53 protein-coding genes and 4 pseudogenes (1 of these 57 cut by a window edge) are annotated in these 54,744 nt (G+C 71.8%); 33 read left to right on the plus strand and 24 right to left on the minus strand.

From position 1 onward, the window contains the following. Positions 1-1,115 (minus strand): annotated as a pseudogene (locus tag ACZ4UV_RS35120) (hypothetical protein); the annotation flags it as partial. 144 nt (positions 1,116-1,259) lie between these two features. On the opposite strand from ACZ4UV_RS35120, the gene ACZ4UV_RS35125 reads away from it, so the two are divergent. The 3 genes from ACZ4UV_RS35125 (at position 1,260) to ACZ4UV_RS35135 (ending at position 3,588) form a co-directional block, all read left to right on the plus strand. Continuing rightward, the gene (locus ACZ4UV_RS35125; protein WP_351484694.1) at positions 1,260-2,018 is read left to right on the plus strand and encodes a GOLPH3/VPS74 family protein; all 759 of its coding nucleotides are present in this window, start codon (positions 1,260-1,262) and stop codon (positions 2,016-2,018) included. 306 nt (positions 2,019-2,324) lie between these two features. Next, positions 2,325-3,182 (plus strand): helix-turn-helix domain-containing protein, encoded by an 858-nt coding sequence (locus tag ACZ4UV_RS35130; RefSeq protein ID WP_093501737.1) that lies wholly within the window; start codon positions 2,325-2,327, stop codon positions 3,180-3,182. A gap of 214 nt (positions 3,183-3,396) precedes the next feature. Further along, complete coding sequence (locus ACZ4UV_RS35135; RefSeq protein WP_293995171.1) at positions 3,397-3,588, plus strand: DUF397 domain-containing protein; 192 nt, start codon at positions 3,397-3,399, stop codon at positions 3,586-3,588. A gap of 133 nt (positions 3,589-3,721) precedes the next feature. On the opposite strand, the gene ACZ4UV_RS35140 is transcribed toward ACZ4UV_RS35135, so the two are convergent. The 3 genes and pseudogenes from ACZ4UV_RS35140 to ACZ4UV_RS35150 all read right to left on the minus strand — a co-directional run. Then, entirely contained in the window at positions 3,722-4,627 is a 906-nt protein-coding gene (locus ACZ4UV_RS35140) for a MerR family transcriptional regulator (RefSeq protein ID WP_467843508.1), read from the minus strand. Between the two features lie 67 nt (positions 4,628-4,694). Then, positions 4,695-5,201 (minus strand): glutathione peroxidase, encoded by a 507-nt coding sequence (locus ACZ4UV_RS35145; RefSeq protein ID WP_351484690.1) that lies wholly within the window; start codon positions 5,199-5,201, stop codon positions 4,695-4,697. 9 nt (positions 5,202-5,210) lie between these two features. Next, positions 5,211-5,593, minus strand: a pseudogene (locus ACZ4UV_RS35150) (ArsR/SmtB family transcription factor); the annotation flags it as partial. On the opposite strand from ACZ4UV_RS35150, the gene ACZ4UV_RS35155 reads away from it, so the two are divergent. After that, complete coding sequence (locus ACZ4UV_RS35155; RefSeq protein WP_467843888.1) at positions 5,579-6,361, plus strand: hypothetical protein; 783 nt, start codon at positions 5,579-5,581, stop codon at positions 6,359-6,361. The pseudogene ACZ4UV_RS35150 and the gene ACZ4UV_RS35155 sit on opposite strands and share 15 nt — an antisense overlap. On the opposite strand, the gene ACZ4UV_RS35160 is transcribed toward ACZ4UV_RS35155, so the two are convergent. Continuing rightward, positions 6,306-7,241, minus strand: coding sequence for a slipin family protein (locus tag ACZ4UV_RS35160; protein ID WP_451015933.1), 936 nt, complete (start codon positions 7,239-7,241; stop codon positions 6,306-6,308). The two genes, ACZ4UV_RS35155 and ACZ4UV_RS35160, sit on opposite strands and share 56 nt — an antisense overlap. Before the next feature lie 264 nt (positions 7,242-7,505). Between ACZ4UV_RS35160 and ACZ4UV_RS35165 the strand changes: the two genes are divergently transcribed. From ACZ4UV_RS35165 to ACZ4UV_RS35175, 3 genes are read left to right on the plus strand one after another with little or no spacing between them, the layout of a single operon-like run. Beyond that, positions 7,506-7,829, plus strand: coding sequence for a hypothetical protein (locus ACZ4UV_RS35165; protein ID WP_467843512.1), 324 nt, complete (start codon positions 7,506-7,508; stop codon positions 7,827-7,829). Further along, positions 7,826-8,824, plus strand: a complete 999-nt coding sequence (locus ACZ4UV_RS35170; RefSeq protein WP_467843514.1) for an XRE family transcriptional regulator — start codon at positions 7,826-7,828, stop codon at positions 8,822-8,824. The genes ACZ4UV_RS35165 and ACZ4UV_RS35170 overlap by 4 nt, the downstream gene beginning before the upstream one ends. Before the next feature lie 11 nt (positions 8,825-8,835). Beyond that, positions 8,836-9,849: a DUF6207 family protein gene (locus ACZ4UV_RS35175; RefSeq protein WP_467843517.1), complete on the plus strand. Its 1,014-nt coding sequence runs from the start codon at positions 8,836-8,838 to the stop codon at positions 9,847-9,849. 191 nt (positions 9,850-10,040) lie between these two features. Here ACZ4UV_RS35175 and ACZ4UV_RS35180 read toward each other — a convergent pair whose 3' ends face one another. Next, positions 10,041-10,259, minus strand: coding sequence for a hypothetical protein (locus ACZ4UV_RS35180; protein WP_293995154.1), 219 nt, complete (start codon positions 10,257-10,259; stop codon positions 10,041-10,043). A 58-nt stretch (positions 10,260-10,317) separates the two neighbouring features. Continuing rightward, positions 10,318-10,536, minus strand: coding sequence for a hypothetical protein (locus ACZ4UV_RS35185; protein ID WP_351484680.1), 219 nt, complete (start codon positions 10,534-10,536; stop codon positions 10,318-10,320). A 194-nt stretch (positions 10,537-10,730) separates the two neighbouring features. Here ACZ4UV_RS35185 and ACZ4UV_RS35190 point away from each other — a divergent pair, with 194 nt between their 5' ends. Beyond that, entirely contained in the window at positions 10,731-11,663 is a 933-nt protein-coding gene (locus ACZ4UV_RS35190; protein WP_467843521.1) for an SDR family NAD(P)-dependent oxidoreductase, read from the plus strand. A gap of 250 nt (positions 11,664-11,913) precedes the next feature. Here the strand turns inward: ACZ4UV_RS35190 and ACZ4UV_RS35195 are convergent, their stop codons facing one another. The 3 genes from ACZ4UV_RS35195 to ACZ4UV_RS35205 form a co-directional block, all read right to left on the minus strand. After that, on the minus strand, positions 11,914-13,134 hold the full coding sequence (locus ACZ4UV_RS35195) for a flotillin family protein (RefSeq protein ID WP_390049065.1): 1,221 nt from the start codon (positions 13,132-13,134) through the stop codon (positions 11,914-11,916). 12 nt (positions 13,135-13,146) lie between these two features. Beyond that, positions 13,147-13,395 carry a hypothetical protein gene (locus ACZ4UV_RS35200; protein ID WP_351484675.1) on the minus strand — a complete coding sequence of 83 codons (249 nt, stop codon included), beginning with the start codon at positions 13,393-13,395 and terminating at the stop codon, positions 13,147-13,149. Between the two features lie 354 nt (positions 13,396-13,749). After that, the gene (locus ACZ4UV_RS35205) at positions 13,750-15,177 is read right to left on the minus strand and encodes a macro domain-containing protein (protein ID WP_467843526.1); all 1,428 of its coding nucleotides are present in this window, start codon (positions 15,175-15,177) and stop codon (positions 13,750-13,752) included. Between the two features lie 177 nt (positions 15,178-15,354). On the opposite strand from ACZ4UV_RS35205, the gene ACZ4UV_RS35210 reads away from it, so the two are divergent. Next, positions 15,355-16,176 carry a macro domain-containing protein gene (locus tag ACZ4UV_RS35210; RefSeq protein WP_451015939.1) on the plus strand — a complete coding sequence of 274 codons (822 nt, stop codon included), beginning with the start codon at positions 15,355-15,357 and terminating at the stop codon, positions 16,174-16,176. Between the two features lie 54 nt (positions 16,177-16,230). Here the strand turns inward: ACZ4UV_RS35210 and ACZ4UV_RS35215 are convergent, their stop codons facing one another. Genes ACZ4UV_RS35215 through ACZ4UV_RS35225 form a run of 3 tightly spaced genes read right to left on the minus strand, consistent with a single transcriptional unit; the run spans position 16,231 to position 19,318 of the window. Continuing rightward, positions 16,231-16,923, minus strand: a complete 693-nt coding sequence (locus ACZ4UV_RS35215; RefSeq protein ID WP_451015940.1) for a TIR domain-containing protein — start codon at positions 16,921-16,923, stop codon at positions 16,231-16,233. Positions 16,924-16,925: 2 nt separating this feature from the next. Further along, on the minus strand, positions 16,926-18,536 hold the full coding sequence (locus ACZ4UV_RS35220) for a hypothetical protein (protein WP_451015941.1): 1,611 nt from the start codon (positions 18,534-18,536) through the stop codon (positions 16,926-16,928). A 59-nt stretch (positions 18,537-18,595) separates the two neighbouring features. Beyond that, positions 18,596-19,318 (minus strand): hypothetical protein, encoded by a 723-nt coding sequence (locus ACZ4UV_RS35225; protein WP_451015942.1) that lies wholly within the window; start codon positions 19,316-19,318, stop codon positions 18,596-18,598. A gap of 650 nt (positions 19,319-19,968) precedes the next feature. Here ACZ4UV_RS35225 and ACZ4UV_RS35230 point away from each other — a divergent pair. From ACZ4UV_RS35230 to ACZ4UV_RS35265, 8 genes are all read left to right on the plus strand, one after another. Next, on the plus strand, positions 19,969-20,418 hold the full coding sequence (locus tag ACZ4UV_RS35230; protein ID WP_351484664.1) for an HIT family protein: 450 nt from the start codon (positions 19,969-19,971) through the stop codon (positions 20,416-20,418). Between the two features lie 66 nt (positions 20,419-20,484). After that, the gene (locus ACZ4UV_RS35235) at positions 20,485-21,798 is read left to right on the plus strand and encodes a helix-turn-helix domain-containing protein (RefSeq protein ID WP_451015953.1); all 1,314 of its coding nucleotides are present in this window, start codon (positions 20,485-20,487) and stop codon (positions 21,796-21,798) included. Between the two features lie 365 nt (positions 21,799-22,163). Further along, positions 22,164-22,775 (plus strand): toll/interleukin-1 receptor domain-containing protein, encoded by a 612-nt coding sequence (locus tag ACZ4UV_RS35240; RefSeq protein ID WP_451015943.1) that lies wholly within the window; start codon positions 22,164-22,166, stop codon positions 22,773-22,775. Beyond that, positions 22,772-25,096: a hypothetical protein gene (locus ACZ4UV_RS35245; RefSeq protein ID WP_467843533.1), complete on the plus strand. Its 2,325-nt coding sequence runs from the start codon at positions 22,772-22,774 to the stop codon at positions 25,094-25,096. The genes ACZ4UV_RS35240 and ACZ4UV_RS35245 overlap by 4 nt, the downstream gene beginning before the upstream one ends. Before the next feature lie 64 nt (positions 25,097-25,160). Further along, positions 25,161-26,075 (plus strand): hypothetical protein, encoded by a 915-nt coding sequence (locus ACZ4UV_RS35250; protein WP_451015945.1) that lies wholly within the window; start codon positions 25,161-25,163, stop codon positions 26,073-26,075. Next, positions 26,072-27,322 (plus strand): OmpA family protein, encoded by a 1,251-nt coding sequence (locus ACZ4UV_RS35255; RefSeq protein ID WP_451015946.1) that lies wholly within the window; start codon positions 26,072-26,074, stop codon positions 27,320-27,322. Before ACZ4UV_RS35250 ends, ACZ4UV_RS35255 begins: the two co-directional genes overlap by 4 nt. Before the next feature lie 9 nt (positions 27,323-27,331). Continuing rightward, on the plus strand, positions 27,332-28,732 hold the full coding sequence (locus ACZ4UV_RS35260; protein ID WP_451015947.1) for a hypothetical protein: 1,401 nt from the start codon (positions 27,332-27,334) through the stop codon (positions 28,730-28,732). Beyond that, positions 28,729-29,160 carry a hypothetical protein gene (locus tag ACZ4UV_RS35265; RefSeq protein ID WP_351484654.1) on the plus strand — a complete coding sequence of 144 codons (432 nt, stop codon included), beginning with the start codon at positions 28,729-28,731 and terminating at the stop codon, positions 29,158-29,160. Before ACZ4UV_RS35260 ends, ACZ4UV_RS35265 begins: the two co-directional genes overlap by 4 nt. 370 nt (positions 29,161-29,530) lie before the next feature. On the opposite strand, the gene ACZ4UV_RS35270 is transcribed toward ACZ4UV_RS35265, so the two are convergent. The 4 genes and pseudogenes from ACZ4UV_RS35270 to ACZ4UV_RS35285 form a co-directional block, all read right to left on the minus strand. After that, positions 29,531-30,445 carry an MSCRAMM family protein gene (locus ACZ4UV_RS35270; RefSeq protein WP_390049146.1) on the minus strand — a complete coding sequence of 305 codons (915 nt, stop codon included), beginning with the start codon at positions 30,443-30,445 and terminating at the stop codon, positions 29,531-29,533. Further along, positions 30,428-31,933: pseudogene (locus tag ACZ4UV_RS35275) on the minus strand (MFS transporter); the annotation flags it as partial. The pseudogene ACZ4UV_RS35275 and the gene ACZ4UV_RS35270, both read right to left, overlap by 18 nt. A 26-nt stretch (positions 31,934-31,959) precedes the next feature. Continuing rightward, a complete protein-coding gene (locus ACZ4UV_RS35280; protein ID WP_467843538.1) occupies positions 31,960-32,202 on the minus strand; it encodes a hypothetical protein in 243 nt (80 codons plus the stop codon). Positions 32,203-32,368: 166 nt separating this feature from the next. Then, the gene (locus tag ACZ4UV_RS35285; RefSeq protein WP_451015949.1) at positions 32,369-33,586 is read right to left on the minus strand and encodes a CdaR family transcriptional regulator; all 1,218 of its coding nucleotides are present in this window, start codon (positions 33,584-33,586) and stop codon (positions 32,369-32,371) included. A gap of 200 nt (positions 33,587-33,786) precedes the next feature. Here ACZ4UV_RS35285 and ACZ4UV_RS35290 point away from each other — a divergent pair, with 200 nt between their 5' ends. Genes ACZ4UV_RS35290 through ACZ4UV_RS35305 form a run of 4 tightly spaced genes read left to right on the plus strand, consistent with a single transcriptional unit; the run spans position 33,787 to position 37,585 of the window. Further along, positions 33,787-34,728: a substrate-binding periplasmic protein gene (locus ACZ4UV_RS35290; RefSeq protein WP_467843542.1), complete on the plus strand. Its 942-nt coding sequence runs from the start codon at positions 33,787-33,789 to the stop codon at positions 34,726-34,728. 9 nt (positions 34,729-34,737) lie between these two features. Continuing rightward, the gene (locus ACZ4UV_RS35295) at positions 34,738-35,505 is read left to right on the plus strand and encodes an amino acid ABC transporter permease (protein WP_351484647.1); all 768 of its coding nucleotides are present in this window, start codon (positions 34,738-34,740) and stop codon (positions 35,503-35,505) included. Beyond that, the gene (locus tag ACZ4UV_RS35300; protein WP_467843546.1) at positions 35,502-36,299 is read left to right on the plus strand and encodes an amino acid ABC transporter ATP-binding protein; all 798 of its coding nucleotides are present in this window, start codon (positions 35,502-35,504) and stop codon (positions 36,297-36,299) included. The genes ACZ4UV_RS35295 and ACZ4UV_RS35300 overlap by 4 nt, the downstream gene beginning before the upstream one ends. Next, positions 36,296-37,585, plus strand: coding sequence for an NAD(P)/FAD-dependent oxidoreductase (locus ACZ4UV_RS35305; RefSeq protein WP_451021333.1), 1,290 nt, complete (start codon positions 36,296-36,298; stop codon positions 37,583-37,585). Before ACZ4UV_RS35300 ends, ACZ4UV_RS35305 begins: the two co-directional genes overlap by 4 nt. A 93-nt stretch (positions 37,586-37,678) precedes the next feature. Here ACZ4UV_RS35305 and ACZ4UV_RS35310 read toward each other — a convergent pair whose 3' ends face one another. Beyond that, positions 37,679-38,248 (minus strand): fasciclin domain-containing protein, encoded by a 570-nt coding sequence (locus ACZ4UV_RS35310; RefSeq protein ID WP_451021332.1) that lies wholly within the window; start codon positions 38,246-38,248, stop codon positions 37,679-37,681. A gap of 499 nt (positions 38,249-38,747) precedes the next feature. Between ACZ4UV_RS35310 and ACZ4UV_RS35315 the strand changes: the two genes are divergently transcribed. From ACZ4UV_RS35315 to ACZ4UV_RS35335, 5 genes are all read left to right on the plus strand, one after another. Further along, a complete protein-coding gene (locus ACZ4UV_RS35315) occupies positions 38,748-39,725 on the plus strand; it encodes an ABC transporter substrate-binding protein (RefSeq protein ID WP_451021331.1) in 978 nt (325 codons plus the stop codon). A gap of 86 nt (positions 39,726-39,811) precedes the next feature. Next, on the plus strand, positions 39,812-40,612 hold the full coding sequence (locus ACZ4UV_RS35320) for an ABC transporter permease (protein WP_467843550.1): 801 nt from the start codon (positions 39,812-39,814) through the stop codon (positions 40,610-40,612). Next, the gene (locus ACZ4UV_RS35325) at positions 40,609-41,469 is read left to right on the plus strand and encodes an ABC transporter permease (protein ID WP_467843553.1); all 861 of its coding nucleotides are present in this window, start codon (positions 40,609-40,611) and stop codon (positions 41,467-41,469) included. Before ACZ4UV_RS35320 ends, ACZ4UV_RS35325 begins: the two co-directional genes overlap by 4 nt. Further along, the gene (gene mdlC / locus ACZ4UV_RS35330; protein ID WP_451021328.1) at positions 41,466-43,073 is read left to right on the plus strand and encodes a benzoylformate decarboxylase; all 1,608 of its coding nucleotides are present in this window, start codon (positions 41,466-41,468) and stop codon (positions 43,071-43,073) included. The genes ACZ4UV_RS35325 and mdlC overlap by 4 nt, the downstream gene beginning before the upstream one ends. 4 nt (positions 43,074-43,077) lie before the next feature. Continuing rightward, positions 43,078-43,845 carry an ABC transporter ATP-binding protein gene (locus tag ACZ4UV_RS35335; protein ID WP_451021327.1) on the plus strand — a complete coding sequence of 256 codons (768 nt, stop codon included), beginning with the start codon at positions 43,078-43,080 and terminating at the stop codon, positions 43,843-43,845. Positions 43,846-43,868: 23 nt separating this feature from the next. Here the strand turns inward: ACZ4UV_RS35335 and ACZ4UV_RS35340 are convergent, their stop codons facing one another. Beyond that, positions 43,869-44,765 carry a nuclease gene (locus tag ACZ4UV_RS35340; protein ID WP_451021326.1) on the minus strand — a complete coding sequence of 299 codons (897 nt, stop codon included), beginning with the start codon at positions 44,763-44,765 and terminating at the stop codon, positions 43,869-43,871. 97 nt (positions 44,766-44,862) lie between these two features. Then, positions 44,863-45,972 (minus strand): LacI family DNA-binding transcriptional regulator, encoded by a 1,110-nt coding sequence (locus tag ACZ4UV_RS35345; RefSeq protein WP_467843559.1) that lies wholly within the window; start codon positions 45,970-45,972, stop codon positions 44,863-44,865. Between the two features lie 141 nt (positions 45,973-46,113). Here ACZ4UV_RS35345 and ACZ4UV_RS35350 point away from each other — a divergent pair, with 141 nt between their 5' ends. The 4 genes from ACZ4UV_RS35350 to ACZ4UV_RS35365 all read left to right on the plus strand — a co-directional run bounded on the left by ACZ4UV_RS35350 (position 46,114) and on the right by ACZ4UV_RS35365 (position 49,705). Then, entirely contained in the window at positions 46,114-46,491 is a 378-nt protein-coding gene (locus ACZ4UV_RS35350) for a hypothetical protein (RefSeq protein ID WP_467843562.1), read from the plus strand. Then, positions 46,488-47,297 (plus strand): TIM barrel protein, encoded by an 810-nt coding sequence (locus tag ACZ4UV_RS35355; RefSeq protein ID WP_467843564.1) that lies wholly within the window; start codon positions 46,488-46,490, stop codon positions 47,295-47,297. Before ACZ4UV_RS35350 ends, ACZ4UV_RS35355 begins: the two co-directional genes overlap by 4 nt. Before the next feature lie 382 nt (positions 47,298-47,679). Next, positions 47,680-47,889 carry a hypothetical protein gene (locus tag ACZ4UV_RS35360; RefSeq protein WP_390049004.1) on the plus strand — a complete coding sequence of 70 codons (210 nt, stop codon included), beginning with the start codon at positions 47,680-47,682 and terminating at the stop codon, positions 47,887-47,889. Positions 47,890-49,369: 1,480 nt separating this feature from the next. Continuing rightward, a complete protein-coding gene (locus ACZ4UV_RS35365) occupies positions 49,370-49,705 on the plus strand; it encodes a hypothetical protein (protein WP_467843568.1) in 336 nt (111 codons plus the stop codon). 286 nt (positions 49,706-49,991) lie between these two features. Here the strand turns inward: ACZ4UV_RS35365 and ACZ4UV_RS35370 are convergent, their stop codons facing one another. Continuing rightward, positions 49,992-50,765: a calcium-binding protein gene (locus ACZ4UV_RS35370; RefSeq protein WP_451021153.1), complete on the minus strand. Its 774-nt coding sequence runs from the start codon at positions 50,763-50,765 to the stop codon at positions 49,992-49,994. A gap of 109 nt (positions 50,766-50,874) precedes the next feature. Here ACZ4UV_RS35370 and ACZ4UV_RS35375 point away from each other — a divergent pair. After that, positions 50,875-51,087: pseudogene (locus ACZ4UV_RS35375) on the plus strand (UTRA domain-containing protein); the annotation flags it as partial. Between the two features lie 18 nt (positions 51,088-51,105). Here the strand turns inward: ACZ4UV_RS35375 and ACZ4UV_RS35380 are convergent. Beyond that, positions 51,106-51,471 (minus strand): hypothetical protein, encoded by a 366-nt coding sequence (locus ACZ4UV_RS35380; protein WP_451021152.1) that lies wholly within the window; start codon positions 51,469-51,471, stop codon positions 51,106-51,108. A gap of 453 nt (positions 51,472-51,924) precedes the next feature. On the opposite strand from ACZ4UV_RS35380, the gene ACZ4UV_RS35385 reads away from it, so the two are divergent. Both ACZ4UV_RS35385 and ACZ4UV_RS35390 read left to right on the plus strand, forming a co-directional pair. Then, positions 51,925-52,656 carry a ferritin-like domain-containing protein gene (locus ACZ4UV_RS35385; protein ID WP_451021151.1) on the plus strand — a complete coding sequence of 244 codons (732 nt, stop codon included), beginning with the start codon at positions 51,925-51,927 and terminating at the stop codon, positions 52,654-52,656. A gap of 266 nt (positions 52,657-52,922) precedes the next feature. After that, a complete protein-coding gene (locus ACZ4UV_RS35390) occupies positions 52,923-53,327 on the plus strand; it encodes a DUF6416 domain-containing protein (RefSeq protein ID WP_451021150.1) in 405 nt (134 codons plus the stop codon). A 284-nt stretch (positions 53,328-53,611) separates the two neighbouring features. Here the strand turns inward: ACZ4UV_RS35390 and ACZ4UV_RS35395 are convergent, their stop codons facing one another. Beyond that, a complete protein-coding gene (locus tag ACZ4UV_RS35395) occupies positions 53,612-54,271 on the minus strand; it encodes an NADPH-dependent F420 reductase (RefSeq protein WP_467843892.1) in 660 nt (219 codons plus the stop codon). A 78-nt stretch (positions 54,272-54,349) separates the two neighbouring features. Beyond that, positions 54,350-54,744, minus strand: partial view of an SDR family oxidoreductase gene (locus tag ACZ4UV_RS35400; RefSeq protein ID WP_467843573.1) — the 3' end only. Its footprint extends 541 nt past the window's final position; 395 of the gene's 936 nt are visible here — the last part of the coding sequence; its start codon lies off the right edge, out of view — the gene reads right to left on this strand; its stop codon occupies positions 54,350-54,352.

The raw sequence follows: 54,744 nt of genomic DNA on the forward strand, positions 1-54,744 counted from the left end.
TCGGTGGTCGCCGACTTGCCCCGGGGCGCGGTGTCCTGGGGTTCGGCGGCGGTCTTCGGCTTGTCGGCGGGCTTGGCGTCCTCGGGCTCGGCCGCGGCTTTCGGCTTGGCGTCCTCCGGTTCGGCGTCCTGAGGTTCGTCGGTGGTCGCCGACTTGCCCCGGGGCGCGGTGTCCTGGGGTTCGGCGGCGGTCTTCGGCTTGTCGGCGGGCTTGGCGTCCTCGGGCTCGGCCGCGGCTTTCGGCTTGGCGTCCTCCGGTTCGGCGTCCTGAGGTTCGTCGGTGGTCGCCGACTTGCCCCGGGGCGCGGTGTCCTGGGGTTCGGCGGCGGTCTTCGGCTTGTCGGCGGGCTTGGCGTCCTCGGGCTCGGCCGCGGCTTTCGGCTTGGCGTCGTCCGGTTCGGCGTCCTGAGGTTCGTCGGTGGTCGCCGACTTGCCCCGGGGCGCGGTGTCCTGGGGTTCGGCGGCGGTCTTCGGCTTGTCGGCGGGCTTGGCGTCCTCGGGCTCGGCCGCCGCCTTCGGCTTGGCTTCCTCCGGCTCGTCGGCGGTCGCCGACTCACCCTGGGAGGCGGCGTCTTCGGGTTCGGCGGGGAGCTTCGGCTTCGGGGCGGCCGGCGCCTTCGCGTTCACCGGGGTGCCGTCGGTGCCCGCGTCGGTCGTTGCCTCGGGCGCCGTAGCGGGCTCGTCGGCGTCCTCCGGGCCCTCCTGCCCCTCCTCGGCCCCCTCGGCCGCCTCAGGGCCGTCCTCGGCCCCCTCAGGGCTGTCCTCGGCCGCCTCCGGGGCGTCGCCCTCCTCGGCCGCGTCCTCCGCCGGCTCGCCCGTGCGCACCCACGCCGCCACCGCGTCGCGGAGCTTCGAGTCGGTCTCGCCGGTCTCGCCGGTCTCGTCGGTCGTCTTCAGATCCCGTACCGAGAAGACCCGGGTCGCGGTGTCCACACCGCCGGCGGTCTCCTTCTCGGCGGCCACCGCCAGTCGTGGGTCGCGTGCTTCGGGAACCGTTTCCGCGCTCCCCGACGTCGGTTCTGCCGACGACTCGCGCTGCTTCGACCTGTCGGGGGACTCGCCCGCCACCGATGCCTCCTCCACGCTCCGCACGTTGCCGTGCGCTGTCCGAACCATGTACCAGTGTCCTGTGTGCGGGCTTAGCCCCTGCGGTAGACGAGAACGACATACCTGCCGGTTCCCTTACGAACCGGTCACGCACCCTCGACAGACCAATGTGAGAGGGGTCACCCTGTCATTCATCCACGCGGGGAGGCATGGATGGGCAGGAGCCGCAGAACAATTCCGGAGGAGCTTCTGCTGCTGGCACTGGACCCGGCCACGGGTACCACTGCACAGCCGCAGTCGCTCGACCTCGGTCTGGCCGGAGCACAGCTAGTAGAGCTGGCGCTGGCCGGACGGATAGCCCCAGACGGGGATCGTATCGCCGTGGTGCAGCCACGGCCGACTGGAGATCCGACTTTGGACTGTGCGTTGGAGTTGCTGCGAAGGCGCGGCGCTCCCGTACGGGCTGTTCACTGGATCGGCGGGCCACGTCTCGGCCTTCGCCAGGTCTATCTCGCGCATCTGGAACGGTGCGGCATGGTCGCCGCCGTGGCGGGTCAGATGTGCGGGGTGCTGCCGACCACTCGCTACCAGGCGACGGACAACGCCGTCACCCGGGAGATCCGTGGCCGGTTGGATTCGGCGATCCGCACCGGCGTACCGCCGGACCCGCGGACCGCGGCGCTCGCCGCACTGGCCCACGCGGTCGGTCTCGGCAAGCACCTGTACCCGGGTAACGAGGGCCGCTCCTCGCGTTCCCGGTTGCGTGACCTGATCCGGCACGACCCGATGGGCGGGCTCGTGGCCCACGCCGTCATGGACGTGCAGAACGGCGCGGCCGCCCAGCCACGCCGTAGCCCGGCCCCGGCCCCGGCCGGACCAGGCGTCAGGTCCGCCGCGCCGGAACCCGCACGCGGTGTTCCGATGCAACCGCGCCGAGGTGCGGGCGCGATGGCGCGCGCCGTGGTGCACTGAGCCGCTGTTCCACGGCAGCAAGAGCCGGCGACAGCCGGCGACACAGCACCCCTGAGACCCGGTTCGGGAGCCGCTGGTCCGAGCGGGGCGGTGGAGGCGTACGCAGTACGCGCCTCGCCGCCCCGCTCGGCATTTCCGTCCGGAGCCGTCCGGAGCCGTCCGGAGAATCCGGAACGTGCCCGAACTGACGCGTACGCGCCGCATATCCGCTGTTTCCCAGCGGTAGGAAGCACCTTGGTGGCAGTCTGCTCAACAGCAGATACGCAAAGTGGTAGTTACAGGCAGGCAGCCGGAGGTGCACGTCCCGTGGCGTCCAATGTCAATCCCACCGTCAGGCGACGCCGGCTGGGCCAGGAGCTGCGCCGGCTCCGCGAGCTCAAGGGCATGACGGCGGAGGAGGTGGCGGAGCGGCTGCTCGTCTCCCAGTCGAAGATCAGCCGGCTGGAGAACGGGCGCCGGAGCATCAGTCAGCGCGACGTCCGCGACCTGTGCGGGGTGTACGAGGTCGAGGACCAGCGGGTCGTCGAGTCCCTGATGGAGATGGCCAGGGATTCGCGGCAGCAAGGATGGTGGCACGCGTTCGGGGACATCCCGTACAGCGTCTACATCGGTCTGGAGACCGACGCCGAGTCGCTGCGGGTGTACGAACCCCAGCTGGTCACCGGGCTGTTGCAGACCCGGGCGTACGCCGAGGCCCTGGTGCAGGGCGCGTTGCCGGAGACCTCCGCCGCCGACATCGAGAAGCGGGTCCAGGTCCGGATGCGGCGACAGGAACGTATCACCGCCGAGCACAACCCCCTCCGGCTGTGGGTGGTGCTCGACGAGGCCGCGCTGCGCCGGCTCGTCGGCAGCAGGCTGGTGATGCGCGAGCAGCTGGAGTACCTGATCGAGATGTCCCAGCAGCCGCACATCACCGTCCAGGTGCTGCCCTTCGAGTGCGGCGCCCACCCCGGCCTCAACGGCCAGTACGCGATCCTGGAGTTCGCCGACGCGGCCGACTCCAGCGTCGTCTACCTGGAGGGCGTGACCAGCGACCTCTACCTGGAGAAGGCCCACGACGTGCAGAAGTACGCCGTGATGTACGAGCACCTGCGCGCCCAGTCGCTGAACGTCGAGCAGTCCCGGCAGTTCATCGCCGACGCGGCCAAGGAGTACGCCCGCTGAGCCGTCCCGGACGCCCTCCCGGACGGAGGGCGCCGGATCTTACACCGGCGTAACGCTCCCATGGAAGTCTCCTCTGGAATATGCCATCCGGACGAGTGAACGGGTACTCCAGGCGAGGAAGTTGGCTAGTAGCGTCGATCACGCCAACCGGTCAGCAAGGTTGGCGTGAATCGCACTACAGCAAGCACCACAGCAACTCGCTACAGGAGTGGACATGGCACTGCTTCAGGGCGCCACGGAGACGTGGACGAAGTCCTCCTATTCCGCAGGGAACGGGGCGTGCGTCGAGGTCAAGTCGCCGACGACCGCGGGACTCGCCGTACGCGACTCCAAGGTCGAGGAGGGCCCGGTCCTCGCATTCCCGGCCGGCGCATGGAACACCTTCGTGGCCTCGGTCAAGGCGTAAGGGGGCATTCGCTGGCCCATTGCTTCACGCTCCCGACGAAAACAACTGCACAAGCGTCACACAGAGCCCTCTCGACCAGCCCGCCGTCCTTGCCGAGGGGGCTCGGCTTGTGCCCGGCCCGGCCCGCCGGCTCTCACCGCACGGGGAACGCGACGTCGCACACCGGGTCCTCCGGTCCGGCCGCGTCCCAGTCCGCGAAGTAGACCTCCCGGCACGGGCCGTCGTACGCCAGGCCCTCCCGCCCGGCGACCCACCGCTCCACCGCCTCGAAGGCAGCCAGGATCTGCGGGTGCGCCACCTGTGCCTTGCTGATCCTCGTGTACGCCAGCGTGCACGCCGGCTCGACGCGCACCGCCGTCTCCCAGGCCCGCCCGTTCCGCTCGGCCCAGGCCCGGGCCGCCGCCTCGTCCGCCACCGGGACACAGGCCTCGGCGGGCCCGTCGCTCTCCATGGACACCTCGGCGTGGTAGACGACGAACGGCGCCCCGGTCACACCCCCGCACTCCCGGGCCGCCGCCTCCAGCCGGCCCAGAGAGGCGCCGATCCAGGCCGGCAGCTCGTCCGCCAGCGTGTGCCGCTTCTCGGTGATCACCACCTGCGCCGGCACCTCGACCGTCTCCACCGCGAACGTCTCGTACATCTCCGTACTCCCTCCGGACAGCCGTCCACGGAGGTATGCGGCCAGCGTCCGCTGCCCGGCGACCCGTCGCTCGACGTCCGCCCAGTACGCGGCGAGCAGGCCGGCGGCCGTCTCCCCGTCCGGGTCGGCGTCCGCCGCCTCGACCACCTCGGCGATCCGCGCCAGCGGCATGTCCAGCTGGCGCAGCAGCGCCACCAGCCGGGCGCGTTCCACCTGGCCGGCCCGGTAGTACCGGTAGCCGGTCACCTGGTCGACGTGCGCCGGGGCCAGCAGCCCGAGCCGGTCGTAGCGGCGCAGGGCCTTCGCCGAGAGCCGGGAGCGCGCGGCGAACGCGCCGATCGTGAGCAGCTCCTCGTCCACGGCGTCCACCACGTCCTCCACGGCCGCATCCTCCGTCACCGGGCGGATCCGTTCCGCCCGGTGACCAGGAGGCTCGTCCCTGCCCCAGGGGCAAGGTCAACCCGGGTCAGGCGAGAGCGGCCTCCACCGCCGCCACGATCTCCGCCGACTCCGGCTCGGTCTGCGGGGAGAACCGGGCGACGACCTGCCCGTCCCGGCCGACCAGGAACTTCTCGAAGTTCCAGCGGATGTCCCCGGTGTGCCCCTCGCCGTCGGCGAACCCGACCAGACGGTCGTAGAGCGGGTGCCGGCCCTCGCCGTTCACCTCGACCTTCTCGGTCATCGGGAAGGTCACCCCGTACGTCGCCGAGCAGAACTCGGCGATCTCCTCGGCGCTGCCGGGCTCCTGGCCCATGAACTGGTTGCAGGGCACCCCGAGCACCGTGAAGCCCTGCGCCGCGTACCGCTCCTGGAGCTTCTCCAGGCCGTTGTACTGCGGGGTCAGGCCGCACTTGGAGGCCACGTTGACAATGAGCACGGCCTTGCCGCCGTAGCCCGGCAGACCGGCGGAGCCGCCCTGCAGCGCACCGATCTCCACGTCGAGCACGGACCCGTTGTTCTCGGAAGTCGTCATAGGCGGATGCTAACTCCGCCGGGTGGCGGTCCGGGGTCCGGCCTCCACGAGCACGTCCCCCGCCGCCGTCCGTGAGTACAGCACCGACCGTCCGGCCCGGCGCCGCTCCACCAGCCCGGCGTCGAGCAGGACCCGCAGATGCCGGCCGACCGAGCCCAGCCCCTGCCCGGTCACCGCCGTGAGGTGGGTCGTGCTCATGGGCGCGTCGAGCAGGACCAGCACCCCGGCGCGGGCGCCGCCCAGCCGGACTTCGGCGTGACCGGGACGAGCAGGAGGCTGGCGCCGGAGATCTCGCGGGGCGGGTATTCGTGCAGGTTGACCTGGAGCCGGTTGGAGCCGAGCCAGCGGGTCCGCCCCGGCCGCACCGAGTCCAGCACCTGGGCCCAGCCGCCCAGAGCGCGGCCGGTACCGTCGGCGGGCTCGCCCTCGGCACGCTCGTCTACCGCACCACCGGCTCGCCCCTCCTCTCGGCGCTGAGCATGTTCGGCCCCTCGCTGGCGCAGGTGCTGGGCGCGCCCCTCCTGCTCTCCGGCGCCGACCGGCTGCCCCCGCGCACCACCCTCGCCGCGATCTCGCTCACCTTCGCCGTCGGCACCGCGGGCCTCGCGCTGCCCGGCCTCCCGGCCGGGGCGCTGCTCGCCGTCGTCCTCCTGCTGGGCCTCGTCGCCTCGCTCGGCGGCGGGGTCCGCTGGGGGCTGCTGAACGAGATCCTCGACAAGGACGGCTACCTGCCGGGGCGTTCGCTGTTCAACATGATGAGCGGGCTGCTGCCGCCCGCCGTCCGCACCCGCACGGCCACCCCGCTGCTGCTCCTCCTGGCCACGCCCTACCTGGTCTTCTTCCTGCACCCGCCCCTGGTGCTCGCCGCCGCCTGCGCCACCGTGGCCTCCGTCGGCTTCGGCGCGAGCCTGGTTCAGCAGGAGCGGCTGATGAGGCTGACCCCGGACGGACTCGGCGGCCACGCCCTCGGTCTGCACTCGGCCGGCATGCTGACCCTCCAGGGGCTGAGCGCCACGCTGGCGGGCTCGGTCGCCCAACTCACCTCGCCCGCCCTCGCGATGACGTTCATGGCGCTCGCGTCACTGACCGTGACACTGGCGCTGGCTACGGCCGCTCGACGGGAGCGGACGGCTCCGTCGCGGGTTCCCGCGGCGCCGTGAGCTCCGCCGCCGGTCCGAACTTGTCGGCGACGGCCGCGATCTGCTCGATCCCGGCCTTGAGCGCGGCCGAGCCGTCCGGCCCGTCCAGCTCGCGCTCGTTCTTCTCGACCTCCTGGTCGAGCCGCTTGGTCGCCCGCTCGAAGTAGCGCAGCAGCTCGACCGGGAAGGGCATCACGAGCGTGGAGTTCTTCTCGGCGGCGACCTCGACGACGGTCTGCAGGAGGCGCAGCTGCATCGCCTCCGGGGTCTCCGACATGATCCGGGAGGCGTTGGCGAGCTGCTGTGCGGCCTGGAACTCACCGTCGGCGGTGATGACCCGGGCCCGCCGCTCCCGCTCCGCCTCGGCCTGCCGGGACATGGACCGCTTCAGCGACTCCGGGAGCTGTACGTCCTTGATCTCGACGCGGTCGATGTGGATGCCCCACGCGGCGGCCGGGCTGTCGATCATCAGGGCGAGCCCCTCGTGCAGCCGCTCCCGGTCGGTCAGCAGGTCGTCCAGGTCGCTCTTGCCGATGATGGAGCGGAGCGAGGACTGGGCGACCTGGCCGACGGCGAAGACGTAGTCCTGCACCTCGATGGCCGCGCGGACCGGGTCGGTGACCCGGAAGTAGACGACGGCGTCCACCTTCACCGACACGTTGTCCTTGGTGATGCCCTCCTGCGTGGGCACCGGCATGGTGACCACCTGCACGTTCACCTTGCGCATCCGGTCGACGAACGGGACGAGGAAGGTGATCCCGGGGCGCCGGAACTCCGGCTGCGCCTTGCCCAGGCGGAACACGACCCCACGCTCGACCTGGTTGACCACCCGCATCCCGCTGCGCAGCACGAGCAGGGCCGCCACGACCACCAGTACGACCCCTACAACGGCGCCGTCCATGGGCACACACTCCATTCTCGACGTGATCCGGACAAGAATCCGGACAAGGATGAGGACACTTCGGGGCCTTCCCGGGATGCGGGTGCCGGCGTCAGGAGTGCGTAAAGAAAACCGGCCCACCGCGGGGGCCGGGGCGCCCGGCCTGCCGGCCGCGCCCGCGAGGTGCGATTGTTCCGTAATCTCATGATCACATTGAGTGGCACCCGGTCGTCCCACCATGCTGTCGTCCAACTCCAGACGCTTCTCCCGCGCAGGGAAGGTGAGATGACGAACAGGCAGATGATGACCGTGGCCGTACTGGCGGCGGTCCTCGTGTGGAGCACGGTGATGACCGCGATGGGACAACTCGCGGCGGTGGCCGCGCTGTTGCCCTCGCTCGGACTCCTCGTCCAGCAGATCTGCGCCGCACCGGGCACCCCCGGCGGCACGGACCCCGGGCAGGGCCCGACGCCTCCCCCACCAACGCTCCCCGCACCAACGCTCCCCGCACCAACGCTCCCCGCACCAACGCTCCCCGCACCAACGCTCCCCGCCCCGGCGCCCCGCCCTCCGGCGGCGCCGGTCGGGAGCGAGGAGCCGTCACGGTGAAGCAGCCAGAGGTGCCCGAACAGCCCGGGTCGGACCCGCACAGTCGCCGCGGCCGCCCGCCGGAACCCATCGGCGAGGAGGTCGGCGTCGCCCACCGCACCTGGCTGGAACCGGTCCGCAACCGGCTCGTCGCCAGCGGGCTGACCCTCGATGAACTCGTCAGCCGTTCCGGCTACTCCAAGACACGACTCTCGGAACTCCTGCGCGGCAAGGGCTACTACCCCGGCTGGGAGATCACCTACAGCGTGGTGAAGGCCCTGGACCTGCCGCCGTGGCCGCTGCGCCGCCTGTGGACCGCGGCCGCCCGGGAGGCGGACAAGAACCAGGTCTGGATCGAGAACCGCATCCGCGCCGTGCAGCCGCTGGGCCCCGAGCAACCGCCCGTCGCGCACCTCGGCTTCACCCAGACCATGCGCCGGCCGTACACCGCCTACGCGCGGGCCTTCCTGCAGTCCGAGGACCGGGCCCAGCGCGCGGTCGGGGAGACCTTCGACATCCTCTGGCTCACCTGGGACGTCGCGCTCTCCGGCCCCGACACCCCGCGCCACGCCTGGCAGATGCTGCGCTCCCGGGTCATGTCCCGGGCCGTCCGCCAGGACGGGCACCCCGACCTGCGCCAGGCGGCCTTCGCCACCGTCGCCCAGGCGGGCATCGCCGACCTGGGCGAGCGCAAGAGCCGTATCGACACGATGGCGGAGTTCTTCGACGCGATCGCCCGGCTGCCCCAGGACCAGATGGACGTCATCGTGCTGCGCCACCTGTGCGGCGTCGGTCCCGACGCCGTGTCCGGCATCGTCGGCCTGACCCCGGCCATGACCCACACCCTGGACCACCACGCCCGGGGAGCGCTGACCGGCCTCTACCTCCACACCGACGGCACCGACGGCACCGACGGCACCGACGGCACCGACGGCACCGACGGCACCGACGGCACCGACGGCACCGACAGCGCTGAGACCGCCGCCGTCACCCCCACCACCGGCTCCCTGGAGTGATCACCACGGCCATGAGCATCATCGACGACCTTCTCGCCCAGTCCCTGCTGTTGCCCGACCCGCGCGTCCCCGCCGACGTCGTTCCGTACGACGACATGGCCTACCCCGCCTTCACCGACGACGGCCGGCTGCTGTGGGACGGCGACGGACCCGACCTGGCCGACGACGGCGCCGCACAGCGCCTCGCCGCTCTGTGCGAGGCCGTCGTGGCGCACTGCACGCCGGACCAGCTCGCCGACTTCCTCACCGACCAGCTGCCGCAGCCGCGGGCCGCCTGGATCCTCGGCTGCGCCCTCCAGCTCGCCGGCGCCGACGACGGCGCCCGCTTCTGGTGGCAGTACGCGGCCGGCGCCGGTGACGAGCCCCCGTCGTACTGCCTCTACCTCCAGCACCTCGCCCGCGGCGACACCCACGCCGCCGCCCTGTGGCAGGCCCAGGCCGGAGCCCACGTGCCGGACGGCGGCGACCCGGCCCACGAGGACGACGCCCCGGCGTACCGCCTGGTGACCGCGGACACCAGCCTGCCCACCGTCCTGCGCGTCCTCAGCAGCCTCACCCGGGCCACCCCCCGCCGGCACACCCCGACCGCGGCCGCGGTCATCGACTTCGTGGCCACCGCCGTGGCCATCGGCTACGACCTCCACCCCGACCTCGAAATCCCGGTACCGGGCCCGCACTTCGCGGAACATCTGGAGATCATCGTCGCCGCGACCACCCTGCCCCCCGCGACCCGCCCCGCCACCCCCGTACGCGCCGCCCGCCGCACGCGGCCCGAACCCGGCACCGACCTCCCCAACCGGCCCGCGTCGGAGACCACCGCCGAGAAGATCCAGGAGCCCGAGCGGCTGCTGGTCGAGGTCACCGCCGCCGACCACGAACCCGAGTCCGCGTCCGCGTTCTTCAAAGCGGCGGTCGCCGTCTGCTGGCGGACCGTCACCGCCGCCCGGACCTCCGGCCCGGACGGGGAACCGGGCACCCGCCGCGCCTACTACCTGGACCGCACACCTCACCCGCATGGGCTATGATCAATCCAGAGCTGGTCGGCCCGATCCGGTCCGTCCACCACTGCGTTGGTGGTCCAAGGAAAGACGCCCCGCTTCCTGCGGGGAAATGCAGGTGCAAGGCCTGCCCGGCGCTCCATCCCGAGGCCCGTCCACACACTGGACGGGCCTCGTGCGTTGCCTGACACCCAAGCGGACACGGCCACCCGGGGCCGTCACGTCTCCGGCCCCCACCACTCCGGTCCGCCACCCCGCCAGTCGATCCACGGCACCCGCGCCACCTCCGCCGGGTCGATCTCCAACCCGGCCCGGCGCAGGAACTCGGCGACGTCGGTCACGTTGTGCGCCAGCCCGAGGATCTCGCCGTCCACGCGCACGCGCCGGCCGCCCGTCGGCGACGGTGGATGCACGATCACCCGTATCGGTCCGGACATGCCTTCAGGATCATCCGGGACGTACGGTCCCGCACTCCAGCCCGCCATCCGAGCCCCCTCAGCTCCCGGCCCGGTCCGACCGACCCAGGTCCCGCAGCTCCCGCCATGCGGCGGGGCTCGGCCGCCGGTGCCCCCAGTAGGGATGGAAGAACACCTCCGCCGACAGCCGGTACAGCCGCCGCCGCAACTCGGTACGCCCGGGCCGCGCGGCGAGCTGCCGGTAGGTGGCGCTCCATTCCTGCTGCGCCCGGGCCAGGTCCACGGGAAACGATCGCATGACCGAATTCAAGCACGTGTTCGATTTTTGAGTCCATCGAGGCGGTGGAGGCGAGCCCGCGGCCGGGGCCGGCTCCGTGTCGGCGGGCTGTCGGTGGTCCGTAGGCGATGTGTCGGGGGCCGCTGGAACCGTGGGTGCGAGCCGCCCTGCCGGGCGGCCGCAGCCGCCTCCGACAGCAAGGGAGCCCCGCCGCCATGTCGTCCACGCCCTCCACCCCGCCCTGGGACGTCCGACGGCTCCCGCGTGCCGACGGCAGGGTCTTCCTGGTCACCGGCGGCAACGCCGGCATCGGGTACTTCGTCGCGGAGCAGCTGTCCGCGACCGGGGCCACCGTCGTCCTGGGCAGCCGGAATCCCGCGAAGGCCGAAGCCGCCACGGCCTCGATCCGCTCACGGGTCCCCGGCGCGCGGGTGCGGGCCGTACGGCTGGACCTCGCCGACCTCCCGTCGCTCGGAGCGGCGGTGGAGTCACTGGACGTGGACCACCTCGACGCGGTGGTCCACAACGCCGGCGTCGCGCTCGACGCCCCGCCCCGCCGGGAGACCGGGGACGGCCACGAGCTCATGTTCGGCACGAACCACCTCGGGCACTTCGCGCTGACCCACCGGCTGCTGCCCCTGCTGTCGGCCGCACCGGCGGCCCGCGTCGTGACCATGGGCAGCTTCGCGGCCAGGTCCGAGCGGCTCGACCTCGACGACCTGCAGTCCCGGAAGGACTACCGGCCCAAGCGCGCCTACGGACGCTCCAAGCTGGCGCAGATGTACTTCGGCCTCGAACTCGACCGGCGGCTGCGCGCGGCCGGCAGCCCGGTGGCGAGCGTGGTGGTCCATCCCGGGGGCGCGCTGGACTCCCTGACCCCGGCACGGCCGCCGGTCCAGGTGCGGACCGCCGGTGCGCGGCTCTCCGGCGCACCGGCCGCCCTCCTCGTCCAGGGCAAGCACGCCGGCGCCTGGCCCGCGGTCCGGGCGGTGCTCGACCCCACCGTGCGCGGGGGGCAGTTGTGGGGACCCCGCGTCTTCGGCCTGCGGGGCAGACCCCGAAACGAACCGCTGTGGAACCACCTCACCGACACCTACGCGGCGACACGCCTGTGGGACACCAGCCGCGACCTGACCGGCACCGGCTAACGGCAGCGCCCCCGAAGGGGCGCTGGGGGAGGAACCGCGCGACCGGCCACGACGGCGCCGCAGCCGACCGACGGCCTGCCGCGGCGCTTCCAGAACCGGCACCGGGCCACGGCAGCGCCCCCGAAGGGGCGCTGGGGGTCCCCCGGCCGAAGGCTGGGGGAGGAACTGCGCGACCGGCCGCGACGGCGCCGCAGCCGACTGACGGCCTGTCGCGGCGCTTCCACAGGCCGCGGCGCCTCCAGCGGAGCGCTCAGTCGACGTCCACCGGCCCGTCGTCCGACTTCCGCCCCTTGCCGGTGGGCAGCTGAAGCAGGCTGCTGCCGTTGCCCTCGCCCTCCCCGGAGCGGCGGCCTTCGGGGCGCTGCCCGTCGGGGCGCTGGCCGTCGGAGTCCTGGCCGCTCAGGTTCTGCCGGACCGAGTCGAGGATCGTCAGGCCCTGGGACACCAGGCCGGCCGCGATCTCGCCGAGGCCGTCCGCGCCGTTGAGGACGTTGACGTTGGCACCGGCGAGGCCGCCGGCGGCCTCCTTGACGATCTGCGGCAGCTGGTCGATCAGCATCCGGTCCAGCGCGACCCGGTCGTACGACGCGGCCGCCTCCGCCTGGATCTTCATCCGCTGCGCCTCGGCGGCCGCCAGGATCCTGACCCGCTCGGCCTCGGCCTCGGCGGGCCGGACGACCTCGGCCACCAGCTGCTCCTGGCGCAGCTTGGCCTGGCGCTGGGCCAGCTCCGTCTGGGCGGCGAGCACCTCCTGCTGGGCGTGGGCCTGTGCCAGCGGTCCGGCCTGGCCGGCCTGCGCTTGGGCGCGGTCCACCTCGGCCGAGTACTCGGCCTTGACGATGGCGGTCTGTCGGGCGTACTCGGCCTGCTTGCGGGCCGCCGCCTGCTCCGCCTCGACGGAGGCCTGGGTGGCCTGGGCCTGGGCGATCTGCGCCTGCCGCTGGATGGCGGCCTTGTGCGGGGCGGACATCGCGTCGATGTAGCCGGTGTCGCCGTCGTCGATCGACTGGATCTGCAGCGAGTCGACGATCAGGCCGATCTTCGCCATCTCCGTCTTCGAGGTGTCCAGCACCTCCGCCGCGAGCTTCTGCCGCTCGGTGACGATCTCCTCGACCGTCATGGAGCCGATGATGGCCCGCAGGTGACCGGCGAAGATCCGGCCGGTCAGCACCGACATCTGCTCCTGGTCGGAGAGGAACCGCTGGCCCGCGTTGATGATGCTCTCGTGGTCGTTGCCGACCTTGAAGGCGATGACCGCGCGGACGTGCAGGGAGATGCCCTGCCTGGTCACACAGGTCTCGGTGACCTCGGACTCGCACATGGACAGGGTGAGGAAACGGACCTTCCGTACGACCGGCAGCACGAACTTGCCGTGCCCCGTGACCACTCGGAACGGCGCGCCCCCCAGTCCCCGCCTGCCCCCCGAGATCAACATCGCCTCGTCGGGAGCGGGTACGCGGTATCCGAACATTCCTGTCTCTCCTCAGCTGGCCTCGGCGCTGTCGCCGAGCGCGTCCAATGGATCCACCCACTCGATGACGCAGACCTCGCGGCATCCTCGTGATTCGATCACGAGCACCGTTGCGCCGACGGGCAGGGGCTCCTCCGACCAGGCGAGGAAGGTCTCCAGGCCGCCCCTGACCCGCACCAGGACTTCACCGGGGCCGGTGGAACCGCGCGTTCCGATGAGCACCTTCCCCGTGCAGCCGATCACGGCCTCGTCCTGCGGCATCACCGGCCGTCCTCCTCCTCCTCCTGGCCCCATGATTCCGACGATAGACCCGTTCCGTGCGGGACCCAACGGTCGGGAGGGCCCGTCCTTCCGCACCCCCGGCGAGTACGACACCTCGAACGCGCGGGCGGTTCCGGGGACAACGCATGTCCGCGGTTTCCGGAACCGGATCGGAAGCGGTTGGAGGGTGCCGGCGGAAGCGGGCGGGGTGGTCTCGTGGACGGCGGTGAGGCCGGGCGAAGCGGCGCGAGGCGCGGACGGCGGACGATGCCGCGAAGGGGGAACGGACAGATGCGGAGCAGCCCGCCGACCCGGGGGACACGTCCGGGCCGCCGCCCGGTCTCACCTTCGCCGTCAGTCGGCCGCGCGCAGGCCGAGCACCAGGTCCTCGAAGCGCTGCTCCACCGGGGCCAGGTCGGTCCGGGCCAGCTCCTGGGGCAGGATCACGATCCGGAGTTCGGGGGTCAGGGCGGGGTAGCGGCGGCAGGCCTCGATGAACGAGTCCACGATCAGGGCGGCCAGCTGGCCCCGGTCCAGGTCGGTGACCCGGGCCAGGCCGGAGCCGATCAGCGGGACGGCGACCGGCTTGAACAGGCCGTTGACCGCCACCGAGGCCCACAGACTCTCCAGGCTCAGCCGCAGGTCGGCGTGGTTGGACCTGGCCACCAGGTCGTTGCCGAGTCGCGAGTAGGCGGTGGCGAAGACCCGGCGGCCCTCGACCGGTACCACCACGGTGGTGCCCACCGGATAACGGACCCGGCGGCCCAGCGGCTTGGCCCGTACGGTCTCGGTGGCCACCGGCTTCACCGCCCGCAGGCCCGTCCGCAGCCGGTCGTCCAGCAGGCGCCGCTTCCCGGCGAACAGCCGGTCGACGAGCTGGCTCTGCAGGCTCTCCCGGCTGATCACGAGATCCTCGGCGGTCTCCGTGTCGAAGGTGTCGGTGAACCCGATCACCAGGTTGCAGTCCGCCTGGTCGAACAGGTCGCCCCGCACCAGCACCACATCGGCCCGCTGCCCGTCCAACGGCACCCGGTGGCGCAGCAGTTCGGCCCCGTGCCGGGCACGCAGCTCCGCGCGCAGGGCGTCCAGGACGCGCGCGGCCTCGGCGTCGTCGGGATGCTCTTGGGCGATCAGTTCGGCCACCGGCAGGGCGAGTTCGGGCCGTCCCAGGTCGGTCTGCACGCGGACCAGCTCACGGCGGGCCGCGTCCTGAAGGGCGGTCAGGCGGCGGACGAAGGGCACCGCGAACCCCTCGCCGTTGACCTCGGCCAGCGGCCGGCCGCGCACCAGGGACAGCGCCTCGGACAGCCGGTGCGCGGCGGTGGCCGGGGGCGCGAGCAGGGCGTCGTTCACGATCGCGGTGAACCGCGCGCTGTCCAGCTCCTCGGGCCGCAGCACCAGCCGGTAGGCGGTCTCCGGGCCCTGCACGGTGACCTGCTGCTCGGTGCGCAGGACATGCGTTCCCGCGCTGTCCTGGCCGGGAGCGCCGGGAGCGCCGGGAGCGCCGGGAGCGCCGGGAGCGCCGGGGGCCAGCGCCCGGCGCAGCTCCAGGACCCGTTTCTGGACCTCGTTGCGGTTGCGCTGGTCCAGGTGGCGGGGCTCGTCCGCGAGTCCCCACACGTCGCGGCGGAGTTGCCGTACCGGCACCGCCTCGCCGCCGGCCGCCACCAGGCGGACCAGCAGCCGTACGGTCAGCGGCGTCAGCCGGACCGGAATTCCGTCGACCTCGAGCTGGACCGGGCCCAGTACCTTCACCCGGATACGTGCTCTCGCACCGGCCATCCGCGTCGCCCCCCGGCGGTTCAGCGTCACTCTGCGTCAGCCATAGTGACTGAAAGATTAACATGATGCCTTGGGGAATCCATGAGTTCGGGTGATTCCGGTGGACTGGCCCCGATGGACCCGATACGGCCCCGGAGCGCCCTCCGGCGTGGTACAAGGCGCGCCCGGCAGGAATTCGTGCGCGACACGATGGTGGCGTTCGGCGGGCTGTCGGCCGTGTCCCAGGTCGTGGGCCCGTTCGTGCCGTACAGCACGTCCGGCGCGGTCGTCGGGCTGTCGGTGGGCGCCTGCCTGGGCTGGGGGCTGCTGCGGTCCCGTCCCGCGGTCCGGGTACGGCAGGTGTTCCGGCGGCCCGACATGACGGTGGTCGTCGAGACGGGCGACCTGTTCGACCAGCCGGCCCACCTGGTCGTCGGCTTCTGCGACACCTTCGACACCCTGTCGGCCGGCGGCCGGGTCATCAACGGCGACAGCGTGCAGGCACAGCTCCTCGACCGCCGCTACGGCGGCGACGTCGCCCGCCTCGACGCGGAGCTGGACGCGGCGCTCGCCCCGGCCGAGCCGGTCGCGCGCGAGGAGCGGGCGGACAAACCGCTCGGCAAGCTCGACCGCTACCCGGTCGGCACGGTGGCGGTGCTGGGCACCCGGCCGCGGCTGGTGTTCGGCGTGGCCTACAGCCGGATCGGCAACGACTACGTGGCCTCCTCCGGTGTGGAGGACCTGTGGCGGGGCCTGGCCGGGCTGTGGGACGCACTGCGCACGCACGCCCAACTGGAGCGGGTGGCCATGCCGTTGACCGGGTCCGGGCTGGCGCGCCTCGGCCACCTCGACCGGGACAGCCTGCTCCGGCTGATCCTGATGTCCTTCGTGGCCCGCTCCCGGGAGGCCGCGATCTGCCGCGAACTGCGTGTCGTCGTACGGCCCGAGGACCTGGCGGGCATCGACATGCGCGAGCTGGCCGCGTTCCTGGCCGCCCTGGCGTCGGGCCCGCAGCGGTAGCGCGCAAGGAAGGGGGGCGGGGCCCGAAGCCCCCGCCCCCCCTCGTACGGCTGGTCAGGCCAGCCGGCGGTAGGCCGCCAGGTTCTCGAAGTACGAGGTGTCACGCCAGTCCGGCCGGGTGTCGTCCAGGTCGCACTCGGCCCCCTTGAGCCGTTCGACGATCTTCGAGACGGCGGTCTCGGAGCCGTCGAAGCGGATCACGTTGCGGCCCCCGAGATCCGCGGCGGGCCGCACCTGGCCGACCTCCACGATGATCGTCCGCTCCGGGTAGGCCATCAGCGCCATGCCGAGCTCGATCAGCACGTTCTGGCGTGGCTGGCCGGTCAACTGGGTCTCGTGGGAAGGCTCGTTGTCGCCCAGCAGGTGCGGATGGAGCTTGGCGACGTCGTCCGGGGTGAGCAGCACGAGCGCCGCCTGCGCCTGCGACAGCGCCTTCTCGATGACCTCGCCGAGGAACGGCGCGGTCCCCCCGGTGCTCCGCACCAGCCGCTCCCACTCCAGCGGGCGCAGGTCGAGCCGGCGCAGCAGCCCGAACATCGCCGTACGCACCTCCTCGTCGCGGCCGTGCACGACGAAGACGCTGCGGCTGCGGCCGTAGTCCGCGCGGGCCTGGGCGGCGCGCGCCGCCTCCTCCTCGGCGGACCGCCGGTCCTCCTGCGGGGTGTTGTAGACGTTGTAGCCGAAACCGCTCTGCCGGCCGCCGAAGAAGTTCTGGCTGTTGTCGCCGCCGGTGTTTCCCTGGCTCATGGTCACGTCCCCGCTTTTCCTGATGAACCGCCGCTCGAGGGCTGGTAGTTGTAGCCGAAGTTGCTCTGCTCGCCGCCGAAGAAGTTCTGGCTGTTGTCGCCCAGCAGGATGTTGGTCTGCGCGCGGTTGTGCTCGGCGAGGTCCACGTCGTGCTCGGAGAGGAACGCACCGATGTTCTCGAGCAGCCGGCGCTCGACGATCTGCATGTACTTCACCGCGTCGGACTGCTGGAAGAAGTGGTGGTACGTCTCGCTGGTGGCCAGTTCCCGGACGCTCGCCAGCGCGCCGCAGTTGCGCCAGCGGTTGACGTAACGGCCGATCCGGAACTCGCTGGTGTCGGTCGTGCGGTCCGAGAGCAGCAGTGCGACCGCGGCCCGCCTGGCCCTGCTGACCCGCCAGGGCTGCGTCCACCGGGCCGCCCACGTCGGCAGGAACCGCTCCGGGACCAGCAGCAGCGGCCACATCCACAGCGACATCCACCAGCGCACCATGGCCGTGAACATGTCCCACGCCACCCGCACCGCCAGCCGCCCGTCGACGGCGGCGGGCAACTGGTCCACGAGGTGGAAGTCCGCCACGAGCGGCGCGAGCACATAGGTGTAGAACTCGGTGTGCAGCGTGTTGCCCTTGATGTCGAACCCGACGAAGATCGAGGTCACCAGCTCCTCGTTCCACGACCCGACGCGCACGCACAGGTACTCGCGGGCCGCGTCGTAGTCCTCCCGCCAGTGGATGTCGGGCAGGTCGTCCGCGCCGGGCAGGTCGGACCAGCCGGCGCCGGTGGTGCGGTCGTTGGTGCGGATCGCGGTGGTGAAACGGCGCTGCTCGACGGTGAGCCCCTCGATCCGCTCGTCGGGGCGGGTCTCGTCGCGCAGATCGGCGGCCAGCCGGGCGGCGACCTGGCTGGTGATGTCGTGCACGGTGAACGGGACGACCTGCCTGCGCTCGACGGTGTCGAGGTCGGGCGGGGTGCCGTCCGCGCTCTTGCGCGCCATGAGCCGGGTCTTCGGGGCACCGAGCAGCAACTGCGCGTTGGACCAGTCGCGCAGCGGCAGGCCCGCGCCGACGAAGGGCCGGTAGCCGCCGTAGAAGACCACTCCGCTGCGGCCGACCTGCTCGTGGTCGATCTTGCGGGCGAGTGCGTCGGTCAGCTTGGGGTGCGACGGGCAGGCGCCGTCGAAGCCGCCGTCCGGGCCGCTCTCCCGCAGTCGGGTCATCAGGATGTGCAGGGTGACGATCCGGCGCAGATAGGCCGCCGCCCACGGCACCCAGCACAGCAGGACCACGCCGAGGAAGGGGTTGAGCACCCCGTTGCTGAGCAGCAGCAGGACCGCGAAGTCCACGCCGGCCGCGAGGGCCCACTGGATGCGGCGCAGCCGGCGCGCGGCGAGGGCGTGGGCGAGGACGGACACGGCGTCGTAGCCGTAGGAGGGCGCGACGACCCGCCACCGCCTGCGGAGCAGTTCCCGGATGACGGTGCGCCGGTAGCCGGGATGGAGGTAGGCGCCGGCGGACAGCAGCCGGGTGGCTCTGGTGCGCGCGTACGCGCGGGGCTCCGGCGGCTCCTGCGGTGCTGGGCTCGGAGGACTGGGATCGAGTACTTGTGTGGCCATGGTGGTTCAGCGCTCCGCTCGTGCGGGCGCACCCCTGCGGGCACGCCCCGAAGTGGGTGTCAGCCGGTCTGGGTGGCCGTGCCGCTGGTGATCACGCCGTCCTGGACGGTGTAGGTGGCGTCGTACGACTTCGTCGTGCCGTCCGTCTGCACGGCCTCGAGGGCCACCTGCACCTCGTCGCCCGCCACCGACACGACGGTGACGGTGTCCTGCTCGGTGGTGGCGTAGCCCGAGACGAAGCTGTCGTAGCTGGAGTCGAGGTTCTTGCCGCCGAGGCTCCAGGCGGTCCGGTAGTCGTGGGAGCTGATCGCCGCGAAGTAGGCGGTGACGACGTCGCCGGGGCCACCGCTCGCGGTCGCGGTCGGGGTGGAGACGGCGGTGTCCGTCGGGTCGCCGTAGTAGCCGTCGGTCGCGGTCGCCTCAGGGGTGCCGGTGTCTCCGTACGGCCATGCGGACGCTGTCGTCGGGTCGGTGTAGACCGGCTGGTCGTCCGTACCGGCCGTGCCGGCGCCGTCCGAGCCGGAGGTGCCCGAGCCGAAGAAGCCGGAGTCGGAGCCGGAGCCGGAGGCTCCGGACGACGACCCGGACGACCCTCCGGCCAGGCCGCCGATCAGGGCCAGGAGCACGGCGAGCAGCAGGGGCGTGGCGATGACCACGAGCCCCCAGGTGCGGGCGGGGCCGCCCGGCGGTATCAGCCCCGGGGCCTGGTAGGAGGGCGGCGCGCGATGGGTGGACGGCGGATCGGGACGCCCGGCGGGTGGCGTCGGCTCTGCATCGGTCATGGGGTTCTCCAGCGGTGACGGCAGTGCACCGCGCCCGCCCCGGCCGTCCTGAGCGGGCGGTGAACAGCGGGGCAGAGCAAGGCGGTTGACGCCTACGAGGTGACCAGCGCCGCCGCTTCCGTGGCCAGAACCGATCTGCTTCCGATCCGCTTCCGGCCCGCTCCGGAGCCCTTCGGGCCATCACCGGCATCCCGGTGATGCCCCGTTCCCCGCCCCGCCGCGCGGCAGACGCAGGATCCGGCCACCGGCTCCCGCGCGTTCGCCCCTCGGGCAGTACCGGACCGGGTCCATGCGGGCGGGCGCCGTCGGCGGCTGCTCGGGCGGTGCGATCGGCCGGCCTGCCGGGACGGGCCGAACGGACGGGCGGAGGGTCGCATCGGTGCCGGGAACGGATCGTCGGCGCCCGGCCGTTGAACCTGTCGGGCGAGCGCCCGGCCGGGTCGGTGCCGCAGATCCCGTGCCGTGGTCCCGGCGGCGCGAGACGGGGGACGTGTCCAGTCGTGTGTGCCCGGGGTATGCCTTGCGGCACGGCCGGAGGCCGGTCGTTCGGCGCTCGCCGTACGGCTGCCCCGTCGGCCGGACGGACGGGCCCGCCGCGCGGAGTCCGAGCCGGTGCCCCGTCATGACATGCAAGCCCGAGGAAGCGGAACGTGACGACAGACGCGACAGAGGTCCCCGGCGAGAGACTCGTGGACACCGGCCGGGCCTCGCCCGAGAAGTGCCCGTTCTGCGCCATCGTGGCCGGACGTGCCCCGGCCCGGGTCGTCCGGCGGTGGCCGGACTCCCTGGCCATCGTGCCGCTGGCCGCGGTGACGGCGGGCCATACGCTGGTCATTCCCAAGACTCATGTCGCCGACGTCGGAGTCGATCCGGCCGTGTCCGCAGCCACTATGCGCCGCGCTGCCGAACTGGCGGCCGAATTCGGCGCGTGCAATATCATTACGTCACGCGGAGAACTGGCCACCCAGTCGGTATTCCATCTGCATCTGCACCTCCTTCCGCGTCGCCATCAGGACGGACTCGCACTGCCGTGGGCGGCCGGACCCGAGCGTCATGATTCCGCCGGGCCTCATGTGTTTCAGCCATCAGGTATTGGATAAGACGAGAGTATTACTGCGGGGGTGCGGGAGCCTGGGCAGAGCTTCCGTTCCCGAAGGGGGGGCATGATGCAGGCAATTTCTTTTGGTGCGGAGTTACGAAAGCGCCGCGTCGCGTCCGGTCGATCGCTCGACGACCTTGCTCGGGCGATCAATTATTCGAAAGCACATTTGAGCAAGGTCGAGCGCGGGCAGAAGAATCCCAGTCCGGATTTCGCGCGTGCCTGCGATCGGGCGCTCGGGGCGGACGGCCGGCTGAACGCCCTGCTCCCGACCAGGAACACCTCCGCTCTCCCCGCGTCCGAAGCGCCGACCGAATGGTCCATGCCCTGGGTGCTGCGCATGTCGGTCGACCGGGGCAACGACTTCGTGGCCTACGACGAGAAGGCTTTCGCCGATCCTTCCAGCACCCCCGCGGTGATGTCCTGGCGGCTCGCCTCGTCCTCGGCGTTCGACGTCGAGTGCAGGGAGGCGCTCGCGCACTTCTCGTCGCTGTTCGCCGAGTGCCGGAACCTCGGTCAGTCCTTCGGCCCGGCGGTCGTCACCCAGATCCTCGTCACCGCGATGAACGCGTTGCGTGGCCTCGCCCACGGCGCCTCGCGCGAAGCCGACCGGGCGGCGGCGCTGCGGCTGGCCGCCCGGTATGCCGAGTACACCGGATGGATGACCCAGGAGGCCGGTGACGAGCGGGCCTCACTGTGGTGGACGGACCGCGCCGTGGCGCTCGCAGACGCGGGCGGTGACACCGAGTTCGCCGCCTACACCCTGGTCCGGCGGGCCGACGTCGCGCTGTACCGGATGGACGGGCGGGCCACCGTGGAGTACGCGCGCACCGCTGAGGAACGGTCGCGCAGCACCCGCATCCGGGGCCTCGCCGCCCAGCGCAGAGCTCAGGGGCACGCTCTGCTGGGCGAGGACGCCGCGTGCTTCCGGGCTCTGGACCGCGCCGCCGAACTCATGACACGGGCAGCCCGTGACCACGAGTCGGACCCGCCCGCCGCCGGCACCGAGCCGGTGATCGGCAGCATGCACCTCGCCGGACTCGCCGACTTCGTCGCCGGATGGTGTCTGCACGACCTCGGGCGTACGACCGAGGCCGTGGGCCGTCTCGAGGGCAGCCTCGACGCCGTCCCGATACGGGCTCGCAGGGCGAGGGCCCGGTACGCGGCCCGGCTCGCCCTGGCCCTCGCCGAGGCGGGAGAGCTGAAGCCTGCCTGTGCGGTGGTGGAGGCGGTGACCTCCTCGGTGTCGGTGGTCGACTCGGCCACCATCCGCGCCGATCTCCAGAGACTGGCCCGCCGGCTCAACCGCTGGCCGCGCGATCCCGACGCCCGGCTCGCCGCCGGCCGTATCGCCGAGGCCCTGCACACCACGGGCGGCTGACCGCGGCCCTCTGTACACCACGGGCCGGCGACCGTGGCCCGCTCCCTGATCACGATCCCGTGTCCGGCCCGGACGCGTGGTCCCTGGCCGGTTCCCCCCTTCTTCATCGCATCTCCACCACGGCACGGAACGGAGCGGTGACGCGCCGTTCCCGGCCGGCGGCGTACCGGGAAACGCGCTGCCGCCTGCCGTCCTGCCTCGTCTCCGGCTCCGGATGAGTGTTCCGTTTCCCCGGGAAATGGGGCCGGGGAAACGCATTGACCCACTCTTCCCATGCTGAAAATCTCGCCAGACACAGGCATGTCGCCGATCTGTCCGCGGCAGGCCCGAAAGCGCTCTGCGCACCACCAGTGAGGAGTCACCCGATGGCCAAAATTTTCATCAACTACAGGACGGGTGACGGGGAGCGGGCCCCTGAACTCGTGGACGAACGGCTCGTGAGCGTCTTCGGTGAGGGAAATGTATTCCGGGACCGCCGGGCGATGAGGCCGGGGACGGATTTCCCCGACCATCTCCGCCGGGAACTGGAGTCGTGCGTCGTTTTCCTCGGCCTGATCGGGTCGCGCTGGCTCGACATCCGCGACGAGAAGACCGGCATGCGCAGGATCGACGTGCCGAAGGACTACGTTCACGACGAGATCGCGACCGCCCTCGCGTTGAACAAGGTCGTCATTCCGGTGCTCCTGGACGCGGCCCTGCCCCGGGCGGAGAAACTCCCGCCGGCCCTGGCCGGGCTGGCCAACCGCCAGGTCATGCACCTGCGTGAGGGATACGCCCATCACGACCTGGACATCCTCACCGACGAACTCCGGCGGCACGTGCCCGAGAAGGAGCCGGAGCAGAGGCGCGACGCCGCGGCCGGCTTCAACGTGGGTCCCCACGCGCGGTTCTCCCGTAGCCCGGTCGGGATCAACCCGGTCTACAACGAGGGCGCGACCTCCCGTGACCAGGATGGTGACGGAAGGCGGCCGGCATGAACGATCAGGCAGGGGAGGAGCCGGCGCCGGGACCCTCGGAAACCCCCGCGCCCGCACCGGACGCCCCGCCCACACCGCCGGCACCGGACGCCCCCGGACCGGCCGGGGCGTCCGGGGGCGGGGAGCGCGCCCCCGACGGCGACGCCTCGCCGCCCGCCGATCCGGCGGCCGTCCGGCCGCCGGACGAGCAGGGCGGGAAGCGGTCCGCCGCCGACGGCCCACAGGCCCCGGCCGACGGCAAACCCGCGCCCGAACAGCCGGTCTCCTTCGAGGAGTCCAGCGCCGTCCGGGAACACCACAGCCTCATCAAGTCCAACCGCAGTCCCGTCAGCCTCGGCCCGAACGGGAATGCCGTCTACATCGAAGCCATGTACGGCGCGGAGGGCGGTCCGCACCGGACCAAGGTCCAGGCGGTCCCCTTCCCCGAGGACATCGTCACGGCGATCTACGTCCCCGTCCCCGGCCAGGACGAGCTGGAGAGCAGCCTCGAACAGCACCACGTGATCGTGCTGTACGGCGAGGAGGGCACCGGCCGGCGGGCCACGGCGACGGCCGCCCTCATCCGGCGGAGCCAGCCCCGGTACGCCGTCAGCACGCTCCACCGCGAGGACGCCGACGTGGTCCAGGGCGTCTGCGAACAGGCGGCCGACGTGCTGGAGAAGGGCCACGGGTACCTGGTGGAGGCGGGTGCCCGGCCCGTCACCAAGCAGACGCTGGACCGCCTGGCCCAGCTGGCGGTCCGGGCGGACGCGTACCTGGTCGTCACCGGCCCGCAGTCCGGCTTCCCCGGCACGGCGGGCGACGCCCGCGTCTTCGAACACCACGGGCCCGACGCCTTGAAGGTGCTCGAAGCACATCTCACGGCCCTGGTCACCCGCCACCGGCTCCGCTGCCGGCGTGACGAGGAGGACGGCGGGCCGCGGTGCGACACGGACAGCGTGTCACGGTTCCTCGCCCGGGTGACCGGCGACGAACAGCTGCGGAGCACACTGGGGCTGGCCCGTTCGGTGACCGGGGTCGTCCAGCTGGCCCGGGTCCTGACGGAGAACATCCACGCCCCGGACGAGGACCTCGGGGATGTCATCGGCCGCTGGCGCGACTGGCTGCGGCTGCTCGCCAGGGAGATGCTCGGGCTGGACGCCGGGCGGGACGACACCGGGATGCCGGCCCCTCATCACCAGGCGTTCCGGATCACCTACGCGTTCTTCAACGGACACCCGCTGTCCGACGTCGTCGAGGCGGGCGACCTGCTCAGCCGGATCATGCTGCCCCACTTCGGAGTCGCGGACGAGGACCTCGTCCATCACATGGCCGAGCAGAACATCAACCGGCTCGTACCTCAGGAGATGCGTGCCTCCGAGGCGGCCGCGGCCGACGCCCGGAGCACCTTCCGGCATGCGTTGCTGGTGCACGACCAGCTGTTGCACACCATGCTGGAGAGCACCTGGGACGCCTACAGCCGGCTGCGCATACCGCTCCTGGACTGGCTCGATCTCCTGGTCGGCGGACGCGGTCCCGGCCGGGAACGCGTCCGGGTCCGGGTCGCCCAGCTGGTCGGCCTCCTCATGGGGCACGACTTCGACTTCGTCTACCAGCGGCGCGTCGGTCCGTGGGCCAGGTCGGACTCCGGTGTGCGCCGGGTGTGCGCCGCCCTGGCACTGGAGATGGCCGCGGCCGAGGGCGGTGCGGCGGACCGGGTCGCCTCGCGTGTGCAGGACTGGGCTCGCAGCCCCGGAATGGCCTTGCAGGACAGCGCGGCCAAGGCCTACGGAACGTCGATAGGCCTGCGTGACGTACCGGCCACCCTGGCCGAGCTGGGCACGCTCGGCCGGAAGCCCGAACAGGCCGGCTTCAGTTCGATCGCCTTCTCCACGGCCTGGCTGTTCCTGGCCGGCCGTGTGGACGAGGTGATGGCCGAGCTCGACCGCTGGGCGACGGCACGGGACGAATACCTGCCGCGGCATGCCGTCCGCACCATGCTCGCCCTGGGCCGGTACACGGTCGGTGCGGACCGGCCGGGCCGGCCCGCTCTCGCCGAACTCGCGCTGGCGAACGACAAGCACGCCGAGCTGCTCGTCACGCTCCTGAACCGCGCCCTGATCACCGGGGAGACCTCCACCCGGGCCTGGAATCTGCTGGCCCGCTGGCTGCCGGACGCGGACGGCGCGGACAACGAGGACCTCGCCACGCTCTACGAGTCCCTCGCCCCCCGGATCTTCACCGGTCCGCTGAAAGGACGCGCCCGGTTCCACCTGAACCGGGTCTGGCTGCCGCGCCACAGGAACTCCATGACACTCCGGCGCGTCCTGGCCGCCATCTGACGGCCGCCGTCCGGTCCATCGCCTTTCGATCAACCACCGCCGACCGCAACGAAGGGATACCTCGATGACGAACGCACGCAAGAAGGGGCTGTTCGCCCGGTGGCGTGAATGGTGGCGTGACCGCCGTCGTCGCAGGCACGACGCGCCTGCGACGACCACCGCCGCATCGGAGCAGGTGGCCGAATGGGAAACGCCCGCACTCGGCTCCGTGGAGCCGGTCCGGCCCGAGGCCTACGCCGAACTGGCGCCCGCGGCCGAGCCGTTGCTGCTCGCGGCGGAGGGCGACGTCTTCGAGTTCCACGTGTTGCCCCACTTCCGCTGGCACAGTCGCGACATGTCGGTCGAGCAACTGCGCCGACGGGCCGGCGCGCTGTCGGCCGAAGCCCGCGACGAACTCCTCAAGAGGTCCTGGTCGCTGGCCCGCACCTGCGACCCCGTCGACCCGGTCAAGGCCGAGAAGCTGATCAACTCCGAGCTCTCCGACGGATGGTGCTACGAGGACGAGTCGGGACTCGTCAAGTGCCGTCCCACGGTCCGGATCCGTATCGACCCGGCCCTGCGCGACCGCATGCGGCCCGCCCGGCTGGAGGCCCAGGCCATGAAGGAGGCCCTGGGCCTGGGACTGCTGAAGGCGGCACACGCCAGGCAACTCACCGACGAATGGCTCCAGGTGATCGCGGCCCTGGAGAGGTCGGGCGAACTGACCTCGGCACAGCGCCAGTTCCTGGTCCCCTTCGCCGCTGCCCTCGCCGACGGCGACTTCGCCGCCGCGACCGACGCCCTGCGGACCGTGCGCCGCACGGGTGCTGTCGCCCTGGCCAACGTACTCGACCAGGCCACCAAGAACCACGAGCAGATCGGACTCTTCGAGTTCGCCAACGCCTACGACAAGGCCTTGAACAGCTTCTCCCAGCAGATGGGACTCACCCCCTTCTCCTGGATCCTCGACACGCCGGAACCCCCGGAGGAAACGCCGTGAGGAGAGCACACCGGGCCAGGACCTTCGGGTCCGCGCTCCTCCTGCCGGCGATCGTGGCCGGGCTGCTGTCCGGCTGCGTGTCGGGCCCGAGCCGGGAGGAGGCCGCCTGCGGCTGGATGCGGAAGGCCGGGGACGGTGCGTCCCCCGGTCAACAGGGCCACACGGTGATCCTCGTCGACGCCTCGTCGTCGGTGCGCGGTACGACCCCGGCATCCGGCGGCGTCGACCAGACGGCCGCCGTCAAACGGCAGATACCCCGCTGGCTGGAGGGGGTCGGGACCGTGTCCGTCGCCACGTTCGGCGGCACCGCGCACGACGTCCGGTGGACCGCGAGCGACTGGGCCGCGAAGCCCGCCGACGGAGGCAACGGGACCAACCGGCAGCGGCACGCCGCGTCCGTACCGGGCTGCGTCGCGGGCGTGGTGGCCGAGGCGCAGTCCACGGTGCCCGTCCGCGGTGGCAGCGACGTGCTCGGGGCTCTGCGGGAGGCCGGCACCGTCCTCGCCGGCAGCAAGGGGATACGCAGGCTGGTCGTCCTGACCGACGGTCTGTCCACGACCGGCTGTGCCGATCTGCGGGACGCCGGTTTCGAGGGGAACCTGGAGACCGACGCGATCGTGCAGGGCTGCTCGGCCGACAAGGAGGTGACGTCCCGGACGCTGGCCTCCGTGGAAACCGTGTTCGTGGGGCTGGGGGAGACGGCGAGCGCGGAGCCCCAGGCCTCGCCCGCGCAGGCGGCCTGGCTCGACGGACTCTGGCGGCGGCTCTGCGCAGCCGCCCATCCCACGCCGGGCGAGCCCGCCGACTGCGCGGTGACCCAGGTCGCAGCGGACCGGTCGGTCAGCGCGAAGACGTCTCCGCGGCGCCCCGGCGACCCGGCCGTCGAGTTCCCGGAGCGCACCTGGAAGCAGGCCGGGGCCAGGGCGCTGTTCGACCCGAACTCCCCGGTCCTGCGGTCCGCCGCCCTTCCTCAGCTGGCCAGGATCGCCGTCCAGGTCCGGGGCCTGGACGGGGTACGCGTCCGGGTCCTCGGCTACGTCGATCCGCGCGGCGGCTCGGCCAACAACCGGACACTGTCGCAGGCCCGCGCGGACGCCGTGAAGAACGAACTCGAACGGCTCGGGGTAAGCGGGGTGACCGCCGTCGGCAAGGGCGTCCCCGTCGGCTGCCCCGGAGCGGCGGAGGACCTCGGGACGGAACAGAAACTGCAGTGCGACCGCCGGGTCGACATCGTGGTCGTCCGGTGAGGGGGACAGATGAACGCAGAGAACGGCCGCGCGGCACGCAACGGTGTGGTGCTGGGCGCGGCGAAGGACTGCCCGGGCGGGCAGGACGCGGAGGAGGCACCGCCCGTCCGCCTGGTCGACCGTACGGACAGCCGCGAACGAGCCGTACTGATGGGGGCGTTCAGCGCCGGCAACGCCCTTCTCGCCGACGACCGGCCCGGCCTCGGTGCGGCCTGCGCGGCTGTCGTCAGGTCCGCGCAGCGTGTGGAGAGCGCCATCGCGGCGATCGACCGGTTCCGGCGCGTCGGGGGAGCGCTGCCGGCCGCACCGGAGACGCCCGTCGCCGTGGTGCGGGAGACCGCCGACGCGGAGGACGCGCCGGTGCGGACCGTGCCGGCCCGGCGGCCCCGGGTCGCGGGGATGTGGCGCCGGCTGGTCTGGCCCGTCACCGGTGCCGGGGCGGTCTTCGACGCCGCGTTCATGGGCTCCGTGATCCAGCAGATACTGGACGTCGGCACGGGCACGTTGCAGTACTGGCTGGCGTACCTGCCCGGCCTGGCCATCGCGGTCTGCCTGCTGGCAGCCGGTACGTTCCTCGCCGAGCGCACGGCCTTCGTGCGGGAAGCCCGTGCGGACGCCGGGGCCGACCGCGGCGGCCGGTACTGGTGGCGTCCGCTGGTGATCCCCTGGCTGCTCACCCTGGCCCTCCTCGGACTCATCGTCGTCTGCGGTGTGGTGCGGGTCCTGATCGCGACCGAGGAGTCCGACGACAGCTATCTGGCGCTGTTCCAGCCGGTCGTCGTGGTGCTCCTGCTGCTTCTCGGCGCCGCTGCCGTGGCCACGAAGCTGCTTTCGCACGATCCCGAGGCGGCAGCCGACGCCGAGGAGGCCAGGCTCACGCGGAAGGCGGAGAAGGCGAAACGCAAGCGGGACCGGGCCGCGGAGACGGAACGGCGGGTCCGCGCCGAGACCGCGGAGAAGGCGCTGCGCAAGCGCATGAAGGCCGCCGACGGGCTGGGCGACGAGGCACGGGAGGCGCTGGTGGCCCATGTCACGGCCTGGTTCGCGCTCAAGGCCTCGCTCGACGCGGCGGAACTGGGCGCCCGCAGGCACGTCGAGGACGCGGCGACCGGCCTCGTGGAGGAACGGGCGCGCACGGGCATGGCCGGCACGTTCGAGTTCCCGCTGCGCGCGGCCGAATGGCCCCCGGAGCGGGTTCCCGGGATCCGCTGCGTTCCGCGGGGTGCGTTCGCGCCGGCACCATCCGGGGACGGGCCGAAGATCCGGCTGGACCTGCTCGCCGAGGCACGGGGAGTACACGACAAGCATCGTCCCGACGACTTCTCCCGCCGCCTGGACGAGTCCCTCGGGATGCTCAACCGCCAATGGGGAGACGACGACCCGGCCGACGCCACGGAGGCAGCTGAATGAACACTGTGTCGCAGGTCCCCGACGAGGCCAGGGTGAAGTACCTCGAACTGCTCCAGGCCGTCATCACCCGCTTCGGCACGAACTCGTTCCTGGTCAAGAGCTGGGCCATGGCCGTCAGCGGGGGCCTGGTCACCGTCGCTGCGGGGGGCGCCGGATGGGCCGTGGCGGTGATTGCCCTGGTGACGACCTTGGGCTTCTGGCTGCTGGACACCTACTACCTGGAGCAGGAACGGCTGTTCCGCTCCCTGTACGACCGTTCCCTGGCGCCGGACCCCGGCCAAGTCCCCCTGTTCAGCATGGACGTGGAGCGCTACGCACACTCCGTTCCATGGCGCGTGGTCGCCCTGTCCCGCACCATGAGGCTGTTCTACGGCACGTTCGCCCTGGCCGACGCGGCAGCCGCCGTTGTCCTGGTCACCACGTCCTGAGCGGTGGCCTGATCCCGCGTCGACCGCCCCCCGGGCCGCCGGACTCTTCGTCGGCGGCCTTCAGCGCCCCCACGCCGCCGTCGTACGGTGGCGTCGGTGCCGCCGCCCAACTGGTCCGCGGGTCCAGGCAGGCGAGGCAGAGCGCCGCCGGGGCGGCGGGCGGTGCAGGACGCCGACCCAGGGCTTTCGGGGGCCCGTTTCCATCGCCCGCGTCCCAGACGCGCCACACCTTCCCGCCGGCCGCCGGGACATCACCGGGATCCGGCCACCGGATCCCGTGCGGTACCGGTCGGCCATGCGGAAGAGCCGGGCGCCGCGGGTGTCGTACCCGTGCGCCCGGCTCTGCCGGGGAGGTTCCGCCGGCCGGATGTCAGCCCAGCGGACCGGACTGCCGGGTGCCCTCCTGCCCGGTTTCCTCGTGGGCGAGGTAGAGATCGAAGCCGTCCTGGCCGGTGCCGTTCAGCCGGACCGGGGCGGCCACCGGCGGGTAGCCGGAGGCGACCACCGTGTACTCGGTGCCGGGCAGGTCCGGGAAGGCGTACTCGCCGTCCTCGCCGGTGGTGCGGGAGGCGACCACGTTGCCGGCCGAGTCCAGCAGGGCCACCCGGGCGTCGGTCAGGGGCGAGCCGTTCCGGCCACGGACGGTGCCGCGGACCGCGGCGGCCGGAGCGAGGAGGATGTCCTGGGCGGCCCCGGTGTCCCCGACGGTCACCGCGACGGCGGTGGGCCGGTGACCCGCGGCGCTCACGGTCAGGACGTACTCCCCGGCGACCAGTTCGCCGAGACGGTAGCCGCCGTCGGCGCCGGTGACCGTGGAGTCCGCCACCTCGCCGAACGGGTCGGTCGCGACCACCAGGGCTCCGGTCACCGGGAGGCCGCCGGAGCGGACGCTGCCGGTCATGCCGGTGGTGCCGGCCAGCACCAGGTTGTACTCGACCGGGGAGCCGCCCACCGTGAGGGTGGCCACCTGCGGCTGGCGTCCGGCGGCCGAGCCGACCAGGACGTACGAGCCCGCGGCCGGGACGGCCACCGCGTAGCGGCCCGCGAGGTCGGCGACGGCATGGCCGAGCTGCCGGCCCGTCGGGTCGATCAGCGTGACCACGGCGCCCGGCGCCGGCACACCGCCGCCGGCCGCCAGGACCCGGCCGCTCACCGTCAGGCCGGCCGGATCCGGCAGTTCCACGGTGGTCGCGGTCCGCGGCTGGACCAGGGGCACGGCCCCGGCCGCGCCGTTCTCCTCGGAGGCGGCGAGGGGGGCGTGGTCCACGGCCTGTGCCTGGGCCATCGGGCTGCCCTTGCGGTAGAGCACCGCCGCGAGGACGGCCGCCACGACGAAGAAGCCGGCCGCCCACCAGTAGGCGGTGGCGTAGCTGTGCAGCGCGGCGTTCGCCTTCACCAGCGGGGTCACCGGGTGGTGGTCCTTGACGTAGTCGGTGGCCGAGGTCGCCGCCAGGGTGGAGAACAGCGCGGTGCCGATGGAACCGCCGACCTGCTGCATGGTGTTGGTGGTCGCCGAGGCGACGCCCTGGTCCTGCGGCGCGACGCCGAGGGTGGCCAGGCTCATCGCGGGCGGCATCACCATGCCGATACCGGCGCCCATGATCAGCAGCGGCGCCAGCACGTCCGAGGTGTAGGCCGAGTGCAGGTCGAGCCGGGTGAGCCAGACCATGCCGGCGGCCGCGAGCAGCGCGCCGACCGGGACGATCGGCTTGGCGCCTATCCGGGGCACCGCGACGATGGTGGCCAGCTGCGCGAACACCATCAGCGCCCCGATCATCGGGAGGAAGGCCAGGCCGGTCTTGACCGGCGAGTACCCCAGCGTCTCCTGCAGGTAGTAGGTCAGGAACAGGAAGATCCCGAACATGCCCGCGCCGGTGACGAACACCGAGAGGTAGGCGGCCGCGCGGTTGCGGTCGGCCAGCACCCGCAGCGGCAGCAGCGGATGGCTGGTCCGGGTCTCCCAGAACGTGAAGAGAGCCAGCAGCACGCCACCGGCGGCCAGGAAGGCCCACACCATCCAGTTGCCCCACGGGTGGGTCTCGGCGTTGGCGAAGCCGTACACCACCGAGAACATGCCGCCCGCGGCGAGGACGGTGCCCAGCGTGTCCAGCCGGGGACGCTCGGCCTTCGCGGGCCGGCGGACGAACACCACCGTGCCGATCACCGCGACGACCGCGATCGGCAGGTTGACGTAGAGGGTGTACCGCCAGTTCAGGTGTTCGGTCAGCAGACCGCCGAGCAGCAGGCCGATGGCACCGCCGCTGCCGGCGATCGCACCGTAGACGCCGAACGCCTTGGCGCGTTCCTTGGCGTCGGTGAAGGTCGTGGTCAGCAGGGACAGCGCGGCGGGCGCGAGCAGCGCGCCGAACACGCCCTGGACCGCCCGGCCGACGATCAGCATCGTCAGGTTCTGCGAGGCGCCGGCCATCGCGGAGGCACCGGCGAACCCGATCAGGCCGATCAGCAGGGTGGTCTTGCGGCCGAAGAAGTCGGCGAGCCGGCCGCCGAGCAGCAGCAGGGAACCGAACGCCAGCGAGTAGGCGGTGACCACCCACTGCCGGCCGTCGTTGGAGAAGCCCAGGTCCCGCTGGGCGGACGGCAGGGCGATGTTCACGATCGTCGAGTCGAGCACCACCATCAGCTGGGCGAGGCCGATCACGGCCAGCACCATCCACCGGTGCGGTGCCTGGTGTCTGGCACCGCGGGCTGACGAGGACTGGGCCGGTGCGACGCCGGCGGGCGCGTCGACGGAGTCGACGGAAGTGGATGACATGTGGGGGCTCTCCGGAAGCGAGTGGATCATGTGCTGGCGAGCACCGGAAGAATCACGGTGTCCAGGAAGTGCGGGAGGCGGGCGGCCGTGGGGGAGTCCGGTGGGATCTCGCCGCGGGCGACGGCCCGGTCGACGATCTTCCGCGGCGTCCTCGGCTCCGTGAGTTCGACGTCCCTGCGGGCCCTGGTGAAGGCGACCGGCCGGGGCTTGCCCCGGCACTGCCGGCAGAGGGTCGCCCCGGTTTCCGCAGCTGTCTGTGGAGCGCCCATCCGACGACACCTCTTTCCTGAGCCCCGGGGGCCGTCGGCCCACTAACTGATCGAAACCGTTTCGTACACTTGGAGGCTAGGCATTCCACGAGCGAAATGCAAAGCATTTGGTCGAAGTCACATTCGATGCTGATCAGTGCGGTGACGGCACCCGATCGCCCCTTTGCTAGGGCTTTGCTCTCCCCTTGCCGCGTCGTCGCGCGGGGGAGTCGGCGGCGCCGCCCAACTGGTCCGCCAGGCAGGCGAGGTAGAGCGCCATGGTGGTCCGGTGTTCGCGCAGCGGGCGGCCGGTGATCTGCTCGATCTTGTTCATGCGGTAGACGACGGTGTTGCGGTGGACGTGCAGCGCCCCGGCGGCCCTGACGAGGTTGAACCCGTTCTCGCACCAGGCGGTGATCGTGTCGCGGAGCGCCGGCCAGTCCGGCTGGCTGCGCAGGTCCGCTGTGGTGAGGTCGAGCAGGCGGTTGCGGGCCGACTGGCTCACCGCGGTCAGCACCTGGTGGACCCGTAGATCGGTGATGAGGTGGACGGCGGCCCCGTCCGCCACACGGGTGCCGAGACGCAGCGCCTCGCACGCGTCCTGGTAGGAGTCGTGCAGCTCGCCGACGGAGGTGGCCGGTTCGCCGATGCCCGCGCGGGCGGCCAGGCCGTCCTGGGCGGCGATGACGTCGGTGACCCGCCGGCACTCGGCGGCCAGGGACTCCGTGGACCCGTTGGCCGGCAGCCGGTGCAGGACGCCGATCCAGCCGGGGGCCGTGGCGGCGATGATGTCCTGGGGGTCGGCGAAGACCTCGCCGACCGTGCGCAGCAGTTCGGAACGGACCAGGGCCAGGGTGGAGGCGCCCTGGCGGTGGGCCGCCGTGGCGGGCACGGTCACCTCGAACGCCACCGCGACCCGCCGCAACCGCAGGTCGAAGCCGAGTTCGGCGGCCCGGAAGACGAGGAAGTCGCCCTCCACGACCTCGGGATCGTAGGCGGCGATGTCGGCCAGCAGCTTCTCGCCGGCACGCTCGGCCAGCAGCCGGGAGCGCAGCATCACGGACTCCCGCAGCAGGATCTCCGTCTGCCGCTTCACCAGCAGCCCGAACCGCCGGACCTGGGCCGGCGTCCCGGTGATCCCGACCGTCCCGACGGCCTGCCCGCCCGCGATCAGCGGCAGGGTCATGCCGGGGCGCACCCCACGCAGCTGCTGAGCCTGGGACGCGTTGTGCGTGGCGGCCTCCTGGCTGCGGATGACCTGCACGGACGCTTCGTGGAAGGTGCCGACGCGGCTGCTGTCGCCGCTGCCGATGACCATGCCCTCCGCATCGGTGATCAGCACGTTGAAGCCGATGACGGCGGAGGTGTCCCCGGCGATCTCCTGCGCGAGTGACGGGCTCAGCACGGGCGTTCCTCCCGTCGCGGGGCGGTCCGGGCCTGGACGCACCGTACAGGGGAGGGATCGATTCCAGCCACAACTGTGTACGAAGTGACCGGTGACGTACGACGGGCCGCTCCCTAGCGTATGGCCCCAATCACCTCCCCGCCGGGGGCACAACGCGGTGAACGGCGGGCTCCCTCAGCCGGAACGGAAGGCTCGTGCCGATGATCCGTGTGCGCTCCGTCGCCGCCTCCTTGTCAACTGTCCTCCTGCTCTCCTCTGTTGCCGCCTGCGGCTCGGGCGGTGACGACGCTCCGAAGAACGTCTCCGCCAAGACCGCCGCGCTGGGCACCCTCACGCCCGGCGTCATCAAGGTCGCCGTCGAACCGTACGCGCCGTACACCACCGTCCAGGGCGGCAAGATCGTCGGCCTGGACGCCGACATCCTCGCCTACGCGGCCAAGAAGCTCGGCCTGGAGATCAAACCGCAGGTGACGGACTTCGCCGGCATGCTCGCCGGGGTCCAGTCCCGCCGGGTGGACATCACCATCGGCGGCGTCGCCTGGTCCGCCGACCGGCAGAAGCAGGGCCTGTTCACCGACCCGCCCTACTACTCGCCCCCGGCGATGGCCGTCCGCGACGGCAAGACCTACACGACGGTCGACGACCTCGAGAACCTGAACCTCGGCACGGTGGAGGGCTACGTCTGGGTCAAGTCGATCCAGGCCGTACCCGGCGCCAAGCTGCACGCCTACCCCGACGCCAACGGTGTCTTCGACGACCTCGGCGCCTCCCGCATCGACGTCGGCTTCCTCGACCCGCTGCTCATCATCGCGGCCCAGAAGGAACGCCCGGACCTCAAGATCAGCACCGAGTACCTCACCCCGCCCACCGCCGCGCAGGTCAAGGCCAAGCCCGCGTACTCCTACTTCCAGCCGTACCAGACCGGCTTCTACCTCCCCAAGCAGGAGCCGAAGCTGGAGAAGGCGATCTCCGCGCAGATCGACGCCATGTACCGGAACGGCGAGTTGGCGAAGCTCATCAAGAAGTACGGCGGCGATCCCGAGCAGTTCCTCAGGCCCTCGGCCGACATGGCCGCCGCGCGCCGGGGCGTCGACCGGCCCGCCGACTGGGCCCCGCCGACCATCGCCTCCAGCGGCCAGTGAGGGGATGACATGTCCGGCTTCTTCCAGGTCCCCTGGTCCGACTACCGCCCCGACCTGACCGCCGCGCTCGGCCGCACCGTGTCCTACACCGTGGTCAGCTTCGCCGGCGCGGTCGTCCTCGGCCTCGCGGTGGCGCTGCTCCGGCTGAGCCGGGTGTGGCCCGCACGGGCCCTCGCCGCCGTCTACACCGAGGTGTTCAAGAACGTCCCCCTCCTCGCCATCATCTTCCTCGCCTACTTCGGCCTGGCCTCGGCCGGCATCCGGCTCGACGTGTTCACCGCCGGCTGCCTGAGCCTCGTCGTCTTCTACGCCGCCTACCTCTCCGAGATCTTCCGCTCCGCGATCAGCGGGGTGCATGCCGGGCAGACGGAGGCGGGCGAGGCGCTGGGCCTGGGCCGGGCGGGCATCTTCGGCCACGTCGTCCTGCCGCAGGCCGTCCGGCTGGCCCTGGCCGGCACCAACACCATGCTCGTCGACCTGCTGAAGTCCACCTCGCTGCTCGTCACCATCTCCGCCGCCGAGCTGATGTCGGAGGGACGGCTCATCACCTCGGCCACCTTCCGGGCGCTGGAGGTCTACCTGGTCATCTCGGCCGTCTACTTCGTCCTGTGCTACCCCCTCTCCCAGCTGCTCCTGCTGCTGGAACGGAAGGTACGGGCCGGCGTCCCGCTGTCTCCGTGGCGACGGCGGCGGATCCGTGCCGCCCGCGCCCTGCTCGCCGCCGAACCGGCCGCCGGCCCCGGCGCGGGATTTGACCAGAAGGAGGCGGTCGTATGACCGAGCCCGTCACCACCGCGCACACCACCGTCGCGCCGGCCCCCGCCGAGGCGGTCGTACGCATCCGGGGTCTCCGCAAGGCCTTCGACGGCCGTACGGTCCTCGACGACGTGAACCTGGAGGTCGGCCGGGGCAGCATCGTCAGCGTCATCGGGCAGAGCGGAGGCGGGAAGACGACGCTGATGCGGTGCGTCAACCTGCTGGAGTCCCCGGACGCGGGCACGGTCGAAGTGGCCGGCGAAGTCGTGCACGAGGGCGGCCGCAAGGTCTGCCGGGACCTGCCCCGGCTGCGCCGGACCGTCGGCATGGTCTTCCAGAAGTTCAACCTCTTCCCGCACCTCACCGCCGTGGAGAACGTCGTACTGGCCCAGCGCAAGGCCGGTGTCCCCGAGCAGGAGGCGCTGGAGCGCGCCGTCACGCTGCTGCGCCGGGTCGGTGTGGCCCACCGCGCGCTCGCCCGGCCCGAGCAGCTCTCCGGCGGCGAACAGCAGCGCGTCGCCATCGCCCGGGCCCTCGCCCTCCGGCCCGAGGTGCTGCTCTTCGACGAGCCCACCTCCTCCCTCGACCCGGAGGCCACCCGGGAGGTGCTGAGCGTGATGCGGGAACTGGCCGCGGACGGCATGACGATGCTGCTGGTCACCCACGAGCTCCCCTTCGCCCGCGAGGTGTCCGACCACGTCGTCTTCGTCGACCGCGGCCGGATCGTGGAGGAGGGCGGGCCGCGGGACGTCCTGGACAACCCCGCCCAGCCCCGGACCCGGGAGTTTCTCGCCTCGTACGGATCCGCGTCATGACCAGCACGCCCGGCCTCGGCGGCGACGGCCCCGTGGTGGTGGTCGGGGGCGGCGTGGTGGGTCTGTGCACCGCCTACTACCTGGCCGAGGCCGGCGTCCCCGTGGAGGTCGTCGAGCGGCGCGGCCTGGCCTCGGGAGCCTCCCGCGGCAACGCGGGCTGGGTCTGCCTCAGCCACTCCACGCCCGTCCCGGCCCCCGGCGTCGTGCGCTACGCCCTGCGTTCACTGGGCCGCCCGGACTCGCCCCTGTACCTGCGACCGCTGCCCGACCCGGCGTTCGTACGGTGGTTGTGGCGGTTCTGGCGCAGCAGCACACCGGCCGCCTTCCAGCGCGGCTACACCGCGATCGCCGAGCTGAACCGCGACACCTTCGACCTCTTCGACGGCCTGCGCGCGGCCGGCGTCGACACCACCCTGACCCGCCCCGGCATGGTGCATGCCTTCCTGTCCCCGGCCGAGGCCCGCCACCACCTCGCCGTCCAGCGGGAGATGGCCGACGGCCGCTACCCGCTCCCCGACGGTGTCGTCACCGGGTCCGCGGCGCGACTGCTGGACGAGGCGCTGTCGGACGCGGTGCGCGCGGCGTACCTCGTCGAGGGGGAGGGGGTGGTCGACCCGGAGGCGTTCGCCCGCGCGCTCGGCGAGAGGCTCGCCGCGTCGGGGGTGAAGCTCCACGAGAACGCGGAGGCCACCGGCTTCCGCACCTCCGGGAGCGGGGTCACCGCGCTGCGCACCACCCAGGGCGACATCCCCTGCGCGGCCGTCGTCATCGCGGCCGGCATGCGGTCCTCGGCCCTGCTGAGCCGCCTCGGCCATCCGCTGCCCCTCCAGGCGGGCAAGGGCTACAGCTTCTCGGTCGACCTGGACCCGGCGCCCCGGCACACGCTGTACTTCGGCGAGCGCCGGGCCGTCGCCTCGCCGATCGGCACCACCACGCGCATCGGCGGCACGATGGAGCTCAGCGGCAACAACAACCGCCTCGACTGGCGCCGCATCGTCGCCGTCGCCCTCGCCAGCCGGCACTACCTGGGCCGCTGGTTCGACGACCCCGACGACCTGGTCGGCCTGATCCGCGACCCCTGGGTCGGCGGACGGCCCTTCCTCCCCGACGGCCTCCCGGTCATCGACCGCGTCCCGGGCCACGACAACGCCTACGCGGCCACCGGCCACGGCATGCTGGGCGTCACCCTGGGCCCGGTCACCGGCCACAACCTCACCCGGTACGTCCTCACCGGCCGCCGCCCCGAGGCCCTGAACCCCTTCCGCTTCGACCGGCTCCACCGCTGAACTCCGCGCTCCGGCAGGGCCGTTCGGTCCGAGCGGCCCTACCGAAGCGAACACGCCGGTGGTCTGCCGGAGTACGCGGCTCCGGGAGCGGAGTCAGGACGGCGGCTGGAGAACCTGGTCGATGACGTAGATCGTGGCGTTCGCGGCCTGGATGTTGCCGCAGACGATGTTCGCCTTGCCGTTGACCTTGAAGTCGGTGCCCGAGCCCGACGTGGTGAGCTTGCTGCCCTCCAGCGTCTTGAAGGAGCCGTGGGAGAGTTCGTCCGGGGTGATGCGCTGGTCCACGACGTGGTAGGTCAGCACCTTCTTCAACTGCCCCTGGTCGGCGAGGAACGAGGCGAACTGCGCGACGGTCACCGACTGGAAGGCCTGGTCGTTGGGGGCGAAGACGGTGATGTCGGGCTTCTCGTCGAGGGCGCCGTTCAGATGCGCCCTGACCGCGGCGGAGACCAGATGACTGAGTTGCGGATACGCGGCCGCGGCCTCCACGACCTTGTCCTTGGCCGTGCCGGCCTTCTGGGCGAGCCCCGCGCAGCCGTTGCCGAAGGTGCCCGAGGGGCTGGGGGACGCGTCCTGTGCGTGGCTCTGCGGCGCCGTACCTGCCAGCGCCGACGCGATGACGACCAGGGCTGTCGCCGTGGCCTTTGCTGTGCGCGTGCGCATGCGAGTGAACCTCATCGCAACCTTCCTCCCGTGGAGGCGTGAACACTGCAGAGGCCTGGACTGCGGAATTCTTCGTTTCCGGGGGCGGGACGGGGCGGCCGCTGCGCCATGGCCTCGGGGCGTCGTCACCCGGCCACCCAGAGAGCGTAGCCAGCAGCAGCCAGTGGCCGCATCTCGAGAGCCGGGCGTGGCGGACGCGCCGGCGCCGGGTGGCGGCCGGAGCCGCCGTGTGCTGCGGGCGATGCCGTACCGCCTGGTCAGCGCCGCGCGGTGGGGTGCTCGGCTCCTTTCCCGGAGCCCCTGCGACGGCGGCGCCCGACGGAGCCCCCGCGGACGACCGGCGTGGTCGCGGTCACGGCCGCACGCCCCCACGCCCCTGCTGTACGCCCCCTCGCCCGGCGTGCGCGGCTCCCCGGCGCTCGGTTCGTATTTCTCCGAAGACCCCGAAACCCACCCCGAGTCTGTAGCGATCATGACAATTTCGGGTAGGCATGCCGACATGCCTTCACGTCGATTACGTCGAGCACGTTCGCGAACCAAGCGCCTCGCCGGGCTCGTCGCCGCCGCGGCGCTGATCCTGGTGGGCTGCGACAGCGGCGGCACACCGCACTCGGACGACGGCCGGCAGCAGCTGACCGTGGCGGCACTGCCGCTCACCGACTCCGCCGCCCTCTATCTGGCCCGGGACCGCGGGCTGTTCGCCAAGGAGGGCCTGGACGTGCGCATCCAGACCGTCCAGCAGAGCATCCAGGCGCTGCCCGCCCTGCTCAAGGGCCAGGTGGACGTCATCGCCAGCGCGAACTACGTCACCTACTTCCAGGCGTACGAGAAGGGCACCCTGGACCTGCGCATCCTCGCCGAGGGCGTGCGGATCTCCCCGCACATGATGGACGTCCTCGTGCCCAGGGACTCCGCCCTGAAGTCCCCCGCGGACCTGGCCGGCAAGAAGGTCGCCGTCGCCGTCCTGAACAACATCCAGTCCCTGACCCTGAACGCGATCCTCGACGCCCGGCACGCCGGACGGCCCGTCTACCGGCAGATCCTGTTCCCGCAGATGGGCCCGGCCCTGCAGCGGGGCCAGGTGGACGCCGTACACGCGGTGGAGCCCTTCGACACGGCCATCCAGGGCGAACTGGGCGCGCGGGTGCTGCTCGACGCCGGTTCCGGGCCGGCGAACGGCCTGCCCGCCAGCGGGTACATCACCACGGCCGCCTTCGTGAAGAAGAACCCGAAGGCGGCGGCGGGCTTCCGGCGCGCCGTCGAGGCGGCCTCCGAGCTGGCCGCCCGGGACCCGGCGGCGGTGCGCACCGAACTGCCCGAGTACACCAAGGTGACCTCGGACCAGGCCAGGTCGATCCACCTCCCGGCCTACCCGCCGACCGCCGATCCGGCCGCCCTGCGTCGGCTCGTCCGGCTCATGCGCGCCCAGGGACTGCTGACGAAGGACATCGACCCGGCACCCCTGCTGGTGAAATGACCGAGCGTGACATGGCCCGGCGCGAAATGACCAGGCGTGAAGTGACCAGGCATGAAGTGACCAGGCGTGAAATAACAAGGCGTGACGTGACCCGGCGCCAGGAGCTCCTGCTGGGCCTGCTCGGCGCGGCGGCCGCCTTCGGGATCTGCGAGGCGGTGTCCCGCGCCGGGATCGTCCGGCGCAGCTACCTGCCGCCCGCATCCGAAGTCCTCGTCCGCGCGGTCCGGTTGGCGGGCGACCCGGCCTTTCTCGACGGCGTCGGGGCGACCCTGCGGGCGTGGGCGCTCGGTCTCGGCCTCGCCTGCGCGCTCGCGGTGCCGCTGGGACTCCTGCTGGGCACGGTGCCGGTGGTGGAGGCCGCCGCCCGCGCCGTGATCGAGTTCCTGCGGCCCCTGCCGTCCGTCGCGCTGATCCCGCTGGTGTCCCTGCTGCTCGGGGCGGGCACGGAGACGGAGGTGACGCTGATCGCCTACGCCTCGCTGTGGCCGGTGCTGTTCAACACCGTCTACGGCCTCCGCGAGACCGACCCGCTGGCCAGGGACACCCTGCGCGCCTTCGGGTTCGGCCGGCTCGCGGTGCTGCTGCGGGTGGACCTCCCGGCCACCGCCCCGTTCATCGCCGCCGGCGTGCGGATCTCGGCCGCGGTCGCCCTGATCCTCGCCGTCGCGACGGAGATCCTCGCCGGCTTCGGCCAGGGCCTCGGCATCTTCATCGCCCAGGCCCAGAGCGGGACCGACGGCACGCGGGACGTGCTGGCCGGGGTGGTGTGGGCGGGCGGCATCGGGCTGGTGATCAACGGCGTACTGGTCGGCACGGAGCGGCGGTTGTTCGCCTGGACCCGGGAACCCCGCCCGCAGGCGGCGAAGTTGCGGCGGAGCCGCCCATGACGCAGCCGCAGCCGCAGACGCGCACGCGTCCACAGGCAGAGCCGCAGACACAGCCGTCGCCGCGCGCCGCCGCCGTCCCCTTCCTCCTGCGCTGGTCGGTGTTCCTCGGCGCCGTCCTCGGCTGGGAGGCGGCCGCCCGGGCCCGGCACAACGTGTACTTCCCGCCGCCGCTGCGGATCGCCCGGCACGCCCGCGACCTGTGGTTCTCGGGCCCCGCCCACCGGCTGTTCCTCACCTCGGACGCCGTCGGCACCATCCTGCCGAGCCTGGGCCGGATGGCGGCCGGCTTCACACTCGCCGCCGTCGCAGGGATCGCCCTGGGGATCGCGGTGGGCCGCTCACGCCGGGCGTACGCGCTGTGCAACCCGGTGCTCCAGTTCGCGCGGGCCGTGCCGCCGCCCGCGCTGGTGCCGGTGTTCGTCGTCGTCTTCGACGTCGGTACGCCCATGCAGGTGGCGTCGATCGTGTTCGGCGCCGTGTGGCCGGTGCTGGTCAACTCGGCGGAGGGCGCCCGCGCCACCGATCCGCTGCGGCTCCAGGTGGCGGCCGTGCTGCGGCTGACGGCGCCCGAGCGGCTGTGGTTCCTGATCCTGCCCTCGGCACTGCCCCGGATCTTCGCGGGACTGAGGCTCAGCCTCTCCCTGTCCCTGATCCTCATGGTCTTCTCGGAGCTGCTGCCGGGCAGCGCCGACGGCATCGGGTTCACGCTCACCGACGCCCAGACCCGCTCCGACCTGCTCACGGTGTGGTCGGCGCTGCTGCTGCTCGGCGCACTCGGGTATCTCCTCAACACCGGACTGCTGGCGGTCGAGAAGCGACTCGTCGGCCAGGGACGGCCCGCAGGGAGGACGGCATGACGACGACCACGGTGCGCGAGGCGGTCGTACGACTCCTGCGCGACACCGGCATGACCACGGTCTTCGGCAATCCGGGCTCCACGGAGCTGCGGATGTTCCGCGACTGGCCGGACGACTTCGCCTATGTGCTGGGCCTGCAGGAGTCCGTCGCCGTCGGCATGGCGGCCGGTCACGCGCTCGGCACCCGGCGGGCCGCGTTCGTCAGCCTGCACTCGGCCGGCGGGGTGGGGCACGCGCTCGGCGCGGTCTTCAACGCCTTCCGCGACCGGGTGCCGCTGGTGATCGTGGCGGGTCAGCAGGCGCGCTCGCTGCTCCAGCTGCGGCCGTTCCTCGGCGCCGACGAACCGGCCCTGTTCCCGCGCCCGTACGTGAAGTCCGCGCGCCAGCCGGAACGGGCCGAGGACGTACCGGCAGCGCTCGCCGAGGCCCACCGGCTCGCGATGACGCCACCACGCGGCCCGGTCTTCGTGTCCGTGCCCGAGGACGACTGGGACCGGCCCGCCGAGCCCGTCACCCCGCGTACCGTGCATTCGGGGTTCACGGCCGACCCGGACGTCCTGGCCGCGCTCGCCGCCCGGCTGGCGACCTGCGCACGCCCGGCACTCGTGGTCGGTCCCGGAGTGGACGACGAGGACGCGCTGGAACCGGTCCGCGCGCTCGCCGAGCGGCTCCGCGCCGGCGTGTGGATCAGCCCCCTCTCCGGCCGCTCCGGCTTCCCCGAGACACACCCCCTCTTCCAGGGCTTCCTGCCACCGGTCGCCCGCCGATTGTCCGAGCGTCTCGCGCCGTACGACGTCGTAGTCGCCCTCGGAGCACCGCTGTTCACCTACCACGTGGCGGACGGCGGCCCGCCGCTCGCACCCGGCACCGAACTGTTCCACCTGGACTGCGACCCCGCCCAGGCCGCCTGGCTGCCCACCGGCACCAGCATCGTCACCACCCTGCGGCCCGCGCTGGCGCGGCTCGCCGGACTGCTCCGGGACCCCGACCGCGCCCCGCCGCCGCCCCGCCCGGCACCGCCCCCGGCCCGCGCCGACGGACCCGTCACCCCGGACCTGCTCTTCGACCTCCTGCACACCCGGCTGCCACGCGACCGCGTCCTCGTCGAGGAGGCGCCGAGCCACCGGGACACGCTGCACGCGCGCGTGCCCGTCGCGGCCGGCGGCGGCTTCCTCACCACGGGCAGCGGGGCGCTCGGCTGGGGCCTGCCGCTCGCGGTGGGCCGGGCCCTCGCGGACCGGCGCCGGGTGGTGTGCGTGGTCGGGGACGGCTCGGCGCTGTACTCGGTGCAGGCCCTGTGGACCGCCGCCCGCCACACGGCACCGGTCACCTACGTCCTGCTGGACAACGGCGGTTACTCGGCCGTCCGCGCGCTGGGCCGCCGTATCGGGGTCGCACCCGTCCCCGGCACGGACATCGCGGGCATCGACTTCGCGGGCCTCGCGGCCTCCTTCGGCTGCCCCGCGGCCCGCGCCGAGCACCCCGGCGAGCTGCCGGCCGCCCTGGATCACGCCCTGGGCCGCGGCGACGACGCCGGCCCCTTCCTCCTGCACGTCGCGGTGGCCGACGGCACGGACACCCTCTACGACACCGGGACCGGGTGAGGGGATGCTGCGCCTCGACTCCCTCAGCCGGCACTTCGGCGACCAGCACGTCCTGGACGGCATCAGCCTGACCGTGCCCGACGGCCAGCTCCTCAGCGTGGTCGGCCCGTCCGGCTGCGGCAAGTCCACACTGCTGCGCACCATCGCCGGACTTCTGCCCGCCCAGCAGGGCACCGTCACGATCGACGGCACACCGGTCACCGGCGTACCGGACCACCTCGCGGTCGTCTTCCAGGAGTACGGCCGCTCGCTCCTGCCCTGGCTCACCGTCCGCGACAACGTGGCCCTCCCGCTGCGCCGCCGGGGCCTCACCCGCGCCGCCCGCCGCGCCGAGGCCGAGACGATCCTCGAACGCGTCGGACTGCACGGCGCCGCCCGCCGCCACCCCAGGGAACTCTCCGGCGGCATGCAGCAACGCGTCGCCATCGCCCGCGCCCTCGTCTGCCGGCCCTCCCTGCTCCTCATGGACGAGCCGTTCGGCTCCCTGGACGCGGGTACCCGCGAGGACCTGGAGGACCTCCTCCTCCAGGTCCATCGCACCGACGACACGACCATCGTCTTCGTCACCCACGACATCGACGAGAGCGTGTACGTCGGCGACCGCGTCGTCGTCCTCTCCCCGGGCCCCGGCTCCCGCGTCGTCCGCGACCTCCCGGTCGCCCTGCCGCCCGACCGGGACCAGATCACCACCCGCAGCTCCCCCGGATTCGTGGCACTGCGCACGGAGGTGGGCAGAGCGGTACGGGGCGCTCCGCGAGGAGGGCCGAAATGAGCGCGGGCGTCGCTCCTGCTTCCCTACTTCTCGACGAAGACGAGGTCTTCGATCGGGCGGGTCATCCGGAACGTGCCGTTGGTGACCTCGACCACGTGCTGGAGGCCGACGATGCTGTCGCGCCGGCCGGGGACGAAGAACTCGTCCGCGCCGCCGGCCAGATAGGCGGGGAGACAGGCGAGGGAGGGACCGAAGAGCCGGATGTAGTCGGCGACGCGGCGGAACAGCTTGGGCACGATCACCAGATCCTCGGTGAGCGACGCCAGGCTTTCGACCTTTACGCCGCTGATCGTCACGTCGTGCGCCCAGACGCCGTTGGCGGCCACGGCCGCCCTGGCCCGCTGCGTGGTGGCCGCCATGTCCGCCCGCAGCACTTGGGGGAGGTCGCTGTAGAAGGTGGGGTAGACCAGGCCGAGGGAGAGCAGGTGGTGATTGGCGGTCTGGTGCAGCATGTCGACGGTGACGTCGATCCGGGCGCCGCTCCTCGCGGGCTTCGGGGGATTGCCGACCTGCGGCGGGGCGCCGCACCCGAGCAGCGCGACGCAGCGGCCGTAGACGTCGGCACCGGAGGTGAGGATGTAGCCGGGCACGGTCTTCGGGGTCGAAGCCGTGACCTTCTCCTCGGCGTCCTGCACGACGTCGGTGAAGCCCAGCCAGCTCAGCAGCTCGTCCCTGGCGGCATGCGCGCCCAGGCCCAGCGGCTGGTGGACGTCATCGGGTCCGGCGCCCTTGTAGTGGGTCTCGAGGGCGTCGATCCCGTCCAGCCGGAGCGAGGCCCCGCCGTTCTCGTCCCGCTTGACGCGATGCCCGCCGGGGACCTCGCACAGGAACCCCGGGTCATGCGGAGTGAAGTGGACGGTGTCTCCGTCGGGCCGGTCGCCGAGGACCCCGTACGAGCCGGTGATGAGCAACATGGACATGCTGACCTCCCGCGTCCGAATGATCACCAATTGTGACCTGATATTCGAACCGCTGCCGGGAGCCGGAGCGGCGAGTCCGCACATCTGTCCTAGAACGTTATAGGAGGGGGTCTCGGCGAGGCGCCGGGCCGGTCGTCGCGCGCTCCACCAGGCGGGGGGTGAGCACGGTCTCCTGCGGGGTGCCGCCCTTGATCAGGTCCAGCGCGGCGGTCACGGCGGCGTCCGCCATGCCGGCCGCGTCCTGGGAGACGGTGGTCATCTGCACGTGGGGCATCTTCGCGAGCCGCGAGTCGTCGTAGCCGACCACGGAGATCTCCCCGGGCACGTTGCGGCCCCGATGCGCGAGGACGTTCAGAACGCCGGTGGCCGTCCGGTCGTTGAAGGCGATCACGGCCGTGGGCGGCGGCACCCGACGGTCCAGCAGGTAGCGCATGCCCTCCGCGCCGGCCTCCTCGGTCAGGCCGCCCGCGAGCACGTCGGCGGAATCGGCCAACCCGTGGTCCGCCATCCCCTGGAGGAAGCCGAGCCGGCGGTCGGAGCTGCCCGGGGCGCCGGCGCCGTCGATGTGCGCGATCCGCCGGTGACCGAGGCCGACGAGGTGGTCGACCGCGAGCCGGATGCCCACCATGTCGTCACCGCGGACGGAGCCCACGCTCGCCAGTCCGCTGCGGCGGGCGACGAGGAGGGTCGGCAGCCGCCGGGCCAGGCGTTCGAGTTCCTCGTCGGACAAACGGCTGCCCAGCAGGACGGCGGCCTCGCAGCGCTCCCGGAGCAGGGCGTTGACCGCCGTGGACTCCGCACGGCTGGGGGCCACCGCGCTGATCGCCGCCTCGTAGCCGTGCCGTGCCGCGGCGGCGTAGAGGTGCTCGACGAGGTCGCCGTGGAAGGGCTGCTGGAGCTCGAAGACAACGCCGAGTACCCGCGAACTGGACCGCCGGAGCTTCTGGGCGCGCTGGTCGGGGACGTATCCCAGTTCGTCGGCGATCCGCAGCACGCGCCGGCGGGTCTCGTCACTGGCGCCGGGGACACCGCGGATCACGATCGAGACCAGGGCGGTGGAGATACCGGCGGCCCGTGCCACGTCCGCCATGGTCGGGCGCGCCTTGCGCGTGGCGCCGGGTCGTCCCTCGCGCGTGGCGTCGGCAGGGGCCTGCGCGGGGGGCGACTGCCCGGCGCTGCCGCGGGCGTCGTCGTCCGACTCCCTCACGTCACCGCTCCCAACCTGGTCGAATGCGGTCCCGTCGCCGGTCCCGACGGCCTTGAGCCGAGCATATCGACCCCTTGACCGACTTCCCGGTGTGCGCCTACCTTCCAGACTAGAACGTACTAGTCCTCGGGAGCCACCGGCATGGTCGTCGCTGACAATCCCCCCGGCCGACTGCGCCCCGAGCTCCACACGCCGCGGCCGGCCACGATCGGCGCGGGCCGCATCGGGTCGTACCGTGCGGCGTTCGTCGCGCGGCACATCCCCGGCGTGACCGCGGCCACCGTCACGCCGGTCGCCGTCACGCGGTTCGCCGTCACGCCGTTCGTCGTCACGCCGGCAGCCGTCACGCGGTTCGCCGTCACGCCGGTCGCCGTCACGCGGTTCGCCGTCACGCCGGCAGCCGTCACGCGGTTCGCCGTCACCGGCCACGACGCCCGCCGCGCCCCGTCCTTCGCCCTCGCGGCGATCCGCGGCGTGGAGACCGACCGCCCCGTCACGATCGCCGAGGTGACCGCATGACCCCGACCTCCTCCCCCTTCGTCCTGGCCGCCAGCGCCGAGATGCTCTACCGGGACCGCCCGTTCACCGAACGGGTGGCCCGGATCGCCGAGCGCGGCTTCCAGGTGGAGATCTGGGACTGGTCGGCCAAGGACCTCGACGCCCTGGCCGCCACCGGCGCGACCTTCTCCTCCATGACCGGCTACCTCACCGGCAGCCTCACCGACCCCGACGGCATCGAAGCCCTGCTCTCCTCCGCCCGCACCTCCCTGGAGGCCGCGGCCCGGATCGACAGCCCCCGCCTGAACCTGCACGGCACCGGCCTCGACGACAAGGGCCTCCCCGTCCGCCCCGTCGAGACCGTGACCCCGGACATGTGGCTCACGGCCGCCGACACCCTGCGGCGCGTCGCGGAACTGGGCGAGGCCGCGGGCCGGGTCTTCACCCTCGAGAACCTCAACCTGGCCGTCGACCACCCGGGCACGCCCTTCGCCCGCGCCGCCGACACCCTCACCCTCGTCCGGGCCGTGGACAGCCCGTACCTCCGGATGAACCTGGACCTCTATCACGCCCAGATCGGCGAGGGAAACCTCGTCGAACTCTGCCGCCAGGCGCTGCCGTTCATCGGTGAGATCCAGGTCGCCGACGTCCCCGGCCGCTGCGAACCGGGCACCGGCGAGATCCACTACCCCGCCATCGCCCGCGCCCTCCACAGCCTCGGCTACGTCGGCGTCATCGGCCTCGAAGGCTGGGCCCGCGACGACTCCGACACCGCCCTCGACGCCTTCCGCGACGCCTTCACCATCGACGTCCCGGCCTCCCCCTGACCAATGCCGCCGGGGGGGAACCCTGGATCTGCACAGCGAAGGCGCAACTGCCGCACAGGTGAGTTCGGTTGATGCGGAGTTGTCCGGGTCGGAGCAGACGTGGCAACACCTGCCGGTCTCAATGTGCAGTACTACGTGTAGAGAAGCTGCCCTCAATTCGTGTGCATGCAGGCACGGATGAGTGGCCGACCGCTTCAACCGCCCTGCTGGGAGCAACGACCGACTGGATGCCGGGCACTCTCCGTGGTTTGATCCTTCGCGCCGCCGGGATCGCGCCAAGGAGTCCGGAAAAGGATGGTGCGGGCCGCGGTCGCGGCCGATCGTCTGTCCCCAGCTCGGCCGCGCCCCCTTGTGGAACATCCATACGAAGGGCAGTTGCATCATGAACTCCGCTCCCCAGGTTCAGACCCTTGAAATCTCCGACGCCGAGCTCGACACCGTCTCCGGTGGCCTGAGCCCGCAGATCGGCATCACCGCCGGCCCCACGGCGATCAGCAGCTCGGACCTCGTGTCCCAGCTCGGCGCGGTCAAGGACGAGGTCCTGGGCACCGTCGGCCAGTACCACCAGGTGGGACTCACCGTCTCCTTCTGATCGCCGGATCGCGGGACCCCCTCAGCGGGTGATCGCCGACAGTCTGACCGTTGATCGGCAACAGGGCGTCTCGTGACTGTGCGGGCGCCGCCGGCTGGGGAAACCGCGAGCATGTGCAGTGAGTACAGGCGGCCGGCACGGGCTTGGCCGTCTCCTGCTCACCAACCCCGCCACTGATCGGTGAGTTCGTACCGGCCGAGTCCGTGCCTGGCGGTCAGGGCCGTGACATCTACCCCTTGCGCGGCGAGGGTTTCGCCGATGTAGAGGCACAGCTGCTCGCGCTCGTCGGTCTCGAAAGCGCACTCGGCCTCGAAAGCGTCCAGGACGCTGTCGGTGCCGACAGCAGCTCCTCGGGGAACAGGCCGGCCATGCACGCGCAACCGGGGTCCAGAGTGCCGGCGAGCCGGATGTCTCCCTGTCCTGAGCCGGCGCTCCGTACGCGGCTACGGCGGCTGGCTTCCCCGGCACGTGTCTTTGCACGCCGGCTTCGGCGCGTGCGGCTGCTGTCCGTCTGGGGCGTCGAGCCCCTGCTGTACTTCGCTACGGGTCGGAAACCGACTCCCTCTCGTCGGCTCTACTGCCGTCGTCTGCGACGCAAGCCTCCAGCGCCGGCGACGGCGACGAAGAAAGTGCCGCCCACTGCCATAGGGAGGTGAGAGGCGAAAGGCGTTGGTGGGAGGCGTTCGAGGAAGGCTCGATCGAACGCAATTCCGATCAAGGTGGCTGTCAGTGTGATGGCCCACAAGAGCACTACGAGCAGCCATGTGCTCCGGGTGCTCAGCCAAGAAGTCATTGGATCATCATGTACCCGACGTACCCTCGGCCACAGCCCCTGGCTTTGTACCAGCTGGGCCAGGGCGGCAGACCGCCCCGCTTTTCGCGCCGGTCGCTGGTCGGAGGATCGCGTATGCGGACCGGACCTGAGCCGGCATCTCACCGGCCTGCCGTCAGCGAAACAGCTCCGGAACCGGGCGGATTTCCAGCGGATCGTCCGGCCGGCCCGCCCACTGCCACCACGTGTGCCGGTCCGCACACCGCCGCAATGCCCGGCAGGTCCGTCGGCCGTACGGAGAACCCTGGACAGGGCTACCTGTTGATCGGGATCCCGTAGGCGATCTCGCAGTGGGCCGTGGGCACCGACGTCCGCCGCCTCCAGGGGCCGCCCGTCGTCGCCGGAGTACGTCCGCCGGATGCGCGTCACGAACCTGGCGCGCGCTCCAGCCTCGGCCGCGCCCGACCCGGTATCGCGAGCGACTCGACTGCTGTGGATCTCGCCGGCACTACCCGGCCGGTCCGCCTGGAGGCAATCCAAAAGGACGTTTCAGACGTACTGGAATTAGGCCGCATTCTGGGAGTGCGCACCTGATCGGCCGGTCCAGTACAGCGGGATCTTGGATGCGGGACGTGCTCCGCGGCTGCAGCCATCCATCTCGTGCCACCGAGAGTCGCGCGAGACGTCGGAAGGAAGGGTGTATCCATCATGCGAGCACAACGCGCGAGGCGTCTCGGCGCGACGTTCGCTGCCAGCATTCTGATGGCCGGCGGCGCTGCGATCAGCGCAGCCGGCACGGCCGCAGCAGCCCCTGCCGTGCACACTCAGGCGCCCACCGATTGGTGCTTCGGCAACAACGACTGGCACTGCTCCGACCACGGCGGGTTCCGCTTCAACCACCCGGGGTTCTGCTTCAATCACCCGGGGTTCTGCTTCGGCAACGGCTTCGACAACCGCTTCGATCACCGCTTCGACAACCGCTTCGACAACCGCTTCGATCACCGATTCGTGAACGGGGGCAGCGTGATCATCGTGGTTCGGTAGCGGTCACCGCAGTTACACAAGGGCGCGCCCGTCCTGGGTGCGCCCCGAGTCACTCCACACCCTTCGACAGGAGCCGTGCCCGCGTGGTGATGGAGATCCTCGGTCACTCCCGGATCAACGTCCCCAGGGACGTGTGCACGCACGTCGGACAGGGAACCCGGCCTGCGGTCATGAGTCCCATCGGACCGACTGCTCGGAAGGCACCCCGGTCGTCAGCGACCAGCGCCGTTGATGCCCGACGCGGATGTCGGAGGCCCCGGACCATGATCGGTCCGGGGCCTTTTCCCTACCGCACGTCTACGTAGTCCCCGGCGGTCTTGACCGCCGCGGTCGTGCTGGTGCCGGAGAAGTAGTAGCGCCAGTAGCCGTCGCCGGCGGCTGTCGCGGTGGTCTTCAGGGTGCCGGTGCCGTTGGTGTACACGGTTTTGACCGTCGTGTAGGTGTCCGTTCCCGCTTTGCGGAACTGCAGCTTGACCGGCTGGTCGGTGTAGCCACGGTAGTCGTGGGTCTCCCAGTTGGCGCGGGTCAGTTTGCCGGTGACGGTGATGCTCTTGCCCTTGGCGACCGGCTCCGGCGAAGCGTTGACGCTGAGCTTCGAGTAGCGCTGGATGTTCGTGTACTTGTAGGCATCCAGGGAGATGCCGCCGTTGCCCTTGTCGAAGGCGTCGACGCCGACCTTCCACTGCCCGGCCCAAGAGTTCTTCCGCAGGTCGCGGGGGTTGAGGGTGAAGGGGACGACGCAGGTCTTCGTCGCGGCGTCGACGGCCGTGCACGTAGGACGGCCGAACGGCACCGTCATGTCCGTGTCTTCTTCCTTGGGGCCGCCGTGCCACACGAACACGCGGGCCGTTTCGATGCCGTCCGGATCGGTGGCGGTCACCGAAGCCGAGAAGGTGACCTTGTTGGAGATGCCGACCACGATGGGCTTGCCGCCGTTGACCGTGACGCTGGTGATCGTCGTGTCGCCGCCCCACGACTCGTCGGCCTGAGCCGTCGGAGCGCTTGCGACGGCGAGTGCCAGGGCGCCGGACAGAGCGGCACCTATGGCGATTGAGCGCATGTAGTCCCCAGGAAAATCAGGCCTGCCGGTCGAGCCCCGCCGCAGGCACCACGATGGATAGCGGGAGCGTACTGCGTTCACGCCAACTTGGCTGATTGTCCACCTGTGCGACACCCTGGGGCACACCGCGGACCGCCTTGACCAGTTCGAGGAGGAGATCCGCGCCCGGATGCCCTCGCCCTCCGAGGTCAAGACCCTCCACCTCGCGGCCGGCATGCCCGTGATCCACCTGATCCGGACCGCCTTCGACACCGACGGGCGGGCGGTCGAGGTGTGCGACACGGTCATGGCGGCGGACGCCTACGTGCGGTCGGCGACCTGATCGCACGTTGGGCGGACGCTAGTCGGTGGGCTGATCCGTGGCCTCAACCACCGGGGCGGCGAACATGGCGCCGATGTTGTTCCACGTGAAGCCGTCTCGCCAGTCCGGTTCGTCGGCCGCCCAGTCGAGGAGGGCCTCACGGGCCTTGTCCTGGGAGACGGTCAGGGTTTGGTAGTGCTCTGCGGCGACACCGTCCCGGTACTCCAGTTGGTAGGTGTTGTTGTCGCGGTACAGCACCTGGATGTACCAGTCGCCTTCGCGGTCCTCATCCTGCCGTTCAAGGATCAGGTGGTCGCCCTGTCCCAGGTTCGCGAGCATCGTGCCTATCGCCGTCTTGGAGGGGCGCTTCACCGCGTGCCCCTGAGCGTTCGTCGCAATCAGCATGGGCAGAGCATGGCGCAAGGGTCTGACAGCGGTGGTTCTCGGGGAGCCTCCGTGGCCGTCCTGCTTGGGGCGTGTGATCCTCCCTCTGAGGTAGGGGGATCGCCGTGAGCCCGAAAGGGCGGACCGATACGGCCTGACCAAGGCCCGTCAGGGCATCGCCCCGGATGCCCCCGGCGAGGAGACCACCTCCGGCAGACGGGGTCTGCCCGACACTCAACGCCCCACCCTCATCGCCCCCGTTCATCGACGAGGCGGCCGCACTCTTCCTCACCGCCATGGACGTGTACACGCACGTCGCGCAGGCCACCCAGCGCGAAGCCATGAGCCACATGGACCCGCTGCGCAGGAACAGGAAGGAGCTGTGGGCGCCTGGCAGCCGTGGAACGGTTTGGTGTCCGCCTGCGTCGTCCCTCTCCGGGGCACGGTGGCCGTGTTCCGGGGAGGGGAGACCGGGTGCATACGGGCGGCTTCGCCAAGTGGACAAGGCGGTTCGAGGACGAGCGCGAGCGCAGGCGTGCCCAGGGTGATCCGGACTGGGGGCAGAACGCGACGCTGCATCCGGCAGTGTGGGCCAGCATCCAGCGATTCCAGGTCGGCGAGGACGGTGACGGCGCCAACCTCGTCAGCAAGGCGGACCAGGCCGGCGACGCCGACTACGGGCAGGCCGTCCGGCTCTTCATCGCCGAGGAACAGAACCACGCCCGTCTGCTTGCTCGGCTGCTGGCCGCGGGAGGCATGCCGACGTTGACCGGGCACTGGAGCGACACGGTCTTCGTACGGCTGCGGCGTCTCATGGGCCTGCGCCTGGAATTGCTGGTGCTGATGATCGCGGAAGTAGTGGCACTGCGTTACTACCGGGCGCTGCGCGATGGCACCGGCGATGCGCTCACTTCGGAGGTGGCGGGGCGGATCCTGTCCGACGAGGAGCGTCACGTGCCGTTCCACTGCGAGCGGCTGTACGCCTCCATGGTGGAGCTGCCCCACGCCGTGCGCCGCCCGGTGATGACCCTGTGGCGACTTCTTCTGCTCGCGGTCTCTCTCGTCGTCGCCGCCGACCACGGTCCGGCACTCCGCCGACTCGACCTGGGGCGCCTGCGATTCGTCGGCGATGTCATGGCCTCGTCCCATGCGGTGGTCTCCGCGGTGCTGGTGCCCCGCCCCGATGCATGGACAAGCGCGGGCTGAAAGAGACAACCCACCGAGTCCTACGACCTTTTCAGGAGCAAGGCGAGGGCGACCACAGGTGTGACCTGCGGACTCCCTGTCCGGGCCGGAGTCCGGCACGTTCACCCCTGCGGACCCCGGTTCCACCCGGCCGTGGCCGCCCCGCGTCTGACTCGCACTCTGCCCGGGGGGCTGTCGTCGTGTTCAGCCGTGAAGGGGCGCGCAGAGTCCCAACGTGCCTTTGTAGACAGGCAGAATGGTGCGCCCAAGACGGCCTGGAGGCATAGGTGACGGTGTATCTGGCTGAAGCTGATCCGCGTTGGGCTGAGCACTCCGGTGAAGAGGGGCACTACGGTGCCCCGGAATGGGGGCCGGAGGACCTGGAGCGCGCTGCGACGTTCCTGGCCGAACTCGCGCCGCAGGCCCGGCAGGTATTCGAGTACTTGGTGCGCAACCCTGGCCGGATGATCCACTGCACAGAACTGGTGGACAAGGTTCTGGCAGGGCCGCGCGAGGGCGATCCCGCTCGCGTCGTGGCAGGTGTGCTGTCGGGAATGAGCAAGGCACACAGCAACAGTGGGCGGCGCTACCCGTTCTACTGGTGGGAGGCCCGTGAAGGCAGCGCAGGAGCAACGTACGCGGCCCGGCCCTCCGTGGCGGCGGTGTTCCTGGCCTCTCAACTCGGGCAGTGACAGCGGGCAGCGGAGCCCCGCGAGCGCGGGCTGTCAGTCGTCATCCTCGTCGTCCGGTTCGGGCTCCCGGATGAAGGCCAGGTCAAGGACGTAGCGTTCGTCGGCGGGACACCCGTACACGCCCGCGAGGGGCAGGGTCATCTCGCCGGCCGGCCCCAGGGTCAGCTGGTTGACGACGAGGATGCCGGTCTCGGACTCGACCAGCAGGTCCGTGCCAGGTGCCGGGCGGCTGGTGTCGCATACCAGCGGGTGCAGCCGCGCGACTGGCGGGCACGGCCGGACGGTTACCGCGTTGCGGTGGCCAGTGCCGCGCGGATGGCGTCCTCGCCGACCGGCTGGCCCTTCTCGTTCGAGTACGGCCCGTACGGTGTTCCCCACACCGGCGTGCCCGTCGCCTGCCGCCAGCTGTCGGCCAGCATTCCCGCGTCTACCACGCTGTAGCCGATGGAGTCGATGAATTCGGTCACCGCCGCCTTCGCCGGTGCGGAGTCCCCGGCGATCGGCAGGTAGGAGCGGTCGGCCGCCCCTACCGGGCGGGCGAGTGACAGCAGGTGCTTGAAGAAGATGTTGTTGAACGCCTTTACGAGCAGGGCGTCCGGGACGTACCGCAGAAGCAGCTCGCTTGAGGTGAGGGACTTGCTGTCGAGCTCGGGGACGTGCCCGTCACGCTCGGGGCCGTAGTTGCAGGTGTCGATGACCGTCTTCCCGGCCAGTGGCGCGGCGGGCATGTGGGGGAAGGCGCTGACCGGCACCGTGACCACGACGATGTCACCGGCCGCCGCGGCCTCTTCGCTCGTCGCCGCGGACGCCCGCGGCCCCAGTTCCTCGGCCGTCTCCACGAGCGTTTCGGGACCGCGCGAGTTGCTGAGCACCACCTGGTGCCCGGCCCCGACAGCGAGTCGCGCGAGGGTCCTGCCGATGCTTCCGCTTCCGATGAGTCCCACAGTCGTCATAATCTCAACGTCCTTCCAAGGAACGGAACGTGCCGGTTGCCGGGCTCGTTACGATCCGGGTTCCCGCCGTCAGCCGGCGGGGAAGTAATGGCCGTTGTCCATGTCGGCGAGCAGGCCGGGCCGGGCCGGTTCCCAGCCGAGGGTCCGGCGGGTGACGAGGCTGGACGCCGGGTAGCTCTGCGTGACGATATTCGTGAGGAACCCGAAGTACCCCGGCGTCATCAGGGCATCGTTGGGAACGCTCACGGCGGGCAGGCCCAGGCGGCTGGCGATGGCCTCGGCGATGTCGTGGAACGGGATGCCCCCGTCCGCGACCGCGTGCCAGTATTTGCCGGCCGGCCCCTTCTCCAGTGCCAGGCGGAACAAGGTGGCGGCATCGCGGATGTGCACGGCGTTCCACAGGTTCGCGCCGTCGGCGGGGTAGCCGGCGAACCCCTTTTCCTTCGCGAGCGCGATCAGCGTGG

Source organism: Streptomyces sp. NPDC028289 (genome assembly GCF_055565975.1).

Excerpts from the sequence above, each read along its gene's own strand:
- ACZ4UV_RS35310 (WP_451021332.1), bottom strand. The coding sequence starts at position 38,248 with ATGCGCACGCGCACAGCAAAGGCCACGGCGACAGCCCTGGTCGTCATC.
- ACZ4UV_RS35315 (WP_451021331.1), top strand. The coding sequence starts at position 38,748 with ATGCCTTCACGTCGATTACGTCGAGCACGTTCGCGAACCAAGCGCCTC.
- ACZ4UV_RS35380 (WP_451021152.1), bottom strand. The coding sequence starts at position 51,471 with ATGCTGATTGCGACGAACGCTCAGGGGCACGCGGTGAAGCGCCCCTCC.
- ACZ4UV_RS35250 (WP_451015945.1), top strand. The coding sequence starts at position 25,161 with ATGACGAACGCACGCAAGAAGGGGCTGTTCGCCCGGTGGCGTGAATGG.
- ACZ4UV_RS35175 (WP_467843517.1), top strand. The coding sequence starts at position 8,836 with ATGAGCATCATCGACGACCTTCTCGCCCAGTCCCTGCTGTTGCCCGAC.
- ACZ4UV_RS35340 (WP_451021326.1), bottom strand. The coding sequence starts at position 44,765 with ATGTCCATGTTGCTCATCACCGGCTCGTACGGGGTCCTCGGCGACCGG.
- ACZ4UV_RS35335 (WP_451021327.1), top strand. The coding sequence starts at position 43,078 with ATGCTGCGCCTCGACTCCCTCAGCCGGCACTTCGGCGACCAGCACGTC.
- ACZ4UV_RS35290 (WP_467843542.1), top strand. The coding sequence starts at position 33,787 with ATGATCCGTGTGCGCTCCGTCGCCGCCTCCTTGTCAACTGTCCTCCTG.
- ACZ4UV_RS35260 (WP_451015947.1), top strand. The coding sequence starts at position 27,332 with ATGAACGCAGAGAACGGCCGCGCGGCACGCAACGGTGTGGTGCTGGGC.
- ACZ4UV_RS35235 (WP_451015953.1), top strand. The coding sequence starts at position 20,485 with ATGCAGGCAATTTCTTTTGGTGCGGAGTTACGAAAGCGCCGCGTCGCG.
- ACZ4UV_RS35200 (WP_351484675.1), bottom strand. The coding sequence starts at position 13,395 with ATGCCGCAGGACGAGGCCGTGATCGGCTGCACGGGGAAGGTGCTCATC.
- ACZ4UV_RS35295 (WP_351484647.1), top strand. The coding sequence starts at position 34,738 with ATGTCCGGCTTCTTCCAGGTCCCCTGGTCCGACTACCGCCCCGACCTG.
- ACZ4UV_RS35145 (WP_351484690.1), bottom strand. The coding sequence starts at position 5,201 with ATGACGACTTCCGAGAACAACGGGTCCGTGCTCGACGTGGAGATCGGT.
- ACZ4UV_RS35245 (WP_467843533.1), top strand. The coding sequence starts at position 22,772 with ATGAACGATCAGGCAGGGGAGGAGCCGGCGCCGGGACCCTCGGAAACC.
- ACZ4UV_RS35240 (WP_451015943.1), top strand. The coding sequence starts at position 22,164 with ATGGCCAAAATTTTCATCAACTACAGGACGGGTGACGGGGAGCGGGCC.
- mdlC (WP_451021328.1), top strand. The coding sequence starts at position 41,466 with ATGACGACGACCACGGTGCGCGAGGCGGTCGTACGACTCCTGCGCGAC.
- ACZ4UV_RS35165 (WP_467843512.1), top strand. The coding sequence starts at position 7,506 with ATGACGAACAGGCAGATGATGACCGTGGCCGTACTGGCGGCGGTCCTC.
- ACZ4UV_RS35160 (WP_451015933.1), bottom strand. The coding sequence starts at position 7,241 with ATGGACGGCGCCGTTGTAGGGGTCGTACTGGTGGTCGTGGCGGCCCTG.
- ACZ4UV_RS35185 (WP_351484680.1), bottom strand. The coding sequence starts at position 10,536 with ATGCGATCGTTTCCCGTGGACCTGGCCCGGGCGCAGCAGGAATGGAGC.
- ACZ4UV_RS35370 (WP_451021153.1), bottom strand. The coding sequence starts at position 50,765 with ATGCGCTCAATCGCCATAGGTGCCGCTCTGTCCGGCGCCCTGGCACTC.
- ACZ4UV_RS35365 (WP_467843568.1), top strand. The coding sequence starts at position 49,370 with ATGCGAGCACAACGCGCGAGGCGTCTCGGCGCGACGTTCGCTGCCAGC.
- ACZ4UV_RS35305 (WP_451021333.1), top strand. The coding sequence starts at position 36,296 with ATGACCAGCACGCCCGGCCTCGGCGGCGACGGCCCCGTGGTGGTGGTC.
- ACZ4UV_RS35355 (WP_467843564.1), top strand. The coding sequence starts at position 46,488 with ATGACCCCGACCTCCTCCCCCTTCGTCCTGGCCGCCAGCGCCGAGATG.
- ACZ4UV_RS35215 (WP_451015940.1), bottom strand. The coding sequence starts at position 16,923 with ATGAGCCAGGGAAACACCGGCGGCGACAACAGCCAGAACTTCTTCGGC.
- ACZ4UV_RS35325 (WP_467843553.1), top strand. The coding sequence starts at position 40,609 with ATGACGCAGCCGCAGCCGCAGACGCGCACGCGTCCACAGGCAGAGCCG.
- ACZ4UV_RS35190 (WP_467843521.1), top strand. The coding sequence starts at position 10,731 with ATGTCGTCCACGCCCTCCACCCCGCCCTGGGACGTCCGACGGCTCCCG.
- ACZ4UV_RS35135 (WP_293995171.1), top strand. The coding sequence starts at position 3,397 with ATGGCACTGCTTCAGGGCGCCACGGAGACGTGGACGAAGTCCTCCTAT.
- ACZ4UV_RS35350 (WP_467843562.1), top strand. The coding sequence starts at position 46,114 with ATGGTCGTCGCTGACAATCCCCCCGGCCGACTGCGCCCCGAGCTCCAC.
- ACZ4UV_RS35360 (WP_390049004.1), top strand. The coding sequence starts at position 47,680 with ATGAACTCCGCTCCCCAGGTTCAGACCCTTGAAATCTCCGACGCCGAG.
- ACZ4UV_RS35220 (WP_451015941.1), bottom strand. The coding sequence starts at position 18,536 with ATGGCCACACAAGTACTCGATCCCAGTCCTCCGAGCCCAGCACCGCAG.
- ACZ4UV_RS35205 (WP_467843526.1), bottom strand. The coding sequence starts at position 15,177 with ATGGCCGGTGCGAGAGCACGTATCCGGGTGAAGGTACTGGGCCCGGTC.
- ACZ4UV_RS35225 (WP_451015942.1), bottom strand. The coding sequence starts at position 19,318 with ATGACCGATGCAGAGCCGACGCCACCCGCCGGGCGTCCCGATCCGCCG.
- ACZ4UV_RS35125 (WP_351484694.1), top strand. The coding sequence starts at position 1,260 with ATGGGCAGGAGCCGCAGAACAATTCCGGAGGAGCTTCTGCTGCTGGCA.
- ACZ4UV_RS35195 (WP_390049065.1), bottom strand. The coding sequence starts at position 13,134 with ATGTTCGGATACCGCGTACCCGCTCCCGACGAGGCGATGTTGATCTCG.
- ACZ4UV_RS35270 (WP_390049146.1), bottom strand. The coding sequence starts at position 30,445 with ATGGCCCAGGCACAGGCCGTGGACCACGCCCCCCTCGCCGCCTCCGAG.
- ACZ4UV_RS35265 (WP_351484654.1), top strand. The coding sequence starts at position 28,729 with ATGAACACTGTGTCGCAGGTCCCCGACGAGGCCAGGGTGAAGTACCTC.
- ACZ4UV_RS35280 (WP_467843538.1), bottom strand. The coding sequence starts at position 32,202 with ATGGGCGCTCCACAGACAGCTGCGGAAACCGGGGCGACCCTCTGCCGG.
- ACZ4UV_RS35300 (WP_467843546.1), top strand. The coding sequence starts at position 35,502 with ATGACCGAGCCCGTCACCACCGCGCACACCACCGTCGCGCCGGCCCCC.
- ACZ4UV_RS35180 (WP_293995154.1), bottom strand. The coding sequence starts at position 10,259 with ATGTCCGGACCGATACGGGTGATCGTGCATCCACCGTCGCCGACGGGC.